The 57,671-nt window shown below is 38.7% G+C and carries 49 protein-coding genes (2 of these 49 cut by a window edge); 19 read left to right on the top strand and 30 right to left on the bottom strand.

Going from position 1 to position 57,671, the window contains the following annotated elements; genetic code table 11:
- Window positions 1-626, bottom strand: the 5' portion of a protein-coding gene (locus NRL14_RS09915; protein WP_008134732.1) for a M48 family metallopeptidase. It extends 172 nt beyond the left edge of the window; only the first 626 of its 798 coding nucleotides appear in the window; its start codon is at window positions 624-626; its stop codon lies off the left edge, out of view.
- A 197-nt stretch (window positions 627-823) separates the two neighbouring features.
- Between NRL14_RS09915 and NRL14_RS09910 the strand changes: the two genes are divergently transcribed.
- Window positions 824-2,026 carry a Bcr/CflA family efflux MFS transporter gene (locus NRL14_RS09910; protein ID WP_306724546.1) on the top strand — a complete coding sequence of 401 codons (1,203 nt, stop codon included), beginning with the start codon at window positions 824-826 and terminating at the stop codon, window positions 2,024-2,026.
- 26 nt (window positions 2,027-2,052) lie between these two features.
- Here NRL14_RS09910 and grpE read toward each other — a convergent pair whose 3' ends face one another.
- Entirely contained in the window at window positions 2,053-2,670 is a 618-nt protein-coding gene (gene grpE, locus NRL14_RS09905; protein WP_149614101.1) for a nucleotide exchange factor GrpE, read from the bottom strand.
- A gap of 58 nt (window positions 2,671-2,728) precedes the next feature.
- A complete protein-coding gene (locus NRL14_RS09900; protein ID WP_007375834.1) occupies window positions 2,729-3,694 on the bottom strand; it encodes a hypothetical protein in 966 nt (321 codons plus the stop codon).
- A gap of 176 nt (window positions 3,695-3,870) precedes the next feature.
- On the opposite strand from NRL14_RS09900, the gene nadK reads away from it, so the two are divergent.
- The 3 genes from nadK to recN all read left to right on the top strand — a co-directional run bounded on the left by nadK (window position 3,871) and on the right by recN (window position 7,136).
- Window positions 3,871-4,755, top strand: a complete 885-nt coding sequence (nadK, locus tag NRL14_RS09895) for an NAD(+) kinase (RefSeq protein WP_007375835.1) — start codon at window positions 3,871-3,873, stop codon at window positions 4,753-4,755.
- 74 nt (window positions 4,756-4,829) lie between these two features.
- Window positions 4,830-5,387: a hypothetical protein gene (locus tag NRL14_RS09890; protein WP_008134729.1), complete on the top strand. Its 558-nt coding sequence runs from the start codon at window positions 4,830-4,832 to the stop codon at window positions 5,385-5,387.
- 75 nt (window positions 5,388-5,462) lie between these two features.
- On the top strand, window positions 5,463-7,136 hold the full coding sequence (recN, locus tag NRL14_RS09885) for a DNA repair protein RecN (RefSeq protein WP_149605628.1): 1,674 nt from the start codon (window positions 5,463-5,465) through the stop codon (window positions 7,134-7,136).
- 402 nt (window positions 7,137-7,538) lie between these two features.
- On the opposite strand, the gene NRL14_RS09880 is transcribed toward recN, so the two are convergent.
- From NRL14_RS09880 to gltB, 3 genes are all read right to left on the bottom strand, one after another.
- A complete protein-coding gene (locus NRL14_RS09880) occupies window positions 7,539-8,561 on the bottom strand; it encodes a GGDEF domain-containing protein (RefSeq protein WP_306724545.1) in 1,023 nt (340 codons plus the stop codon).
- A 735-nt stretch (window positions 8,562-9,296) separates the two neighbouring features.
- Window positions 9,297-10,712 carry an FAD-dependent oxidoreductase gene (locus tag NRL14_RS09875; RefSeq protein WP_024598346.1) on the bottom strand — a complete coding sequence of 472 codons (1,416 nt, stop codon included), beginning with the start codon at window positions 10,710-10,712 and terminating at the stop codon, window positions 9,297-9,299.
- A gap of 9 nt (window positions 10,713-10,721) precedes the next feature.
- On the bottom strand, window positions 10,722-15,179 hold the full coding sequence (gene gltB / locus NRL14_RS09870; protein ID WP_306724544.1) for a glutamate synthase large subunit: 4,458 nt from the start codon (window positions 15,177-15,179) through the stop codon (window positions 10,722-10,724).
- Between the two features lie 697 nt (window positions 15,180-15,876).
- Between gltB and NRL14_RS09865 the strand changes: the two genes are divergently transcribed.
- From NRL14_RS09865 to NRL14_RS09840, 6 genes are all read left to right on the top strand, one after another.
- A complete protein-coding gene (locus NRL14_RS09865) occupies window positions 15,877-17,130 on the top strand; it encodes an efflux RND transporter periplasmic adaptor subunit (protein WP_306724543.1) in 1,254 nt (417 codons plus the stop codon).
- 42 nt (window positions 17,131-17,172) lie between these two features.
- On the top strand, window positions 17,173-17,883 hold the full coding sequence (locus NRL14_RS09860) for an ABC transporter ATP-binding protein (protein ID WP_004335374.1): 711 nt from the start codon (window positions 17,173-17,175) through the stop codon (window positions 17,881-17,883).
- Between the two features lie 3 nt (window positions 17,884-17,886).
- The gene (locus NRL14_RS09855; protein WP_306724542.1) at window positions 17,887-19,200 is read left to right on the top strand and encodes an ABC transporter permease; all 1,314 of its coding nucleotides are present in this window, start codon (window positions 17,887-17,889) and stop codon (window positions 19,198-19,200) included.
- 11 nt (window positions 19,201-19,211) lie between these two features.
- Complete coding sequence (locus tag NRL14_RS09850) at window positions 19,212-20,420, top strand: ABC transporter permease (RefSeq protein WP_008138401.1); 1,209 nt, start codon at window positions 19,212-19,214, stop codon at window positions 20,418-20,420.
- Between the two features lie 71 nt (window positions 20,421-20,491).
- Window positions 20,492-21,817: a sigma-54 dependent transcriptional regulator gene (locus tag NRL14_RS09845; protein WP_306724541.1), complete on the top strand. Its 1,326-nt coding sequence runs from the start codon at window positions 20,492-20,494 to the stop codon at window positions 21,815-21,817.
- Window positions 21,817-23,130 carry a PAS domain-containing sensor histidine kinase gene (locus tag NRL14_RS09840; RefSeq protein ID WP_306724540.1) on the top strand — a complete coding sequence of 438 codons (1,314 nt, stop codon included), beginning with the start codon at window positions 21,817-21,819 and terminating at the stop codon, window positions 23,128-23,130. Before NRL14_RS09845 ends, NRL14_RS09840 begins: the two co-directional genes overlap by 1 nt.
- Window positions 23,131-23,219: 89 nt before the next feature.
- Here the strand turns inward: NRL14_RS09840 and NRL14_RS09835 are convergent, their stop codons facing one another.
- On the bottom strand, window positions 23,220-23,558 hold the full coding sequence (locus NRL14_RS09835; RefSeq protein ID WP_004335359.1) for a Grx4 family monothiol glutaredoxin: 339 nt from the start codon (window positions 23,556-23,558) through the stop codon (window positions 23,220-23,222).
- Between the two features lie 266 nt (window positions 23,559-23,824).
- Here NRL14_RS09835 and NRL14_RS09830 point away from each other — a divergent pair, with 266 nt between their 5' ends.
- The 5 genes from NRL14_RS09830 (at window position 23,825) to NRL14_RS09810 (ending at window position 30,281) form a co-directional block, all read left to right on the top strand.
- Entirely contained in the window at window positions 23,825-24,406 is a 582-nt protein-coding gene (locus NRL14_RS09830) for a superoxide dismutase (RefSeq protein ID WP_024611616.1), read from the top strand.
- A gap of 210 nt (window positions 24,407-24,616) precedes the next feature.
- Window positions 24,617-26,539, top strand: a complete 1,923-nt coding sequence (locus NRL14_RS09825; protein WP_306724539.1) for a PrkA family serine protein kinase — start codon at window positions 24,617-24,619, stop codon at window positions 26,537-26,539.
- A gap of 31 nt (window positions 26,540-26,570) precedes the next feature.
- On the top strand, window positions 26,571-27,854 hold the full coding sequence (locus NRL14_RS09820) for a YeaH/YhbH family protein (RefSeq protein WP_306724538.1): 1,284 nt from the start codon (window positions 26,571-26,573) through the stop codon (window positions 27,852-27,854).
- Window positions 27,855-27,873: 19 nt separating this feature from the next.
- Window positions 27,874-29,388: a SpoVR family protein gene (locus NRL14_RS09815; protein ID WP_149614113.1), complete on the top strand. Its 1,515-nt coding sequence runs from the start codon at window positions 27,874-27,876 to the stop codon at window positions 29,386-29,388.
- 5 nt (window positions 29,389-29,393) lie between these two features.
- Window positions 29,394-30,281, top strand: a complete 888-nt coding sequence (locus NRL14_RS09810) for a universal stress protein (protein WP_007375851.1) — start codon at window positions 29,394-29,396, stop codon at window positions 30,279-30,281.
- Window positions 30,282-30,513: 232 nt separating this feature from the next.
- Here the strand turns inward: NRL14_RS09810 and NRL14_RS09805 are convergent, their stop codons facing one another.
- Window positions 30,514-31,485: a diguanylate cyclase gene (locus NRL14_RS09805; protein ID WP_033028617.1), complete on the bottom strand. Its 972-nt coding sequence runs from the start codon at window positions 31,483-31,485 to the stop codon at window positions 30,514-30,516.
- Window positions 31,486-31,488: 3 nt separating this feature from the next.
- Window positions 31,489-32,493 carry a response regulator gene (locus tag NRL14_RS09800; protein ID WP_007375853.1) on the bottom strand — a complete coding sequence of 335 codons (1,005 nt, stop codon included), beginning with the start codon at window positions 32,491-32,493 and terminating at the stop codon, window positions 31,489-31,491.
- 226 nt (window positions 32,494-32,719) lie between these two features.
- On the opposite strand from NRL14_RS09800, the gene tpx reads away from it, so the two are divergent.
- Window positions 32,720-33,301, top strand: a complete 582-nt coding sequence (tpx, locus tag NRL14_RS09795) for a thiol peroxidase (RefSeq protein WP_007375854.1) — start codon at window positions 32,720-32,722, stop codon at window positions 33,299-33,301.
- A 254-nt stretch (window positions 33,302-33,555) separates the two neighbouring features.
- On the opposite strand, the gene adk is transcribed toward tpx, so the two are convergent.
- From adk to NRL14_RS09735, 12 genes are all read right to left on the bottom strand, one after another.
- Window positions 33,556-34,200, bottom strand: coding sequence for an adenylate kinase (adk, locus tag NRL14_RS09790; RefSeq protein ID WP_007375855.1), 645 nt, complete (start codon window positions 34,198-34,200; stop codon window positions 33,556-33,558).
- A gap of 192 nt (window positions 34,201-34,392) precedes the next feature.
- On the bottom strand, window positions 34,393-36,306 hold the full coding sequence (gene htpG / locus NRL14_RS09785) for a molecular chaperone HtpG (protein ID WP_193155202.1): 1,914 nt from the start codon (window positions 36,304-36,306) through the stop codon (window positions 34,393-34,395).
- Window positions 36,307-36,424: 118 nt separating this feature from the next.
- Window positions 36,425-37,150 (bottom strand): RluA family pseudouridine synthase, encoded by a 726-nt coding sequence (locus NRL14_RS09780; protein WP_306724537.1) that lies wholly within the window; start codon window positions 37,148-37,150, stop codon window positions 36,425-36,427.
- A gap of 4 nt (window positions 37,151-37,154) precedes the next feature.
- The gene (locus tag NRL14_RS09775) at window positions 37,155-39,056 is read right to left on the bottom strand and encodes an MFS transporter (protein ID WP_306724536.1); all 1,902 of its coding nucleotides are present in this window, start codon (window positions 39,054-39,056) and stop codon (window positions 37,155-37,157) included.
- Window positions 39,057-39,350: 294 nt separating this feature from the next.
- Window positions 39,351-39,959, bottom strand: a complete 609-nt coding sequence (gene recR, locus NRL14_RS09770; RefSeq protein ID WP_007375859.1) for a recombination mediator RecR — start codon at window positions 39,957-39,959, stop codon at window positions 39,351-39,353.
- Between the two features lie 7 nt (window positions 39,960-39,966).
- Window positions 39,967-40,293 carry a YbaB/EbfC family nucleoid-associated protein gene (locus tag NRL14_RS09765; RefSeq protein WP_002962306.1) on the bottom strand — a complete coding sequence of 109 codons (327 nt, stop codon included), beginning with the start codon at window positions 40,291-40,293 and terminating at the stop codon, window positions 39,967-39,969.
- 60 nt (window positions 40,294-40,353) lie between these two features.
- Complete coding sequence (gene dnaX / locus NRL14_RS09760; RefSeq protein ID WP_033037750.1) at window positions 40,354-42,942, bottom strand: DNA polymerase III subunit gamma/tau; 2,589 nt, start codon at window positions 42,940-42,942, stop codon at window positions 40,354-40,356.
- A 3-nt stretch (window positions 42,943-42,945) separates the two neighbouring features.
- On the bottom strand, window positions 42,946-43,491 hold the full coding sequence (gene apt / locus NRL14_RS09755; RefSeq protein ID WP_007375861.1) for an adenine phosphoribosyltransferase: 546 nt from the start codon (window positions 43,489-43,491) through the stop codon (window positions 42,946-42,948).
- A gap of 159 nt (window positions 43,492-43,650) precedes the next feature.
- Window positions 43,651-43,773, bottom strand: a complete 123-nt coding sequence (locus NRL14_RS09750; RefSeq protein WP_007375862.1) for a hypothetical protein — start codon at window positions 43,771-43,773, stop codon at window positions 43,651-43,653.
- A 72-nt stretch (window positions 43,774-43,845) separates the two neighbouring features.
- Window positions 43,846-44,598 (bottom strand): DUF2063 domain-containing protein, encoded by a 753-nt coding sequence (locus NRL14_RS09745; RefSeq protein ID WP_306724563.1) that lies wholly within the window; start codon window positions 44,596-44,598, stop codon window positions 43,846-43,848.
- Window positions 44,599-44,634: 36 nt separating this feature from the next.
- A complete protein-coding gene (locus tag NRL14_RS09740) occupies window positions 44,635-45,462 on the bottom strand; it encodes a DUF692 domain-containing protein (RefSeq protein WP_373462529.1) in 828 nt (275 codons plus the stop codon).
- A 97-nt stretch (window positions 45,463-45,559) separates the two neighbouring features.
- A complete protein-coding gene (locus tag NRL14_RS09735) occupies window positions 45,560-45,994 on the bottom strand; it encodes a hypothetical protein (protein WP_007375865.1) in 435 nt (144 codons plus the stop codon).
- A gap of 225 nt (window positions 45,995-46,219) precedes the next feature.
- On the opposite strand from NRL14_RS09735, the gene NRL14_RS09730 reads away from it, so the two are divergent.
- Both NRL14_RS09730 and NRL14_RS09725 read left to right on the top strand, forming a co-directional pair.
- Window positions 46,220-47,200, top strand: a complete 981-nt coding sequence (locus NRL14_RS09730; RefSeq protein ID WP_149605643.1) for a tRNA-dihydrouridine synthase — start codon at window positions 46,220-46,222, stop codon at window positions 47,198-47,200.
- A 61-nt stretch (window positions 47,201-47,261) separates the two neighbouring features.
- Window positions 47,262-47,588: a TraR/DksA C4-type zinc finger protein gene (locus NRL14_RS09725; RefSeq protein ID WP_306724535.1), complete on the top strand. Its 327-nt coding sequence runs from the start codon at window positions 47,262-47,264 to the stop codon at window positions 47,586-47,588.
- 16 nt (window positions 47,589-47,604) lie between these two features.
- On the opposite strand, the gene NRL14_RS09720 is transcribed toward NRL14_RS09725, so the two are convergent.
- The 9 genes from NRL14_RS09720 to pyrC all read right to left on the bottom strand — a co-directional run bounded on the left by NRL14_RS09720 (window position 47,605) and on the right by pyrC (window position 57,005).
- Entirely contained in the window at window positions 47,605-48,648 is a 1,044-nt protein-coding gene (locus tag NRL14_RS09720) for a hypothetical protein (RefSeq protein WP_007375868.1), read from the bottom strand.
- A gap of 61 nt (window positions 48,649-48,709) precedes the next feature.
- Entirely contained in the window at window positions 48,710-49,969 is a 1,260-nt protein-coding gene (locus tag NRL14_RS09715; protein WP_007375869.1) for a tetratricopeptide repeat protein, read from the bottom strand.
- 11 nt (window positions 49,970-49,980) lie between these two features.
- Window positions 49,981-50,598, bottom strand: coding sequence for an energy transducer TonB (locus tag NRL14_RS09710; RefSeq protein ID WP_033016273.1), 618 nt, complete (start codon window positions 50,596-50,598; stop codon window positions 49,981-49,983).
- Window positions 50,598-51,002: a biopolymer transporter ExbD gene (locus NRL14_RS09705; protein WP_002961710.1), complete on the bottom strand. Its 405-nt coding sequence runs from the start codon at window positions 51,000-51,002 to the stop codon at window positions 50,598-50,600. Before NRL14_RS09705 ends, NRL14_RS09710 begins: the two co-directional genes overlap by 1 nt.
- 14 nt (window positions 51,003-51,016) lie before the next feature.
- Window positions 51,017-51,541 (bottom strand): MotA/TolQ/ExbB proton channel family protein, encoded by a 525-nt coding sequence (locus NRL14_RS09700; RefSeq protein ID WP_002961709.1) that lies wholly within the window; start codon window positions 51,539-51,541, stop codon window positions 51,017-51,019.
- A complete protein-coding gene (locus NRL14_RS09695; RefSeq protein WP_033037762.1) occupies window positions 51,541-52,905 on the bottom strand; it encodes a MotA/TolQ/ExbB proton channel family protein in 1,365 nt (454 codons plus the stop codon). The genes NRL14_RS09700 and NRL14_RS09695 overlap by 1 nt, the downstream gene beginning before the upstream one ends.
- Window positions 52,906-52,911: 6 nt before the next feature.
- A complete protein-coding gene (locus tag NRL14_RS09690; protein ID WP_033016274.1) occupies window positions 52,912-53,682 on the bottom strand; it encodes a DUF3450 domain-containing protein in 771 nt (256 codons plus the stop codon).
- A gap of 1,643 nt (window positions 53,683-55,325) precedes the next feature.
- Window positions 55,326-55,529: a cold-shock protein gene (locus tag NRL14_RS09685; protein ID WP_002961702.1), complete on the bottom strand. Its 204-nt coding sequence runs from the start codon at window positions 55,527-55,529 to the stop codon at window positions 55,326-55,328.
- Window positions 55,530-55,952: 423 nt separating this feature from the next.
- Window positions 55,953-57,005, bottom strand: coding sequence for a dihydroorotase (pyrC, locus tag NRL14_RS09680; protein ID WP_306724533.1), 1,053 nt, complete (start codon window positions 57,003-57,005; stop codon window positions 55,953-55,955).
- A 207-nt stretch (window positions 57,006-57,212) separates the two neighbouring features.
- Here pyrC and NRL14_RS09675 point away from each other — a divergent pair, with 207 nt between their 5' ends.
- A protein-coding gene (locus tag NRL14_RS09675) for an EAL domain-containing protein (RefSeq protein WP_306724532.1) crosses the window boundary here: on the top strand, window positions 57,213-57,671 show its 5' portion. 1,911 nt of this gene lie beyond the right edge of the window; the window shows 459 of its 2,370 coding nt (coding positions 1-459); it begins with the start codon at window positions 57,213-57,215; its stop codon lies off the right edge, out of view.

Genomic DNA, 57,671 nt, shown 5'->3' with positions numbered 1-57,671 from the left:
ACTGACTCTTGTGGGTTAAAGCCAGCCTCAGCCATTAAATCTAAACCAATAGTATCGGCTTCTGATTCGTGCGAGCGGCTAAATGGCAAAACAACACCATACTGTGCGCCCAAACCTAAGCCTTGCATAATTTCATTACGATATTGAATGTTACCCATTTCAAGTGCCGCACTACCAAGTTGCATACCGGTATCTAAAATAGAGCTTTGTGAAACACGCTCATTTGAATGCTCAGCAATTACGTGCCCTACTTCGTGCCCTAGTACTGTTGCTAATTGGTCTTGATTAGTAGCAATTTTTAATAAGCCAGTATGAACACCAATGTAACCACCTGGTAGTGCAAAAGCATTAGCAGATTCATCTTCAAATACAACCACTTCCCAATTTTGCGAAGCGTATTCTTTTGGTAATACAGCCACTACTTTTTCAGCAATGCAATTTACATATGCATTTGTTTTTGCATCTTTATTAATTGGTTGGTTTTTTTTCATATCAGCAAAACTAGCAGTGCCCATTTCACTCATTTGTTGGTCTGAATAAAGCGCTATTTGTGTGCGTCCTGTTGGCGACGTTTTACAACCAGCCAAAACGGCTGTCGCTAATACTGCAAGTACTAGTTTTTTCATGGTAATTCTCTTAAGCAATTAATTTTTTATTGCTTGTAGAATAGCAAACACAGTACCAATTTAAAATATTTGCTTTATATAGCGTTATATTAACAAGATGCGATAAGACGATAAACTTAGCAGGCGAACTAAGTTTATCCAAATACAATGCCCTGTTACACTAGAGTCCTTGTTTTTAGTGATTGTCGAGTTTACACATGGACGCCTCAGCCTCGTCTTTTAATACCCGTATTTTATTGCCTTTATTAGCCAGTATTGTGGCGATTACGCCATTGGCTATTGATATGTATTTGCCCGCCATGCTGGTAATTGCAAACGATTTACACACTAATATGCCAAATGTACAAATATCGTTGAGTATTTACTTAGCGGGTTATTCATTGGGGATGTTATTTTTTGGCCCGATTGCCGATCAAATTGGCCGCCGTAAGCTCGCACGTATTGGCTTAACCCTATTTGGCGCAAGTTCACTTGCACTTGCATTTACCACCGAAATCCATGCCTTTTGGACTCTTCGAGCAGTGCAAGCATTTACGGGAGCTGCAGCAACGGTAGTAGTACCGGGTATTATTCGCCATATTTATCAGCAAAACACAGCTAAAGGAATGTCGTATGTATCGATGATCATGATGGTAGCACCGTTGGTTGCCCCCTCTGTTGGTTCGTTTATTTTAGGGTTTTCTGTTTGGTCAACCATATTTTTGGTGCTTGCTGGATATAGCTTTTTAATATTGGCGTTTGTGCAAGTGTATTTAATAGATATACCTATTCATAAAAATGATAAAAAAGGCCTCGCTCTGTTTTTTGACAGCTATAAAACTGTACTGAGTAATAAAGATGCACGTGCGGATATACTCAGTTCTATGTTTGTATCGTTTGGATTTTTTTGCTTTTTAACCTCTGTACCTTTTATATATTTAGATTTATATGAGGTGTCAGAACAGTTATTTGGTGTGTTATTTGCGTTTAATGTAATGGCGCTGATGTTTGGTAACTTTTTAAATACGCGAATTGTACCAAGACTGGGCTCTCGAAAGGTGCTTTATATTGGGCTTGTATGTGGGTTTGTATCGGGGCTTGCGCTATTAACATTTAGCTTATTGCATTTATCACTTTATTATATTGTGGCTGCTATTGCGCCATTAATGATGAGTTTAGGCGTCACGGCAAGTAATGCTGACTCGCTAATTTTAATGAAGTTTGAAAAAAACACAGGCACGGCAACCGCCGTAATTGGCACTCTTCGTTTTGGTAGTGGCGCATTAGTTGGCCCACTACTCGCTATTATGCATGCAAAAAGCGCAGTGCCATTTTCAAGCTTAATGTTTAGTGCCGTGTTACTCACTATGCTCGTACAGTTAATTCACTATAAAAAAGACAAAAAAAATGCCTCATATTGAGGCATTTTTTAAAACTAATAATTCAATTAAACATCAGCAGCTTTAGAAACCATAACCATTGCAGGGCGTAATAAACGACCATTCAATGTGTAACCTTTTTGCATAACAGCAAGTACTGTATTAGGTGTTACATCGTTACTTGGTTGAATTGACATTGCTTGATGAAAATCTGGATTAAACATCTCACCTTGTGGGTTTACAATTTCAACACCAAATTTAGAAACAGCGTCATTGAAGCTCTTAACCGTCATATCGATACCTTCAAGCAACGGCTTTAAAGTCTCATTTTCTTTATCAGAAAATTCAATAGCACGTTCAAGGTTATCAATTACAGGTAGTAATTCGTTAGCAAATTTTTCTAGTGCAAATTTATGCGCTTTTTCTACATCTTGTGCTGCACGACGACGAATATTATCTACGTCTGCTGCTGCACGAACAACACCATCTTTTTGATCAGCAATAGTTTGCTTAGCTGCCTCAAGCTCTGCATATAACATCGCAATTTCTGCTTCAGGGCTTTGCTCTTGTTCTTGTTCTGCATGTTGATCAGCGGCTTCTACTGCTGCTTCTACATCAGCCTGCATTTTAGAAATTTCTTCGTTTAATTCTACTTCTTGCTCAGGGTTTTGTGTCTGCTCAGACATAAAATACGTGCTCCAATTCTTTTCAAGTGCGGTAATTATGGGGATTGAATAAAAAGATTCAAGAGTTAGATGTCTCAATTAATTTAAATTCTTGGATTATTTCTTCAATTTGCGCTGATTTAGGGCAAATTATACAAAAGCGGCTTTGGTATTCTTGATTTTGAAAGTACGGGACACTTATTACAATCAATTCATCGCACTCAGTAAAAGGTAATTTTTCGCTATTAAGTACCGATAACCCATTTTTAAAAGCGAGCTTATCTTCTACATAATTTAAAAATGAGACGCCAATATTTAAGCTTTGTTCACAATCAATTTGTTTGTAAAGGTAATTTTCACCAACAACAATACTGTTATCTGAGCCTAATTTTTGGCTTAGTTGTCGCGTCCATTGATTAAGCGAATCGTGACAATTTCGAGGCGCGGTATTAGCCATAGCTTGCATACGGTATAAACCTTCCATCAAGGTTTGTTGACTAAAGACGGTGTTTAACCACGTTGCAAACTGATAACGAACAGAGTCTGACGAATCATGAGGCTTATCAATACAAATATTATGGCTCTGCCCTGCTCTGTCTATTAATAAAATAAGCCAGTCGGTAGAATCAAAATCAAGTACCTCTACTCTAAATACTTGCTGCGAGCTGGCTTGTGGCAAACCCACACAACAACACACCTGATATTTTTGGCTCAAACCATGCGCTAGCTCAACGAGTTGTGATTGCTCTGGTTGCCAATAATTAGCAATATCAGCGAGTGGAAAGAACTCGTCAAACCAATAATCAAACCCCTCATTTGTAGGCACACGGCCTGCAGATGTATGAGGTGAATACAATAAGCCCACTTTTTCTAAGCGAGCCATCGCATTACGTACCGTAGCCGAACACACAGCCATGCCTTTAAGCTTAGCAATTTTTGTTGATGGGACGGGTAACCCCTCACCATTACAGTACATGTTCATAACAGCTGAAAAAATTTGCTGATCTCGTGGATTTAATTTCATGTTATCTACATCTTGTTGCATGTCTGATATATCGGGGCATTTACAGTTATTTCAAGTCACATAGTATGCTGGTAGCTAATAAAACTAAATTAATTACCTAGGTAAGTTAATCATACCAATTTAAGCTAAGATCTGTATTTTCAAACACTTCTCTTTTGGGTTACTCTACAAACATTCAAACTTATAGTGTACACATTATGGATTCTCCTTTTAAAACCATTGGCCTTATTGGTAAACCAAACCACCCTGGTGCAGCCGCAACACTACAACGTCTGCATACATTTTTACTTGCACTTGGTTTTGAGGTTATCGTAGAAAAACGCACTGGTGGCCAGTTAGTTGATGTACCCACAGATAAACTAGTTAAGTTAGTCGACTTAGGGGAACTGGCTGATTTGGCTATTGTCGTTGGAGGTGACGGTAACATGTTAGGCGCAGCACGTGTTTTAGCCCGTTTCAACGTAGCAGTAATCGGTGTTAACAGGGGGAACCTTGGGTTCTTAACTGATTTAAACCCTGAAGGTTTTGAACCAAGTTTAGAACAAGTTTTAAGTGGTGATTTTATTGAAGAAAATCGCTTTTTACTTGAAGTAGAGGTATACCGCCACAACGAATTAAAAAGCGCTAATTCTGCGGTCAATGAAGCAGTGCTTCATGCCGATAAAGTTGCACATATGATTGAGTTTGAAGCCTTTATTAATAAAGATTTTGTATTTTCACAGCGCTCGGATGGCTTAATTGTATCAACACCAACAGGCTCAACGGCGTATTCACTTTCAGGTGGCGGACCTATTTTGACACCGGAGCTTAATGCTATTTCGTTAGTACCTATGTTCCCACATACATTATCGAGCAGACCATTAGTCGTTGATGCTGATAACGAAGTACGCTTAAAGCTAAGCCTAGAAAATACAGATAGCCTACAGGTAAGTTGCGACAGCCATGTTGTGCTTGCTGTTTTACCTGGCGATGAGGTTGTCATTAAGAAAGCAGATAAAAAACTGCGTTTAATTCATCCAAAAAATTATTCTTACTACAACGTTTTACGTACTAAATTAAATTGGGGTAGTCGTTTATACTAATTTTATTGCCAAGTGTAAGACTTTAGAGCAAAATATCGCAAAATAAAAAATAATATTATTAGGAACTATAGCAAATGACGTATGTTGTATTTTTTTCACTTTTGTTATTAATTACGCTACTAGGTAGCTATTTAATAGTTGAAAATAATCGTCGTATAGCAAGCGAAACCAAGAAGAGAATTTTTAATGATCGAGTTTCAAAAATTAGTACACGTTTGAAAAGCAAACTAAATGAATTGTTGGATGTTAAGGTAATACGCCCGAAACACGTTCCTAGAGTCCAGGCAATTGTTAGTAATTTTTTTGTAGTACAAGCACATAATGATGACAATTTACAAAAATTAGAAGATGTAACTGATTTACTCGTCAGCACTTTATCTAACGAATTAAATAAAACTTATCAAACTAATTCGGCTAAAAGTTTAATTGATAACTTACAGCACTTTATAGCTGAGCTACCTCATCAAGGTATTTTATATAACAAAGCTTTTTATGACACTGAACTACCTTCGTTAATATTTACTATCCAAACAGAAGACATCCATCAACACATTGATAAAAAAGAAGAAGTTGAATTTTTGCAACAAAAAACTAATGACTCTCCTATTAACGAAGAGGCAAGTGTTGCTTAAATACTAAAAAATTAATTTGCAAAAAACCAAAACACTGTATAAATTAACAGTCAATTGACTGGATGGATAAACAGTATGTTAATTGGTTTAGAAGTTAAAAATTTTGCAATAGTAAGTAATTTAAGTACCGAATGGCAAAACGGTATGACCGCCATCACCGGTGAAACAGGTGCAGGTAAGTCTATAGCCATTGATGCGCTTTCACTGTGTTTAGGTGAGCGAGCAGAAGCCTCAGCGGTCCGCCCTAACACTGACAAGGCAGAAGTATGTGCACAATTTGATTTAAGTGCACTTCCACTAGCTAACGCTTTTTTAGAACGACACATGTTAGCAAATGCCGATAACGAGTGTTTATTACGTAGGGTGGTATGTAAAAATGGCCGCAGTAAAAGTTATATTAATGGTAGTGCGGTAACCGCCGCACAGCTAAAAGAACTTGGTCAATATTTAATTTCTATTCATGGGCAACATGCCCATCAGCATCTTTTGAAAGCTGAGCATCAATTGCAATTACTTGATGCCTATGCCGGTCACAATGATTTAGTTAACGGCGTGAACCAAAACTATAAGCTGTTCGCTAACTTACAAAAAGAATTTAAGCACCTAGAGCAGCAACAATTACAGCAAGCGGCTCAAAAACAACTTTTAGAATATCAAGTTGCAGAACTAGATGAATTTGCTTTGCAAGAAAATGAATTTGAACAAATAGAGGCTGAGCATTATAAACTCAGTAATAGCCAAACCATTTTAGAAGCCTGCCAACGAGAGCTACAGCACCTTTACGAAAGCGATGAACAAAATGCGTGCTCGTTGTTACAACATAGTGCTCAGCAATTTACCGAACTGGCTCAATATGACGAAAGTTTAGTAAGCGTAGCTGCTATGCTTAGCGAAGCCGCTGTACAAGTTGAAGAAGCGAGTCGCGAAGTGCGTGATTACACTGAACAAGCAGATTTAGACCCAGCTCGCTTAGTTGAAGTAGAAAATAGACTAAGTGGTGCAATGGACTTAGCTCGCAAACACCATATAAAACCACAAGCCCTAGTTGAGTTTCATCAATCTATTTCACAGGAACTGGAGTCAATTAGTACTAATAGTGCTCGATTAGAACAACTAGAATCCGAAATAGAAAATGCGCGAGTGACATACCAACAGGCAAGCGATCAGTTAAGCAAAAGTCGTAAAGAGTACGCAAATACACTAAACACTTTGATCAGTGAGAGTATGGCTAACCTGTCAATGGAAAATGGTGTATTTGAAATAGCATTAACTCAAGAAGTTGAGCGTGCACCCAACAGTTTAGGGTACGACAATGTATCATTTTTAGTTTCAACTAACCCAGGACAGCCACTACAACCGCTTGCTAAAGTAGCATCTGGGGGGGAGCTTTCGCGTATTAGCTTAGCAATTCAAGTTATTATTGCACAAAAAGTAACAACCCCAACACTTATTTTTGATGAAGTTGACGTAGGTATATCAGGCCCTACCGCATCGGCAGTTGGAAAACTATTACGTCAGTTAGGTAAATCAACTCAAGTAATTTGTGTAACGCATTTACCGCAAGTCGCTAGCAGTGCGCATCAACAATTCTTTGTAGCTAAAGAAATTGCTCAAGGTGAAACATTTACTCATATGCTGCCTTTAAATAAAGATGGACGAGTTAATGAAATAGCTCGCTTATTAGCTGGAGACAACGTAAGTAAGACGGCTAAAGCTAACGCAAAAGAACTGATAATGGCGCATGCCTAATGTTATTTAACTACCGATTTATAACAAATCAACATGTATCAAATTGCTAAGAGATAAATATAATGCAAAATAGTGTCATTTATATGTGTATAGGTTTTAGTTGGCTTTTAATAATAGTATGTGTGCTCTTAATGCTTTTAAGTCGATTTAAACATACTCAATTTAAACAACGTTTATTACGCTTTCTAAATATAGTTTTAGTGTTTCAATTGTTATTCGCAGGTTTATATTTAGCTGTTGAGTTTGACAGAGACTCACAATACTTAAAAGGGAGTTACACGATACTTATTGCGCTCCAAATTACCTGTAATTTCTTTTGCTACATGAGTGTAAAACGAAGAAAAGCCAAAACGAAACCTTCTCTTGACTCCTTCTCTATGGATTAGCAAATATAGATGGTTACTAAGCTGAGCAAGTTCTATTTTTACCTTGCTCTTTTGCTTTGTAGAGTTGCTGATCAGCATGTTTAATATCAAGATCAATTGATCTGTTTTCTTCACTTTGAACAACACCAATACTAATTGTTAAGTTTACAGTATTAGTACGTAAACTTACCGCTGCCTTTTTAAGTGAATCATGGATTTTATCTGCTACATTTACCCCTTCTGTAACACTAACATTAGGTATTGCTATTAAGAACTCCTCTCCCCCCCAGCGAGAAGCAACAGCATTTTGTGGAATATTTTTCTTAAAAATATTAGCTAAATGAATAAGTGCCTCATCGCCAAAGTTATGTCCATATTTATCATTAATTTTTTTGAAGTTATCAACATCAGCTAGTAGCAATACAAAAGGAATGCCTTTGTAAGCATGTTCCTTTTTGAATTCACTTAACTTATTCATTGCATGACGACGGTTAGGAAGCTCAGTTAATGGATCGATTGTTGCTAATCGTTCATTTCTTTGACTTAAAGCTATTATTTTATTGCTGTACTTCTCTCTTGATTGTTCGTAAAAACCTGTGAGTAAAGCGACAATAATAAACGAAAATACAATTCTATAAGGAAATTGTGCTGGTTTATATTCATAAATATTAAACATGTCTGCGCAATAAAAGCCTAACATTATCGCTAGCAAAAATATGAATATATCAGATGTCCCTCGCTTTAATCCTCGAATAGAATATGTTACTGGTGATACAATAAATATCCAAATTGGCCCTGTACCTTCAGCGCCGCCAGTAACAACTAAGTAAAGCATCAATCCATAAAGATTATATAAAATCGCATTTGCAGACTTTTCTACCTCTTTGTAAACATTAAATGCCCAAATATAGATAAGTGACGAACCGAAAAGTGTCACAAAAAGAAAATATTCGCTATTAATAAATGCAATACACGACATCAAAAATGTGGATATAAAGCCTATTGATGAGAAAAACCTTACTATTAATTCTCTTTCTGTTTTATCGAAGTATTTGTGCATAATTTATCAGTTTTCTTTTCGTAAATGACGCCAACCCAGAACACAAAGTAAGCAAATAGTAAATAAGCCGCGTATTTTGTATTTATTTAGTTAATTAATCAACACTTAATACCATACTAAAATACGGAAAAAGTAGAATTAGATTCTTTCTCCCTACCTTCACGGTTAAGCATTCTCTAATATTAGACCTAATTGCCTACATTATTTATATGAAAGGATAAATAATTATGGCGTGTTGACCTTTCGTGATTAATTTTTCAGCCGTATGTTTGGTATTCAGGCAAAAGTAGTGTGATTATTCCCCATAAATTTGGATAACGTAGCATAAATGCCAAATATGCGCTGCCCTTTGGATTCTTCTAAGGACGATTAAGTCTTTGTTACCTACATAGGTTTAGGTAAGGTGCATTAGCAGGACGCGGAAGATTTGCTCAATTTTTTTATTCTTAAATGAATATAAGCCAGTTGGCTAACGCAGGAGCAGTTACCAACAAGCCCACTAGGTTACAAACCCCGCTCCGCGATTAAATCGCCCCAAAATTGAACACACTTTAATCCTGAAAGATCAACATACCCTAGTTGTTCTAAATAAAAAATCCTTAACGACGTTACAGTGCAATTTAATTCGTTAAATTTCTCAAAAATTTATGCAGGTTGGTCTAAGGCATTATTACGTATAAAAAAAGCAAGCTCGAAAGCTTGCTTTAACGTATATTTAAAGTAACCAAAAAATAGTTATACTTTAAGATAGTCCATAATACCTTCTGCGGCATTACGTCCTTCAAAAATAGCAGTTACCACTAAATCTGAACCACGTACAATGTCGCCACCAGCAAATATTTTAGGGTTAGTAGTTTGATGTGTAAACTCACCTTGTTCTGGTGCATTAATGCCGCCCCAGTGATTTATTTCCACATCGTATTTTTCTAACCAATCCATTTTGTGTGGTTGGAAACCAAACGCCATAATAACTTGGTCTGCTTCAATAACATGTTCTGAGCCAGGTACTTCTTCAGCACGGCTTCTGCCTTTTGCGTCAGGTTCGCCTAATTTAGTTTTAACCATTTTAACGCCGGTTACTTTACCTTTATCGTTCAGAACAATGCCTTTAGGCTGAACGTTATACGTAAATATAACGCCTTCTTCTTTCGCGTTTTTAACTTCACGTTTAGAACCAGGCATATTTTCTTTATCACGGCGATAAGCACACGTTACTTTTGCAGCATTTTGACGAATAGACGTACGCACACAATCCATGGCTGTATCACCACCTCCAAGTACGACTACTTTTTGGTTAGCCATATCAATACACGGTTGTTTTGTCTCGTCGTAGCCCATTACACGATTTGTATTACCAATCAAAAATGGGAGTGCATCATGAACGCCTGGTGCATCTTCATTTTCAAGACCTGCACGCATACTCTGATACGTACCCACCCCTAAAAATACGGCGTCGTAATCAGCTAAAATTTGATCAAGCGTAATATCAACACCTACCTCAACATTTAACTTAAACTCTACGCCCATTTCAGTGAAAATTTCACGGCGCTTTTGCATTACTGATTTTTCAAGTTTAAAAGAAGGAATACCAAACGTGAGTAGTCCACCTATTTCTGGATGGCGATCAAACACCACTGGCTTAACGCCATTTCGTACTAAAATATCAGCACATCCTAAACCTGCAGGGCCAGCACCAATAATGGCTACTTTTTTGTCGGTCCATGTTACATAAGACATATCAGGCTTCCAGCCCATTTTAAATGCCTCATCAGTAATGTACTTTTCAATATTACCAATTGTAACCGCACCAAACTCTTCATCGAGCGTACACGAACCCTCACACAAGCGATCTTGTGGACAAACGCGGCCACACACTTCTGGTAAACTATTGGTACGATGAGAAAGCTCAGCCGCCTCTATAATACGGCCCGTACGTATTAACTTTAACCATTGTGGAATGTAGTTATGTACAGGACATTTCCACTCACAGTATGGGTTACCACAATCTAAACAACGGTCAGCTTGTGAGTTAACCTGATTTTCTGAAAAGGGCTCGTAAATTTCTACGAAAGATTTTTTACGTGACGAGATTGGTTTTTTGCGTGGGTCTACACGCTGCACGTCTATAAATTGATATACATTTTCGCTCATACTGCCCCCTTATTGCGCCTGAACACGTAGTTCGGCACTACTGCGAGCGCGATGCCCGAGTAAACTTTTTACGTCGCTTGATATTGGTTTTACTAATTTGAACATAGGTAAGTACAATTCAAAGTTAGCTAGAATACTTTCTGCTCTGCATGAACCCGTAAGCTCTAAATGCTCAGCAATTAAGCCGCGTAAATGTTCTTGATGCGATGTTAATTCTTCAAGTGTAACCACTTCTACTAGCTCGGGATTAATGCGCTTTTCAAAATCATTTCGCTCATCTAAAATATAAGCGAAACCACCTGTCATACCTGCACCAAAGTTAACGCCTACGTTGCCCAGTACACATACAACGCCGCCAGTCATGTATTCACAACCGTTATCACCTACGCCTTCAACAACGGCTTGTACACCTGAGTTACGAACTGCAAAACGCTCTCCGGCACATCCAGCTGCAAACAATTTACCGCCTGTCGCACCATATAAGCATGTGTTGCCTGCAATTGTAGCTTTATGACTTTCGAACGACGAGCCAAGTGGTGAACGAATAACTAGCTTGCCACCAGCCATGCCCTTCCCTACGTAATCGTTAGCATCGCCAACCAATGTCATTTCAAGGCCACCTGCATTCCACACGCCAAATGATTGACCCGCAGTACCGTGTAATTCAATTACGACTGGATCCGCAGCCATACCTTGGTTGCCATATTTATCTGCAATATAGCCAGAAAGCATTGCACCTACAGAGCGGTCAGTATTACAAATACGACTAACAAGCGAGATACCGCTTGACGTATCAATTGCCTCTTGCGCTTTAGCTAATAAACTTTCGTTTAACTTACCTAGGTAATGCGAACTGTTAGGCGCACTACAATACAGCGTTTCGCCAGTTGGGTTGTTCGGCTGAGCAATAACAGACGATAAATCAATTTTCTTCTGCTTTGCTGTTTTACCTTCAATGGCTTCAAGCAAATCTAAACGACCAATTAAGTCAGTTAAGTTTACAACACCCAAGCTTGCCATAATTTCACGGGCTTCTTGCGCTATAAACTTAAAGTAGTTCATCGCCATTTCTGGTAGGCCGTGATAATGCTTTTGGCGAAGTGTTTCGTCTTGTGTTGCAACACCGGTCGCACAGTTATTTAAGTGGCAAATACGCAAGTATTTACAACCAAGGGCAACCATTGGGCCAGTACCAAAGCCAAAGCTTTCAGCACCTAGAATTGCTGCTTTAATAATATCTAAACCTGTTTTTAAGCCACCATCTGTTTGCAGGCGAATGCGATGACGAAGGCCATTTTCAACAAGTGCTTGCTGTGTTTCAGCAAGGCCAAGCTCCCATGGGCTACCGGCATATTTAACTGAAGTAAGTGGGCTTGCACCTGTACCGCCATCATAGCCAGAAATAGTAATTAAATCGGCATAGGCTTTAGCAACACCTGTCGCAATGGTTCCTACGCCTGGTTCTGAAACCAGTTTTACAGAAATAAGTGCTTTAGGGTTTACTTGTTTTAAATCGAAAATTAGCTGTGCTAAATCTTCAATTGAGTAAATATCGTGATGTGGTGGTGGCGAAATTAACGTAACACCTGGCACCGAATAACGAAGTTTAGCAATATATGGGGTTACTTTTTCACCCGGTAATTGCCCGCCTTCACCTGGTTTTGCACCTTGCGCTACTTTAATTTGAATAACATCAGCACTACGTAAGTAATGCGGCGTTACGCCAAATCGACCTGAAGCGACTTGCTTAATACGTGAATTTTTCTCGGTACCGTAACGCAGCTTATCTTCGCCGCCTTCACCCGAGTTTGAACACCCACCCAAGCGGTTCATCGCAATTGCTAGCGCCTCATGCGCTTCTGGCGATAAAGCACCAATACTCATTGCGGCCGAATCAAATCGTTTATAAAGATTTTCTGCAGGCTCGACATCATCAATGCTAATGCCGGTTTCAGGCAATTTAAGCGAAAGCATGTCACGTAGCGTAGCAATCGGACGATTATTAACGAGTTTTGCATACTCACTGTAATCGGTGTATTCACCAGAACGAACTGCTTTTTGTAGGGTTTGGATTACATCCGGATTATAAGCATGATATTCGCCACCATGAACATACTTAAACAAACCGCCGTGGCTTAATAATTTACGTTTACTTAAAGCAAGTTTATGTAGGCTCTGTTGATCGTCATCAAAATCGGTAAAACAAGCACCCTGTATGCGACTTGCCACTCCTTTAAAACACATTTGTACAATAGCATCAGATAAACCAACCGCTTCAAACAACATTGAGCAACGATATGACGCAACCGTACTTATGCCCATTTTAGACATGATTTTATATAAGCCCTTGTTAATGGCTTTACGATAAGCAAGCGTTACTTCGCAATACGACTTATCAATAATTTTATTGTCGCTCATTGCAACTAACGATTCATACGCAAGGTATGGATAAATGGCAGTTGCACCAAAACCTAATAAAACTGCAAATTGGTGTGCATCGCGCACACTACCGGTTTCAATAATAATATTCGATTCACAACGAAGATTATTATCAACAAGACGATTTTGCACCGCGCCCACAGCCATAGCTGCTGGAATAGGTAAATTCGTTTCATCAAAGTTGCGGTCTGTTAGAACAAGCATAATACAGCCCGATGCTGCTTTTTTCTGCGCAATATCACAAATTCGCGATACTGCTTTTTCCAATCCTTCTTCAACTGTATACGTAATATCAATTTTACAGTAGCTGTAATGTGCTTCATCAGCATTTAATAATTGCTGCATGTCTGCGTACATTAAAATTGGCGTATCAAACTGTAGGCGCTTAGCGTGGCCTGTTGTTTCGTTAAATACATTTTGCTCACTACCAATACAGGTTGCAAGCGACATTACATGGTTTTCACGTAGTGGATCGATAGGTGGGTTTGTTACTTGCGCAAATTTTTGGCGGAAGTAATCATAAAGTGAACGATGCCCTTCACTAAGCACAGCAAATGGCGTGTCATCACCCATTGAGCCCGTTGCTTCTTGGCCGTTTTCACCCATTACACGAATAACGCTATCAAGCTCTTCGTTAGTATAACCAAACATTTTTTGATATTTAGCTAGCGTTTCGTCATCAAATGAGCGATTACCGGCGTCTTGCTCAGTAAGATCTTCAAATGGAACTAAACGTTTAACATTTTCTTCAAGCCATGACTTGTAAGGATGGCGAGATTTTAAATCTTGATCGATTTCATCCGAGTGCCAAATTTTGCCAAGCTTAGTATCAATAACTAATAATTCACCTGGACCAACACGACCTTTCTCAACTACTTCATCAGCAGTGTAATCCCAAATACCCACTTCTGATGCAAGCGTAATAAAGCCATCTTGTGTAATTACATAACGCGCAGGGCGAAGTCCATTACGGTCAAGGTTACACGCCGCAAAACGACCATCCGACATTACAATACCTGCCGGACCATCCCATGGTTCCATATGCATAGAGTTAAAGTCGTAAAATGCACGTAGATCATCGTCCATTGCACGGTTTTTTTGCCATGCAGGTGGAACGAGCATGCGCATCGCACGGAATAAATCCATGCCGCCAGCTAAAAACAGTTCAAGCATATTATCTAAGCTTGATGAATCAGAACCAGTTTCGTTTACAAACGGTGCCGCTGTTTGTAAATCAGGAATAAGTGGTGACGCAAACTTATAAGAACGCGCACGTGCCCATTGGCGGTTACCTTCAATGGTATTAATTTCACCATTGTGTGCTAAATAACGAAAAGGTTGAGCAAGAGGCCAACGCGGTTGAGTATTAGTAGAAAATCGTTGATGAAAAACACAAATCGCACTGGTCATACGAATATCAGCTAAATCTAGGTAAAAGTTAGGTAAATCTGCAGGCATCATAAGGCCTTTATAGATAGTAACTAATCCAGACAAGCTTGCAATATAAAAAGCTTCATCATCAACAATACGCTTTTCAGCACGACGACGCGCTACATATAAGCGTCGCTCTAAATCTTTAGAGCGCCAACCTTCTGGCGCACTAACAAAAATTTGTTCAAACCCAGGTAATTGTTGTACTGCTATAGGACCTAACATTGATGGGTCGGTTGGCACTACGCGCCAACCTAAAATATTTAGCGTTTCTTTTTCTAATTCTTCGCTAAGTATTTGTTTTGCAGCTTGTGCTAAAACAGGATCTGAATTTAAAAAAATCATACCTACGGCATAATTTTTACCTAAGTGCCAATTGTTCTCAGCCGCAATAGCACGAAAAAAGCTATCTGGTTTTTGTAATAATAAACCACAGCCATCACCTGTTTTACCATCGGCAGATATACCGCCACGATGCTGCATGCGATCAAGCCCCGTAATAGCAGTACGAATAAGCCTATGACTAGCTTGACCATTAACTTGGGCTATTAAGCCAAAGCCACAATTTTCTTTTTCTAATTTTGAGTCGTATAACATAGACCCCTCCCCTTGCTGCACTGTTAGCGTGGATGAACTGCTCGACGATTTGCTAACAGACGGACAAAACTAGCCTCTATCGTAAATAGAGTCAATAGCATTTTGAATACATATTCACATTCTTGAATATTTCTCACTTCATAGCAAGATTTCTTTTTCATCATTATTTTTAACATTTAGTCGTATATTAGGCGTTATTTTTTCATGACACTGGTGTCAAGTTTAACATTTTGTAAAAACAACCAAGTAAAAAGCTACAGCTTACGTAAACGTAAAGCTCTCATTCAGTGAATAAATATTCAACATACACCGATAAAGTTAGTTAACATTTAGATAGTTTTGTGCTATTTCCGTAATTTTGAGGCTTAACCTCTCTTCTTTTTACTGGTCATTAGTATAGTTATTAATATTTGTGGCATTTTTAATCTCTTAATAGTGAATTTTTATTTACTAATGCGTCCACTGCGGACACTTTTATGTCCGCGGACATATAAAAAACACATAAAATAAAATTTAATCATCTAATTACAGTAAGTTACGCTTTGGCATGCTAATCGTATAGAGCTATACACATTCGTTAAGTGGAATAATTATGTTTATGCTTAGTTTATTTTTGATATCTCCTATTGTCGCTATTTGCACCGCAGTTTTTTTTCTACTGTGTGAAAAATATATAAAAGCCGTGTAGGAGAGCCTAATGATTAAAGATACCAGCGCACAAGACGTACAGGTAAAGGCACCTATAAACTATAAAAAATACGCGGTCATCACTGCGGTTATTTTCATTGTAGCCTCGACAATTGCTTATATTTTTTTAACGAGTCATAGCGCTAAAAGCTCTATTAGCCGCTCAAAAGTACAGGTTGCCAAAGTACACGTTAAAGCGCTCATTCGAGACATTGCCGCCAGTGGTAAAATTGTTGCTGCTAATGCTCCTAAAATCTACAGCCCAGAACGTGGTTTTATAGATTTAAAAGTAAAGGCTGGCGATACAGTAAAGCAAGGGGGCACACTTGCTCTGCTGCAAAGCCCTGAGTTAACTAACGAATTAAAGCAACAGGAGTCTGTACTTAAACGACTACAAGGCGAGCAGCAAAGGCAGCATTTGCAAGCAAGACGCCAAACACTCACTTTAAATAAAACACTCGATATGGCACAAGTTGAGCTTAACGCCGCTGAGCGCGAAAATCGCCGGGCGCAGTTATCAATACAAAAGCACTTAATTAGCCAAATTGATCTTGAAAAAGCAGTTGATGATTTATCACGTGCAAAGCTCACATATAAGCATGCACAACAAGAGGTATTACTTGCAAAAGACACGCTCGCCTTTGAACTACAAGCAGCTAAAAGTGATGTAACCCGCCAGCAACTTATTGTTGATGATTTAATCAGAAAAGTAAGCAACCTATCTATTAAAGCTACCGTTACTGGGATCGTGGGTAACCTACTTGTGCAACAAAAAGCCGCAGTGACGCAAAGCCAACCTCTTATGACACTCGTCGACTTAAGTAATTTCGAAGCAGAGCTCCAAGTACCTGAAAGTTACGCAAACGAATTAGGACTCGGTATGGAAGTAGAGCTTAAGTTAGGCAATGAAACAGTGATAGGGAATTTATCCGCCATATCACCAGAAGTTAATAACCGTGAAGTAACAGCACGCGTCCGATTTAAAGGCGTTACTAACAACATTCGTCAGAACCAACGCTTAACTGCACGTATTTTACTCGACAACCGAGAAGGTGTAATGCAAGTAAAGCGCGGTGCATTTATGCAGCAAGGCGGAATTGTTGCTTATAAGGTAGAAGGCAATATTGCAAAACGCATACCTATTACTATAGGCGCCACAAGCATTAATGCGGTTGAGCTTTTAAGCGGACTAAAAGAAAACGATGAGATTATTATTTCAAGCTACAGCGACTTTAAACAAGCCGACACGATTTTATTAAATTAAACAGACGTTCTCAACCAACGCTAAAAATAATTAGGAACACCCATGTTACAAATGAACAATGTAAGTAAAGTATACCAAACAGAAATGGTACAAACCCATGCACTTCGAGACTTTAACCTGCAAGTAAACGAAGGCGAATTTATTGCTGTTACCGGTCCTAGCGGCTCAGGAAAAACAACCTTTTTAAATATTGCAGGTATGCTCGAGCCTTTTAACGAAGGTGAGTACCTGTTGGATGGTGTTAATGTTGGCAGCTTAAACGACAACCAACGTGCTGATTTACGTAATCAAAAAATTGGCTTTATATTCCAAGGCTTTAATTTAATCCCTGATTTAAATTTATATGAAAACATTGAAGTTCCTCTTCGCTATAGAGGGATTAAAGCAAATGAGCGAAAACGTCGAATTGAGCAATGCCTTGAACAAGTTGGTTTAGCATCTCGCGCTAAACACTTACCTCAACAACTCTCTGGTGGCCAGCAACAACGTGTTGCAATAGCCCGTGCGCTTGCTGGTGAACCTCGTTTTTTACTAGCCGATGAGCCAACAGGTAACCTTGACAGCTTAATGGCTCGCCAAGTTATGGAGTTACTTGAACAAATCAATCGCGACGGTGCCACTATTGTAATGGTAACGCATGATAGCGAATTAGCCCGCCGTGCTCCGCGTAATATTCAAGTAGTTGATGGGCAGCTTGCCGACTTTACGCTTTATCAGGGCGCGCAAACTATAAAAACAGCATCGGGGGTTTAACTAATGTTTATTCATTATTTAGATTTAAGTTGGCGCAGCTTCAAGCGCACCCCACTGGTTAGCTTTTTAATGGTACTTGCCATTGCGATAGGTATAGGCATAACAATGACCAGCCTTAGCGTTTATCACATGATGTCGGCCGATCCTATCCCAGAAAAAAGCAGCCAACTTTACAGTGTGCAATTACAAACAATGGACGATGGTAGTACGTGGTGGACAGAAGATAACACACCACTACAACTGACCTATCAAGATGCTGAGAACTTATTAAACGCACCCACGTCAGAGAAAAAAGTGGCTATGATGCGTACCGGCTTTTCAGTTTATTTAGATTCAGATAAAATAAAACCTTTTATAGGTAATGCTCGCATGACAACGCCTGACTTTTTTAGCATGTTTAATTTGTCATTTTTGTACGGTGGAGCTTGGAGCAAAGAGCAAGAAAACTCAGCCGCACCTGTGGTTGTTATTACCCAAGAGATAAACGATAAACTATTTGCAGGAAAGAACTCCGTCGGAGAACTGATTTACTTAGATGATGCAAGCTACCAAGTAGCTGGTGTTATTAACCATTGGCCTCTCAATATTAAATATTATGATTTAAATAACGGTGCATTTAATCAAGTAGAAGAGTTATTTATGCCCTTTAGCTTAATAAAGGCAAAAGAGCTCGTAAGTTGGGGCAATAGCAATGGATGGAAGCACGAAAACACACCAACCTTTGCAGATAAACTGCAATCTGAGCAAGTATGGATCCAGTTTTGGGCAGAGCTAAATACGCTTGAACAAAAACAAGCCTATCAAAATTACTTATTAGCCTATATGCAGGAACAACAAAAACGTGGGCGATTTAATCGTAAAGAACTTGAGTATAAACTTCGCGATGTAAACCAATGGATGCAATACAATAACGTCGTCACCGAAGACAATAAAATTTTAGTGGGCCTGAGCTTTATGTTTTTAGGTGTCTGCTTAGCCAATATTTTAGGTTTACTTTTAGCCAAGTTTTTACGCAGAGCGCCAGAAGTAGGTGTAAGACGCGCATTAGGTGCGAGTAAAAGGCAAATATTTTTACAGCACTTAGTTGAGGTCGCCATGCTTGGCTTTATAGGTGGCATGCTAGGAATTGCACTAGCACAACTTGGCTTAATGGGCGTAGGGCAAAGCTACGACTACTATGAAAATTTAGCGACAATGGATTTAACCATGCTATTGAGCGCCCCATTGATTGCAATTACAACCTGCATTTTGGCTGGTTTGTACCCTGCTTGGCTAGTGTGTAAAACCAACCCTGCCATTTATCTTAAGAGCCAATAAGGAATTTAACAATGTTAGAAATAAAACCTATATTTAACGCCTTATGCCGCTCAAAGGTGGGCGCTGTATTACTGCTAATTCAAATTGCAATTACCACAGCTATAGTCAGTAATGCTGCATTTATCATTCAAGATAGAATTAGTTATTTAAACCAAGAAACGGGCTACCCTGAGCAAGATATATTTAAGTTTAATGTAATGACCTTTGGTACTGATATTAACTTAAGTCAGCAGTTTGAGCTTGATGAAAGCATGCTTAGAAAAATGCCAGGCGTGGTCGATGCCGCATTAAGCAGTAGTATTCCACTATCAGGGAGTGGCAGCGCTTCGAGCTTTAATTTAAAACCTGCCCCACAAGAAGGCCTAAGTGTCAGGGCCGCTTATATTTTTATAGACGATCATGCTATTAATACCTACGGCGTTAACTTAATTGCAGGGCGAAACTTTACCGAAGATGAAGTGCTCGTTACAAACGAAATTACACAAAAGCGCACCAACGTCACTATAGTCACTAAAGCCCTACTTGATGAGCTCTACCCTGATGGAGATGGTTTAGGGAAGATAGTTTATTTTGGTGACCTACCACTTAAAGTTATTGGCGTGATCGGAAAAATGAAAGGCCCGTGGCTCAAAGACAGTAAACCAGATAATTTTGCGTTTATTCCTTATATTAAAGCAGAAAGTTATACACAAGTTGCCGTTCGTACAGAACCAGGTCAGCGAGCAACTGTAATGAAAGAAATAGAAAATGCTATGCTCGAAAATTACAGCAAACGCGTTATTAATAACATTAAAGGGCTTGATGAATTAAAAAATGAGTACACCGCTCAAGATCGCCTCATGATGCGCATGCTCATAGTATTAATCACTATTTTAGTGCTTATAACCGCTCTCGGTATTTTTGGCTTAACCTTATTTAATATTAGCAAACGTACTAAGCAAATTGGTACACGCAGAGCACTTGGCGCAAGAAAGTCAGCTATTATCAGCTATTTTTTAGTAGAAAACGCACTAATTTGTAGCCTAGGTTTAGCCTTAGGTGCAATAACAGCAATACTGCTTGGGAAAATGTTAATGCAGTCTTTTTCTGTTGCCGCACTACCGCCAAGCTATATAGCCGTTACCGCCATTGCTGTATTTTTAATGAGTTTACTTGCGGTGTTAGCGCCGGCTAAACGCGCTGCCAATATTTCGCCCAGTATCGCAACTCGCACTATTTAATAATATGTAAATCACTATGCTACACTGCTTAGTAAGGCAGTGTAGCCATTAAAAAATTATAAAAATAACCTATGACTCATAAAATACTCATTGTTGATGATAACCAAGCAGTACTCGATGCACTTTCGTTATTGCTCGAGATCCACGATTTTTCGGTAGTCACTGCAACAAATCCATTTGATGCTCTGCAAATAGTTCGCTATCAACGCATTGAGCTTGTAATTCAAGACATGAACTTTACCAGCGACACCACCTCTGGCGAAGAAGGTAAAGCGTTGTTTTATGAACTACGAGAAATAAACCCACACCTACCTATTATACTTATTACAGCTTGGACCGAACTTGCCACCGCCATTGAGCTTGTCAAAGCCGGTGCTGCTGATTACTTACCAAAACCGTGGGATGATGCAAAACTACTAGTTTGTATCGGTAACTTAATAGAGCTAGGCAGTGCTAAAAAAATAGTGGCGACACATAATCGCCATCAACAAGAACGTGAAGGTACATTTAAAAATGCAGACCTTGCTGGGCTAATATTTAAAAGTACTGCGATGGAACGACTGGTTACTATGGCGCTACAAGTGGCTAAATCTGATATATCTGCATTAATTACAGGCCCTAATGGGAGTGGCAAAGAGTGTATTGCGCATATTATTCAAAAAAACTCCCCACTTGTATCGCAACCTTTTATTAAGGTAAACGCAGGTGCATTACCGCAAGAACTTATAGAAGCCGAACTTTTTGGCGCTGAAGCTGGCGCATACACGGGGATAACTAAACAACGTATTGGTCGATTTGAAGCAGCTGATGGCGGTACGTTATTTTTAGATGAAATTGGTAATTTACCACTTTCAGGACAAATAAAATTACTACGCGTAGTACAAACTGGCGAGTTTGAACGTTTAGGCTCAACGCAAACACGAAAAGTAAATGTGCGCGTTATATCGGCCACTAACGAAAACTTACTACAAGCAATTGAACAAGGTCGATTTAGGGAAGACTTATATTATCGCCTTAACGTAATTGAGCTCAATGTGCCTGCGCTAAGTGAAAGACAAGATGATGTTTTAGCGCTTATTAGCCACTTTTTACCTCACCGAGAGCTGACTATAAACACAGAGCAAGCACTTCAACACTACAAATGGCCAGGTAACGTTCGAGAGCTAGAAAACGCTTGTAAGCGTGTAGCGGTACTAAAACCTACAGGTGCGCTTACAGTCGATGACTTTGCTCTTTCGTCACCGGTCTCTTCCCAACAAAAAGCAGAGCCGACCAAACAGGAAATAGAACACGCAATGCGCACTCATCAAGGTGTTATAGCCAAAGTGGCCCGTGAATTTGGTTTAAGCCGACAAGCACTTTACAGGCGGTTACAAAAAATGGGTATTGATTATTAATGCCAAACATTATTAGCAACTTTACCCTAAGCCAAAAGATTGTATTAATTTGCGGGCTTTGTAGCGCGCTGCCTGTTGTTATTATTGCCGCGCTAAGTGGCTTTGATATGTATTACACCCTGCTTTTAATATTACTAACGCTTACATTTAGCACCTTGCTTTCAAGAGCCATCACCAAGCCAATAAAGCTTGGCATGCAATCGCTCGAAACCGGATTACTTAATTTTAAAGATGGTGAGCTCTCCAGTTTGCTTGCGTATAAAAGTAATGATGAACTTGGAAAGCTATGCCAACTTTATAATCAAACCGCAAAACAGCTTCGCCAAGAAAAACAATGGATTTACCAGCGCGAGTTAATGCTTGATAAAGTATTGCAAAGCTCGCCGCAAGCGCTACTGCTGGTCAATGATAATAATACGGTGGTATTTAGTAATTTAATTAGCCGTAGCTTATTTAATAGCGCATCTCGCCTTGAAGGTATGCAACTAAGCAAGTTACTCGAAAATTCGCCTCTGCAATTAGTAGCAGCTATAGAGCACGGTATTGATGGCCTCTTTAATATAGAAATAGAGAATCAAGACTCACAAACTTGGCATTTAGCCACTGGGGAGTTTTTACTTAATAATCAAAAGCATCATTTATATATATTTAAACAGTTAACCCGTGAACTTAGTCGCCAAGAAGTTGCAGTGTGGAAAAAAGTAATACGCATTATTAGCCACGAATTAAATAATTCACTCGGCCCCATGTCATCCATGCTACACAGCGCACAATTGCTCGCAAATAAAGTTGATGAGCCTCGCCTTGCCCGTGTATTTGCAACTATTGATGAGCGAATTAGTCATTTAACTGAATTTGTACAAGGCTATGGCAAGTTTGCTAAGCTACCTCAGCCACAAAAAACGCGGGTTAACTGGCAAAACACACTCAATAATTTAAAAAACCACTGGCAATTTAGCTACGAAATAAAAAATTCACACAATGAATTACAAGCTGATCAAACACAACTCGAGCAGCTGCTGATAAACTTATTAAAAAATTCACACGAGTCAGGCTCCAACGCCAATGAAATACATATTCAGGTCGAGTTTGTACCCCAAGCATGTGTTATAAATGTAAGCGACTGCGGCAAAGGAATGAGCGAGCAAGTAATGGCAAATGCTTTAGTGCCCTTTTATTCTACAAAAAGTACGGGGAGTGGTTTGGGGTTAGCCTTATGCAGAGAAATCGCAGAAGCACACCAAGGGCATATAAGTTTACATAACAAAATAGAGGGCGGCTTAAACGTGCAAGTGAGCCTTCCTTATTCATAAATTCACACAAATTAAAAACAACAAAGCCACTTTTAAAGTGGCTTTGTGTTTAAAGAGCTTAATAACCTGAGTTCAGGTTGAGTAATAAATTACTCTGCGTCAGCTTCTTTGTATTTAGCAGCAGTTTCTGTAATTAACGGCTGTAATTCACCGCGTTGAAACATTTCGATAATAATGTCACAACCACCAACTAATTCGCCATCTACCCAAAGTTGTGGGAATGTTGGCCAATTAGCATATGCTGGAAGCTCAGCACGAATGTCTGGATTAAGTAAAATATCAACGTATGCAAATGGTTCACCACATGACATTAACGCTTGCGATGCTTGTGAAGAAAAACCACAATTTGGTAATTTTGGTGACCCTTTCATGAAAAGGATTATTGGGTTTTCTGAAATTTGCTGTTTAATTTTATCAATGGTTTCCATCTACAACCTCAAAGTAACGATAGCTAAATATATTTTGGTCTTGAAAATAACTCATCGTGACCACAAATATATAACTTAAAATGGGCAAATAAAGCCGCAATTGAAATAGTCTTTCGCAATAGCATTGCTGTTTGCTTAAACTTGAGTAAAATACTCAACAATTATAGTAACACTATATTACCGCTTGGTATAGGTAACTGGTCTGTTTCAACAGGCATTACGTATTACCAAATGGACTATCAACCAAAGAAGATGGAGATAAAAAAATGGCATTTGAACTACCGTCACTACCATATGCAATCGACGCACTTGAGCCACATATTTCAAAAGAAACACTAGAGTTTCACCATGGCAAACACCACAACACTTACGTGGTTAAACTTAATGGTTTAATCCCTGGTACTGAGTTTGAAAACAAATCTCTAGAAGAGATCGTATGTTCATCAGAAGGCGGCGTATTTAACAACGCAGCACAAATCTGGAACCATACTTTTTACTGGAACAGCTTATCTCCAAACGGCGGCGGCGAGCCTACTGGCGCAGTTGCTGATGCAATCAACGCTAAATGGGGTTCTTTTGATGCGTTTAAAGCAGCATTAAACGATAAAGCAGTAAATAACTTTGGTTCAAGCTGGACGTGGTTAGTTAAGCTTGCTGATGGTTCACTAGACATCGTTAATACATCTAACGCTGCTACACCATTAACTGATGATGGCGTTACTCCAATCCTTACAGTGGATTTATGGGAACACGCTTACTACATCGATTACCGTAACGTTCGTCCAGATTACCTTAAAGGTTTTTGGTCGCTTGTTAACTGGGAATTCGCGAACGCTAACTTCGCTTAATTAGCCTTTAAACGCTAATGTAAAAAAGACGCTTAGGCGTCTTTTTTTGTTTCTTGTTTATCACACCTAAGCGCCTCATCATTTAATAAAACGCTTTTAGTAACATGATCTTTTTTCACTTAAATTTTTAATTTTATTGCACAAAAATACCAATTCGTGACTAGACTTTAAAAGGTAAGCACCTTTTTACAGCGGGTTTCGGAGGTTATTATGACGATTTTTGAGCATTACCAAGCACGATACGAAGCGGCACAGGAAGAAGAGTACAGTATCGCTGAATTTCTTGAAATTTGTAAAACAGATAAGTCTGCCTATGCCAGCGCACCAGAACGTCTACTTATGGCAATTGGCGAACCAAACATGGTAGACACCGCAACCGATGCAAGACTAAGCCGATTATTTTCAAATAGAGTGGTTGCGCGCTACCCTGCCTTTGCTGATTTTTATGGTATGGAGGACGCCATTGAGCAAATAGTCTCTTATTTAAAACACGCAGCCCAAGGGCTTGAAGAATGCAAACAAGTACTCTATTTACTCGGGCCTGTAGGTGGGGGTAAATCATCCATTGCTGAAAAACTAAAGTATTTAATGCAACAAGTGCCTATTTATTCAATTAAAGGCTCTCCTGTAAACGACCATCCTCTCTCCTTGTTTGATCCTACCGAAGATGCAGACGTACTCAGCAAAGAATATGGTATTAAACCGCGCTACTTAAAAACCATTATGTCGCCTTGGGCTGGCAAACGCTTAAAAGAGTTCAATGGTGATATTAGCCAGTTTAGAGTGGTCAAACGCTACCCTTCTATTTTAAACCAAATAGGCATTGCCAAAACTGAGCCTGGGGATGAAAACAACCAAGATATTTCAGCGCTAGTAGGTAAAGTCGATATTCGCCAGCTTGAGCACTTTGCCCAAAACGATCCTGATGCATACGCCTACTCTGGCTCTTTATGTTTAGCTAACCAAGGGCTGATGGAGTTTGTAGAAATGTTTAAAGCACCGATTAAAGTGCTGCATCCTTTACTTACCGCCACCCAAGAAGGTAACTATAACGGCACAGAAGGTATTAGTGCTCTTCCATTTAATGGCATGATCCTCGCACATTCTAATGAATCTGAGTGGCAAACTTTTAAAAACAATAAAAACAATGAAGCATTTTTAGACCGTGTTTATATTGTTAAAGTGCCTTACTGTTTACGTGTAACTGAAGAAGTTAAAATTTACGACAAATTACTTGAGCACAGCGAGCTATACAATGCGCCATGTGCACCGGGTACACTTAAAACATTAGCGCAATTTACAACATTATCACGTTTAAAAGAGCCAGAAAATTCCAGTATTTATTCAAAGATGCGGGTATACGATGGCGAAACCCTTAAAGACACAGACCCTAAAGCTAAATCGTATCAAGAGTATCGTGATTACGCAGGTGTTGATGAAGGCATGACGGGGCTATCTACTCGCTTTGCGTTTAAAATTTTATCTCGTGTATTTAACTTTGATACCACTGAGGTTGCAGCAAACCCGGTGCATTTATTCTATGTGCTTGAGCAACAGATAGAGCGCGAGCAATTTTCAAGTGAAATAGAAGAGCGTTATTTAAGCTTTTTGAAAGGCTATTTAATTCCTCAATATGTAGATTTTATAGGTAAAGAACTGCAAACCGCTTATTTAGAATCGTATTCGGAATATGGACAAAATATTTTTGACCGTTATGTTATTTATGCAGACTTTTGGATACAAGACCAAGAATATCGCGACCCCGATACAGGACAGCTATTTGACCGCGCAGCGCTAAACGCTGAACTTGAAAAAATAGAAAAACCAGCGGGTATTTCTAACCCTAAAGATTTTCGTAATGAAATAGTGAACTTTGTACTGCGTGCCCGTGCGCATAACAACGGTAAAAATCCACTATGGACAAGCTACGAAAAACTACGCACGGTAATTGAGAAAAAAATGTTCTCTAATACCGAAGATTTACTCCCCGTTATTTCGTTTAATACTAAAACGTCTGCAGAGGATCAGCAAAAGCACGAAGACTTTGTGAACCGTATGGTCGAAAAAGGCTATACACAAAAACAAGTTCGCTTGCTTTCTGAGTGGTATTTACGGGTTAGAAAATCGCAATAACCTTCATAGTCGTAGTATATAGGAGGTCAATATGGCGCATTTTATAGATAGACGTTTAAACGGAAAAAATAAAAGTACGCTTAATCGCCAGCGCTTTATTAGGCGCTATAAAAAACAAATTAAAGAAGCGGTTTCAGATGCGATTAACAAACGCAGCGTCACTGATTCTAGCTCTGGTGAGAATATTTCTATTCCACAACGCGATATCAGCGAACCTACATTTCATCAAGGGCAAGGCGGGAATAGAGAGCAAATTCACCCTGGTAACGATCAGTTTTCTACAGGTGATAAAATTGAGCGCCCTAAAGGCGGACAAGGCGGTGGTGCCGGTGAAGGTGACGCCAGCGATTCGGGCGAGGGACAAGATGAGTTTGTATTTTCAATATCAAAAGATGAATACCTTGATTTACTGTTTGAAGATTTAGAACTTCCTAACTTACAAGAAAACCAACTTGATAAGTTAGTGCAAATGAAAACCCATCGCGCAGGATTTTGTAGCGACGGCATGCCAAGTAATATTGACATTGTCCGCTCTCTTCAAGGCTCGCTTGCGCGCCGTGTGGCAATGAGTGCAGGTAAAAAACGCCGTTTAAAAGAGCTCGAAGAACAACTTGCTGCGTTGCTTGATGAGCAACATAGCGATAATGCTGCGATTGCTTTATTACAAAAAGAAATTGCAGCATTAAAACTACAAATTAAATCGGTTCCGTTTATTGATAACTACGATTTACGTTTTCGTAATTACGAAAAGCGCCCTCATCCCACCAGCAAAGCGGTGATGTTTTGTATTATGGATGTGTCAGGCTCAATGGATCAGCCAACAAAAGACATGGCAAAGCGTTTTTATATTTTGCTCTATCAATTTTTAACACGCAGCTATAAAGACATAGAAGTTGTTTATATTCGCCACCACACACAAGCTAAAGAAGTAGATGAACAAGAGTTTTTTTATTCTCAAGAAACTGGCGGCACTATTGTTTCGAGCGCACTTAAATTAATGAACGAAATAATAAAAGAGCGTTACCATGCAAACGAGTGGAATGTATACGCTGCACAAGCCTCCGATGGCGATAACTGGGCGGACGACACACCGCAATGTGGTGAAATTTTGCGTAATAAGCTCTTAAGCGCAGTACGTTATTTTGCTTATCTTGAAATAACCACTCGTGCTCATCAAAGCCTATGGCGCGAATATGAATCTATAACACACAGCCATAAAAATTTCGCCATACAGCATATTCAAAGCGTTGAAGATATTTACCCAATTTTTAGGGAGCTATTTAAAAAAGGTCGTCAACAGCAAAACTCTGCATAGCCAAAAGCGAGGTAGCATTATGAATGATAAACGATTGAGTGATGGCCCAGATTGGACCTTTGATTTATTAGATGAGTACCAAGGTGAAATTGCTCGCGTTGCTGCTCATTACAGATTAGACACCTACCCTAATCAAATTGAAGTGATAACGGCTGAGCAAATGATGGATGCTTATTCAAGCGTTGGCATGCCTATTGGCTACAGTCATTGGTCTTACGGTAAGAAGTTTATCCAAACAGAGCAAAATTATAAGCGCGGGCAAATGGGCCTAGCTTACGAAATAGTGATAAATTCAGACCCTTGTATTGCGTACTTAATGGAAGAAAATACCCTACCTATGCAAGCGCTTGTAATGGCGCATGCATGTTACGGACATAACTCATTTTTTAAAGGTAATTACTTATTTAAAACCTGGACCGATGCAGGCTCAATTATTGATTACTTGGTATTTGCTAAAAATTACATAAGCCGCTGTGAAGAAAAATATGGTATTACTCAGGTAGAGAGCTTACTCGACTCTTGTCATGCGTTAATGAATTACGGGGTCGATCGCTATAAACGTCCACAGCAAATATCGCTATTTGAAGAGCAAAAACGCCAACAAGAACGTGAAGAATACTTACAATCACAAGTAAACGAATTATGGCGAACTATTCCTGAGCAACAGCAAGAAACCAAAAAGAAAGTCCGCCATTTCCCTTCTGAACCTCAAGAAAATATTTTGTATTTTATTGAAAAAAATGCCCCATTACTCGACTCTTGGCAACGTGAAGTGATTCGTATTGTCCGTAAAATTTCGCAATACTTTTACCCACAAAAGCAAACTCAAGTAATGAACGAAGGTTGGGCAACATTTTGGCACTACACCATCCTTAATCACTTATATGATGAAGGGAAGCTCACCGACTCATTCATGTTAGAGTTTTTACAAAGTCATACCAACGTAGTTTATCAGCCACCTTATAACAGTAAGTATTATTCAGGCATTAATCCATATGCTTTAGGCTTTAATATGATGGTTGATATTCGCAGAATATGTGAACATCCAACTGAAGAAGATAAAAAATGGTTTCCTGAGTATGCAGGCAGTAATTGGCTAGATACATTGCACTTTGCCATGGAAAACTTTAAAGATGAAAGCTTTATTAGCCAGTTTTTATCGCCGAAGTTAATTCGTGATTTCAAATTATTTACTATTATTGACCATACTAATAATCCCCATTTAGAGATTGGTGCGATACACGATGATAGCGGCTATAAAACAGTTAGAGAAGTGCTCTCCGCGCAATATAATTTAAGTAATCATGAACCTAACATTCAAGTATATGATGTTGATATTAGAGGTGATAGAGCACTTACACTTCGCTATGTACCTCATAATTGCATTCCATTGGCAAACTCACATGAAGAAGTGCTAAAACACCTTTACAGGCTATGGGGCTTTAAGGTAAAACTGGAAGAAGAGTCTAATTCTGGTGAGATTTCAACTATTGGTCAATGTCCAACAGATGACACTCGTCATACAACAGAGTGAATATAATGGATAAGAAAAAGCTTCTCGTACTGATCGACTCAGTAAATTGTGCAAAAACAGCATTAATACACGCAAAACAAAAAGCACTACAAGACAGTAAACATATTGATATTGTTGCATTTAGCTATGAAGACACTGGTAATATATTATTTTCATTATCACCAGAGCAAGTACTTGCCATTCAAGACAAACAACTTTCATTACTCAGAGCAACATTAGAACCTCTATTAAAAAAAGAGCTAACTGATTGTGAGTATACATTTCAAACGGTTTGGCATGAATCACCAGAGCAATGGTTAAATAACGAAATAAACGCAACTAATTATGATATGGCAATAAAAACTAGGCATATTGATGCTCAAACTCAATTTAGTGAACTTGACTGGCAGCTTATTCGATTTTCACCAATACCACTTTATTTGGCCGCAGATAATAAATGGAGAAATAACTGTAATGTGTTAGCTGCTCTTGATTTAGGCAGCGAAAAGGCATCTAAGCATCAGTTAAATAAAGCTATTATTAACTGTGGCCTAGATTATGCTAACTCAGAGGGCTGCGAATTTTATGCATGTTATACCGTGCACGTCTCACCTATTTTGAGAGACTTAGGTATTGTATTTTCAGATGAACAAGTACTCAATGCATTCGAAAAATTACCGGAACTACAACGTGATCTGATTAATGAATACAACTTGCGTGATAAATTACACATTAAAGCGGGCTTAGCGGAGCAAGTCATACCAAGCTTGGCAGCAAAACTTGATGCTGAGTTAGTGATTATTGGCTCAGTAGGCAACGTGGGTATTAAGGGAAAGCTTATTGGCAACACAGCAGAAAAAATAATGCGCTTACTTAAAACCGATTTACTTATTTTACCCCCCCACTCAATTTAATACCAATTTTCTTAATTAAGTGCTTTATTTTGAGGTAATAAAATCGTATCAATAACAAGGCAAGAACTTGTTATTTAGTTGTTATCGCTAATTACTCTTACATTGCTCTACCTTCTGCATCCATGCAGTCGTATATCAGAAGTTTTTAACGCAGTTAACGTCAGATTTAATCACTCAAATTAATTAAATATTATTGCGCATTGGTATAAAGAGTGATTAATAAAAATGATGCTTAAGCGTCATTTTTTATATCATCAAAAACAGTGACTTTATTGCGTCCATTATTTTTAGAAAAGTAAAGAGCCCTGTCAGCGGCTTCAATCCAACGTTCATGATCTTTAAATTCATTACTAAAGCACGCAACTCCGATACTTATTGTCATCTTGATTTCAACATTTTTATAAAAGGCAGGGCTTGATTCAATCAACACCCTTAAGCGCTCAGCAAATATTTCAGCCCCTTGCTTATCGGTATCAAGTAGAGTTAATACAAACTCTTCACCACCGTAACGTCCAGCAATATCTGTTTCACGTAATGTGGTACGTAATAACTTTGCAATATGGCGTAACGCCTCATCACCACAACTATGACCATGCTTATCATTCACCTTTTTAAAGTGATCAATATCAAACATTAACAGAGAGCTACACCCTGCATTACGTTTTGTTCGTAAATACTCTTGCTTAAGCATACTTTCCCAATAACCACGATTGTATAACGTCGTTAAGCCATCGGTTTGGCTTACTTGCTCAAGTCTTTTATTTAGCTCTTCTAACTCTTTTTTGTTAACTGCAATATCAGTTACATCGTAAAGAATGATACAAATATGGCTAACTTCTGCTCGTATATTAGTAAGCGGTATAAATGTCGCATTTTGATACATATACTCAGCTTTGCCAGTAATCGGGCGATAGTTTTTAAAGCGAAATATATAGGGTTGTTGTTCCCAAATGGTAAACGAGCGGTTTTTTAGTACAAATACTGGCTCTGACTTACTTCTAAACCACTTTTCATCTATAGCAGGAAATAAATCAAATAAATCTTTATTTTTTACAGCACTTGGTAATAACCCCGAATGGTTTTCCATAAAACCATTCCACACACACACCTTATACTCCCTGTCGAGTACAACTAAACCTACATCAACGGTGTTAAACATATCCATTAACCAATGGATTTCATTCATATCTAAATCAGCAGCCATAACTTAGTCTTCTAATAGGTAAGCAACTTTGTATTTCAAAGTTTTAAGTGAATCTTCAGTAAATAACAGCATAAGGTCACAGTTAATATCGTGATTTTCAATACCATAGCTAATTTCTATAGCAAGCGTACGCTGCCAGCGCGACTTATTCGCTTTCACTAATTCAGATACATCTCTGTGCTGGCCAAGTACGATAGGATGACCTTGGCTAAACGACATATCGAGTTGTTTTGAAAGACCAGTCAAAATAGCCCCGATTAAAATATTACTTATATCCATAAGTAACTCAAGTTCCACTTTGTCATTAAGCTCACCATCGTAATTCATCAGTGAGGCTATCTCTTTAAAGCTAGAGTCATTAAGTAATAATAATGCTTCTCCAGATACACCTCCTCCAATAAATCCCTGACAAACTCCAGAAGTGGTTGCATTATTATCAATAGAGCGTAGCGCCATATCGAGTTCACTAACCTCTAAGATATTCACATTTGGGATTGGCAGCTCAACAAACACATTAAGTAATCGCGCAAGTAAATCACCGGCTTGACCCATAGCAACATTAGTTAGCTCTTGGTATATATCTCGCACATCTGGGTCTACTTGCTCACCTAGAGAATGAGAAAGACGTTCACGCATGGCTTTATCTTTAATGCCATGGTGTTCAATAATATCGGCTAATTTTTGAGGGGAACATGGCTTTTGGATGAAATCGATAGCCCCCAGTTCAAGCACTCTTTGATGAGCATTAGGTTGTATGTCACCTGAAACTACAACTGTAAGTATATTGAGCCCAAGCTCTTTCATGGCCATTAAAACTTCATAGCCATCCATTTCTGGCATGTTTAAATCAAGGAAAAGGATTTCAGGTTCAGTTGACTTTATTTGTTTGATGCAATCAACACCATCTATCGCAAATTCAACTTTAATATCCCAATCATCAGGTAGAGAACGGGCTAATTGACGCCTCGCTAATTTTGAATCATCACATATTAATACAGATGTTGACATACTATCTCTCTATTTTTAACCAGTTATACATACCAAAAGTGATACACGCATTTTTATTATAGAAGATATTTTTGTAACTGCATGTTAACCAAAGTATAGCCTATTTACAGTTTTTTTATATGACTGAATCATTACCAATTTTATAGAGACACAGATAATACCTTGGTTACTCCAACGCAGTATAATACACTGACGCCTATTGCGTTAATTTAAAAAGGAAACTCCTATGCTCCGCTCATTAACTTTTGCCTTAAGTATTTTTTGTTCTATGGCTTTCGCTTCTGATATCCCAGAAAACACTCTCGATATAGGTAAAGTCTCTGCACAGGGTAAGACGGTTACTTTACTCGGTAAAGGTGTATCAGTTGGTGATAACGCACCTAATTTTAAAGTTGTCGATGGAAACTTTACACCTGTCACACTGGATAATTATAAGGGCCGAGCTATTTTAATTAGTGTAGTACCAAGTTTAGACACAGGTATTTGTAGTCTACAAACAAAACACTTTAACGAAAAAGTTGCGACGCAATTTCCTGCAGTTGTAATGCTTACTATTAGTGCCGATTTGCCATTCGCTCAAAAAAGATTTTGCAAAGCTGAGAACATAGACAAAATAACTACATTATCTGATTCTGTTTGGCGCGATTTTGGCCAAAAATATGGGTTAATTATTAAAGATATGGGGTTACTAACTCGCTCAGTAATAATATTAGACGAAAACCACAGCATTATTTATAAACAACTCGTTAGTAGCCTTTCAACTGAACCAGAATACAACAGCGTAATTGAGAAGCTTAAAACGCTGTAAAGTTAATATACCCATTCGCTTAATTAAGTGATCTATTTTTAGATAAGAAAATCGTATCCATGACAAGGCAAAAAATTCGTTATTGAGTTGTTATCACTAATTGCTCCTGCATTGCTCTACTTTCGGCATCCATGCCGTCGTATATCAGAATTTTTAACGCTGTTAACGTCATATTTAATCTCTCAAATTGATTAAGTATTCTAGACTTAAAACAAAAAACCGCCAATTGGCGGTTTTTTAATAGGCTTTTAAATTTAACCTAAAAGCTCACCAAGTTGTGAACTTACAGCCTCAACAGCTTGCGTACCATCTAGTTTGTGGTATTGAGTGTTACCAGCCGCCGCTTCTGCTTGGTAGTAATCAACTAATGGCATAGTTTGCTCGTGGTAAATACCTAAACGTTTACGTACTGTTTCTTCAGTATCGTCTGCGCGAACAATTAAGTCATCCCCAGTTTCGTTATCTTTACCTTCCACTTTTGGTGGATTATAAACAACATGGTAAACACGACCAGAACCAGGGTGAACACGACGTCCGCCCATACGTTCAACAATCACTTCATCAGCTACGTCAAATTCAATAACGTGATCAACCACTACGCCATTTTCTTTCATTGCATCGGCTTGAGGAATTGTGCGTGGGAAGCCATCAAGTAAAAAGCCTTTCTCACAATCAGCTTTAGTAATACGCTCTTTTACTAAACCAATAATAATATCGTCAGAAATTAGTTGACCAGCATCCATCACTTTTTTTGCTTCTAAGCCTAATGGTGTGCCTTCTTTAATTGCTGCACGTAACATATCGCCAGTAGAGATTTGTGGAATACCGTATTTGTCCATTAAAAACTGAGCTTGAGTACCTTTACCTGCACCCGGCGCGCCCAAAAGAATAATGCGCATATTATTGTCCCCTAGTATGGATATTTATTTTAAAGCCTGAATTCTTCCACAAGCGCCGCCGATACTCAAGTAACTTATACTAATTGATGAGTTGTTGATGCATTTACAGCGCATTAAAAAAGGGAACACACGTTCCCTTTTATTTAAAGTATATAATTTATACTTTTATTAACTAAATAAATAGTTAACTGATTACTTGCTTAGTTCTAGCATCAGTTTGTTTAAGCGAGTAACAAATCCGGTTGGATCTTTAAGTGTACCGCGCTCTGCAAGTAATGCTTGGTCTAATAAAACATGTGACCACTGTGCAAACTTATCTTCGTCTTGCTCGTCATTTAAATGCTTAACAAGTTGGTGATCTGGATTTAGCTCAAACACAGGTTTTGCTTCTGGTGCTGCTTGGCCCACAGACTCCATTAGCTTTTGCATTTGTGAGCTCATGTCGTTGTCGTCGCTTACAACACATGCTGGAGAATCTGTTAGACGGTGCGTAAAGCGCACTTCTTTAACGTCGTCACCGAGTGCTGTTTTAATGCGTTCAACAAGCCCAGCCATCTCTTTTTCAGACTCTTCTTGTGCTTTTTTAGTTTCTTCGTCGTCAAGCTTACCTAAATCTAGATCACCACGTGTGATTGACTGTAATTGCTTATCAGCAAATTCAGTTAAGTGGCTCATCATCCACTCGTCAACACGGTCACTTAGTAGTAATACTTCAATGCCTTTTTTGCGGAAAATCTCTAAATGAGGAGAATTTTTCGCAGAAGTAAATGTATCAGCTACTACATAGTAAATTTTGTCTTGGCCTTCGTTCATGCGCTCAACGTATTGCTCAAGCGACACATCTTGCGTTTCTGAATCAGTATGCGTAGACGAAAAGCGTAGTAGCTTACATACGGCTTCTTTATTTGCCGCATCTTCAGCTGGGCCTTCTTTCATTACTTGGCCAAACTCATTCCAAAATACTTGGTAATCGTCAGCTTTGTTTTTAGCCATACGCTCAAGCATTTTAATAATGCGCGATGTACACCCTTTACGAATAGCTTGCGTTACTTTGTTGTCTTGTAGAATTTCACGAGATACGTTTAGCGGTAAATCGTTTGAATCTAGTAAACCTTTTACAAAGCGAAGGTAGCTTGGCATAAACTGCTCAGCATCATCCATTACAAATACACGTTGTACGTAAAGCTTTAAGCCACTTTGACGTTCACGGTTCCATAAATCGAAAGGTGCTTTTTTAGGGATGTATAAAAGGCTGGTGTATTCCGTTTTACCTTCTACCTTATTATGCGCCCAACTAAGTGGATCTTCCCAGTCGTGGCTTACGTGCTTGTAAAACTCTTTGTATTCTTCATCAGAAAGCTCTGACTTATCACGCGTCCACAATGCAGTTGCACGGTTAATGCTTTCCCACTCACCTGGTACTGCTGGAATTTTTTCGCCGTCTTCGCCTTCAGACTCTGGTACTTCTGCTTTAAACATTTGTACAGGTGTTGAAATATGGTCTGAGTATTTAGTAACAATGCCACGTAAGCGGTAATCGTCAGCAAATTCTTTTTCTTCATCACGAAGATGTAAAATAATGTCGGTACCACGGCCTTCTTTTTCAATTTCTTGAAGTGTGTATTCGCCTTCACCTTGAGATTCCCACTCGTACGCCGTTGTTTCACCCGCTTTACGTGTACGAACAGTTACTAAATCGGCAACTATAAATGCTGAGTAAAAACCAACACCAAATTGGCCAATCAGCTGTGAATCTTTACTTTGATCCCCTGTTAAGTTTTTGAAAAACTCAGCAGTACCCGACTTTGCAATTGTACCCAATGAGCTAATTACTTCATCGCGTGTCATACCAATACCATTATCAGAAATGGTAATTGTATTTGCTTCTTTATTTGCGCTAATACGCACACGTAAATCAGCGTCACCTTGATAAAGATCGCCCTGAGATAGCGCTAAAAAGCGTAACTTGTCTGCTGCGTCTGATGAATTTGACACAAGCTCACGTAAAAAGATTTCTTTATTAGAATAAAGAGAGTGAATCATTAAGTTTAATAATTGTTTTACTTCTGTTTGAAAGCCTAATGTTTCTTTTTGTGCTGTAGTCATTTATATATCTCCAATTTGCAAAGTGTCTGCGTTATGCACTTAATATGGGGTGAGGTGTTAGAACTTCAAGGGAAAAATTTAAAAAAGGTAAAACGAAAACAAAGAACAGTAAAATTATTTAAAACGGATGCGGACAATTAATATGTATTTTTTCACCGCTTGTTGGGTGCTCAAAATATAAATCGCTGGCATGTAATTGTAAGCGCCCTGACATGTGTTCACTTTGCTCACTTTTATATAAATCACAGCCTAAAATAGGATGACCTATAAACTGGCTGTGTATTCTCAATTGATGGGTACGTCCAGTAACAGGCGTAAATTGCACTAAGGTTCTGCACGGGTGCTTTAGTCTCTCAAGCACTTTATATTCACTTATTGCTGTTTTACCTGTTGCTTGGCAAATTTTAACTCGCGGAAAGAGCAGCCTATCTTTTGCTATTGGCGCAGTTATTTGTCCCTCACTAACAGCCAAGCTACCCTCTAGCATCGCTACATAACGCTTTTGAATAGTGCGTGCCTGAAACTGTTTATTAAGATGCTTTGATGCTTCGGCGTTTAATCCAACAATCATAATGCCCGATGTACCCAAATCTAAACGATGCGGTAACTTAGCCTCAGAAAAAGCGGCTGTTAACCCTTTTTGGCCATTCACTAAACGATAATGCACTGAATCCCAATTAAGCGGATTTTTGCCCGACAAACTCAATAACCCACTGGGTTTATTGATCAGTAAAATATCGTCATCTTGATATAATATTTCAATAAACCCAGCGCATTTAGGCGCTACAAAATCATCAACAATAATATGTGGTTCTGAAGGTGTATCTAATATTGGGCTAGTCATTAAATTAATCAACACCTTTAGAGTGAAGCGCTTTCAAAGCTAAAACATGCTCACGTAAATCGTCTGCTACTACTTTGTCAGCTGCAATCGGGCCACCTACTGCAACCGACACCAAAGACCATTTTAATCGCGGTAATTGCCACTTAACTTTACGGCTAAACATACTCCCCCACAAGCCCCCTAAATGCACAGGGACAACGGGCACAGGAGAGCGTGCAATAATACGCTCTATTCCACGACGGAAAATATCGATTGAGCCGTCACTAGTCAGCTTCCCTTCGGGGAAAATACCAACAAGCTCGCCTTTTTCAAGCGCAGAAGCCACTTCATCAAACGCTTTTTTAAACGCCTCTGGGTTCGTTTTTTCACTATCAATGGGAATAGCTTTAGCCATTTTAAATAACCAATGTAGAGCTGGCGAATAATAAATAGGCGCAAATACCATAAACCGAATAGGCCTTGGTGACGCTGCCAAAATAAACATCCAATCAACAAAACTGACGTGGTTGCACACAATAACAGCGGCACCTTCCTTGGGAATGTTAGCTTCGCCTTTTGTTCTTACGCGGTACATACAAATGGCCAAAATATAAATAACAAAGCGTAAAAAGAATTCAGGTACTTTGGTATAAATATAAACAGAAATAAGTAAATTTAGCCCCGCAAGTAACAGCAATAGCTCTGAAATACTCCACTGAAAAACAGACAACGTGACAATACTTAAAACAGCACTGCCCACCATAAACAAGGCATTTAATACATTGTTAGCCGCTATAACTCGTGATCGACTCGCTTCTTCAGTCCGTTGTTGAATAAGCGCATATAGCGGTACAGTGTAAAAACCGGCGCCAATGCCTATGCCTGCCATCCATATGAAATGCCACACCATATCGCCTGTTTTTAATACCTGTGCGAGCATTAATAATTCAGTATGTTGAGGTGTATAGGTACTGATAGCGGGCTCTTGGCTCAGTAAATATAAAAACAAGGTAATTAAAATAGCACCAAAGGGCACAATGCCTAGCTCAATACGAGAGCGAGATAACTTTTCACACAGTAATGAACCAATAGCAATACTCAATGAAAATACAACCAGTGCACTGGTTACCACTAATTCATCGCCGCCCATTACGTGTTTTACATAATTTGGTAGGGACGTTAAAATGATGGCGCCAATTAACCAAAACCAACTGATCCCAAGCACTGACTTACCAACCGATTCTGTTTGCGAATTAAGTGCTGTAAATACGTTTTTTGTGGATGAAAATATATTATAGGTAAATTTTAAGTTCGGCTCGTTCGCCTCACTAACGGGTATAAAACGACTGCTTACATAACCCATAACAGCCAGCACTAATACCGCAATACTTATAGCCGTAGGACCTAGCGATTGAGTAATGTAGTAGGTGCCAAAAATTGTACCGATCAGTATTGCTACGAACGTGCCCGACTCAACCAAGGCATTCGCTTTTGTTAATTCGCTAGGTGCAACGTGCTGAGGTAAAATAGAGTATTTTAATGGCCCAAAAAACGTACTTTGCACACCCATTAAAAATACTGTGGCTAACATAAGCCACACGTATTGCGTTAAAATTGAGACAGCACCTACAATCATAATAGGAATTTCAAACAACTTTACGATTCTAATGAGCTTAGACTTTTCTGTTTTTTCTGCGAGCTGTCCTGCCATCCCTGAAAATAAAAAGAAAGGTAGAATAAATAGCCCCGCAGCAATATTAGAATAAAGTGCGCCATCTGCAAGCGTTGCAGCCTGAAATATCAATAGAATAAGCACTGATTGCTTATACACGTTATCGTTTATTGCTGAGAAAAACTGCGTAATAAAAAGCGGTAAAAAACGCTTACTACCCAGTAATGTACCTTGGTAGGGTTGATTATCTTTCATTGTATTCCTTACTAATTAGAGACATAGCCCCAAAATATATTATACCAATTCGTTTAATTAAATGATCTATTTTTAGGGCGGAAAAACGTGTTGATAGCTAGGCAAAAATTCGCTATTTAGTTGTTCTAAATGAGAACTTGTTAACGCAGGTAGCGACACGTTTAGCCCCGCAAAATGATTAAGTATTATTGCGGATTGGTATTAGACTGCTTCTAAGCTTACCTTAAAAACAAAAAGCCTACATAAGTTAATCATGTAGGCTTTTACAATATGTTTTCAAATAGTGACTTTAAGTTAGTCTTGAGTAACAGCGCGTCTGCCACTAAAGGCATGCATCAGCGTTCTACCATCAACCAAATCAAGCTCGCCCCCCACAGGAATACCGTGAGCAATACGCGAGGCATCTACTTTATATTTATGACAAAGCTGCGCAATATAATGAGCAGTAGTTTCACCTTCAACGGTAGGGTTAGTCGCTAAAATGACCTCATTAATACCGCCTTGAGCAAGTTTTTGCTCTAAAACGTCTAAGCCAATTTCTTTAGGGCCGATACCGTCAATTGGCGATAAATGACCCATTAAAACAAAATATAGCCCTAAGTACTGACCCGTTTGCTCAATAGCAAGCACGTCAGTAGGCGATTCAACAACACATAATATGCCGCTGTCTTGGCGCTTTGTACTTAAACAAATATCACATTGCGTTTGTTCGCAAAAGGTGCGACAAGACTGACAATGCCCTATGGCGGTCATTGCTTTAGTCAATGCATTGCCCAGCTGAGTGCCTCCCTTTCGGTCGCGCTCTAATAAATGAAAGGCAATACGTTGCGCTGACTTTGGACCAATACCCGGTTGACAGCGCAGTGCTTCTATAAGCTGATTTAAACTATCTGAAAGTTGCATTATTTACTTAAAACGGCATTTTCATACCTGGTGGTAATTGCATACCGCCAGTTACTTTACCCATACGCTCTTGTGTTTCTTCTGCAACACGGCGAACAGCATCGTTACATGCTGCTGCAAGTAAGTCTTCAATCATGTCTTTGTCGTCTTCCATAAGGCTTTCATCAAGCTGAACACGACGTACATTGTGGTTACCAAGCATGGTTACTTTAACTAAACCGGCACCGGCTTCGCCAACAACTTCTAATGTTGCGATTTCGTCTTGGGCTTTTTGCATGCGATCTTGCATTTGCTGCGCTTGCTTCATCATGTTGCCCATTCCACCTTTAAACATAACTTTCTCTCTTTCTTTTAATACATTAATTAACATGAACATAAGGGCGATTGTAAGTAATTACAATGCCTGAATACTGTTTTCGTCAATTTCGGCGCTAAATACTTGCTGAAATTGTACTATGTTTTCATCCGATGTGATCACATCGATTGCTTGTTGATGACGACCTGCATCAATTTTTTGCTGAATAAGATAAGGAGAGTCAATAACTCCCTTAGCAAAATTAATACTTAACGACACGTTATGCTCATAAATACTCGACAATGCGGCATCTAATCTTTGGCGAAGCATCGGTGTATCTAAATGCTTTTGTGATTCATCAACGTCTATATGTAAACTGTTGCCTTGCTTGGTAAATATTGAATGCAATGCAAATTGGCGCATACGACCACCCAGTCCCATACGTTTAATTAAATAAGCCCATTCATCTTGTTGATGTGCAAATCTAATTTCACTAATTGGGCTTTGAAAATCATCAGGGGCAGGAATACTTACTTCCTCTGGCACTATTTCAGGCGCTTTTTGAGGGTTTATTTGCTCAAGTAATTCTGGCGCAAGATTTTCAGTAATTGTTTGGTGCTTTGCTTTAAAATCTATTTTTTCAGGTTTGTCAAAACCTTGATTATTAGCCGGTGTTTGGCTCCCCGTTACTGGGAGCGGTGGCTTTTTTTCACTTTCACCTACTGTATCAGTAGCCCAAGGCGGGTTGTCTGACTGTGTAGGTACTGACTTATGGTTTTGTGATACAGCGCTATTTGGCCGCTCAGCTGACTGAGCCACTGTATTTTCATTTTTTGGCACTTCACCGACATTATGAGTACGGCTAGTAACAGTACTGTTAGATACGTTTGATGAACTAGCCTTTGCCGTATTTAAGTTTGTCCCAGAAAGCTTTCCTGAGCCTGATATATTACGATCACGCAATATGCGCGCAATAGCGGATTGCGCTTTTGCCTCGCGTTCAACTATCGAAGCATTTTCATCATGTTGTTGCTGGTTTTGCAAGTCTGATTGCGGGTCAAAACTATTTTTTTCAATACTTGTTGAGTGTTCCGGCAAATGATTTTGCTGATTAGCACTTATATCTTTTTGTGGATTAAACCCCTGATCAACAGCGCTACTCATCACATCATCAAACTGCGCGGCCAATGTTTGCTCTACATCACTGTGTTGCATGTAAGCTTCATCTTCACTTTGACGCTGTGTTTGAGCATCCGAAACAACATTGGTTTGCGGTAGCTCATTAGCTGAAGCCTGTTGCTTTGAAGCGTTTTCACTTTGTTGAACTGGTTGAACTACTGCAACTTGGGCTGGCTCATTATTACTTTGCACGACGTCATTATTTGATGTCTGAGCGGCAGCATTAGGTAAAGGCTCTATCTCAACGGTTCTAGGCTGTTCTGTATTGCTAACTGGCTTAGTATTATTTACTGGAGCACTGCTTTGGCTAGCTACGGTGTCTTGCGATGTTTTGTTTTTATTTAATATATCTCGCAGTGCATTTGCTCGGCCTTGTTTATTTTGGACGGGCTCTTCGTTGGCTGTGTGTACAACTTGTTGGGCATCTGTAGGCTTAAATGCTAATAATCTTAGCATAAGCATTTCAAAACCTAATCGAGGCTCTGGTGCCCATTGTAAATCTTTTTTACCGTTTAAAAGTAACTGGTAATAAATTTGTATTTGTTGCGGACTCGTATGCTGTGCAACGTGCGTTATGTAATCAGCGTTCGTCTCATCAAGCCCTGCTGCCTGTGGTACTAATTGAGTTAGTTGAGTTAAATGTGTTAACGCAATTAAATCATCAAGTAAGGCAATATAGTTTGGGTTTCTGCTCGCAACGTGTGCTATTTCGCTCATTAAAGCTGTGCCATCTTGGGCAAGTAGTGCAGCTAATAGGCTTTGGCTATAATGTGTATCCATCAAACCAAGCATTGTTTGTACTGCTTGATTATTAATATCACCATTTGTTTGTGCTATAGCTTGATCGGTTAAGCTCAGTGCGTCACGCATACTGCCGTCAGCGGCTTTTGCAATAATACTAAGTGCATCATTGTCATAGCTGAGCTGTTCTTGAGTAAGTACGTGCTCAAGCTGTGCTTTAATTTCACTTTGCGACAAGGCATTTAAGTTAAATTGTAAACAACGAGATAAAATAGTAACTGGTAACTTTTGCGGATCGGTGGTCGCTAATAAAAATTTCACATGCTCTGGTGGTTCTTCAAGCGTTTTTAAAAGCGCATTAAAACTGTGCTTTGAGAGCATGTGAACTTCATCGATTAGATATACTTTATAACGTCCACGCGTTGGCGCATATTGAACGTTATCGAGTATTTCGCGGGTGTCCTCTACTTTAGTTCGAGAAGCCGCATCTATTTCGAGTAAGTCAATATAGCGTCCAGCTTCTATATCTAAACAGCTGCTACATTGACCACACGGATTTGCAGATATACCTTCGTCGCAATTTAAGCTTTTAGCAAAAATACGCGCAATGGTCGTTTTACCCACACCGCGGGTTCCAGTGAATAAATAAGCGTGATGCAGTCTATTTTGTGTAAGCGCATTTACAAGCGCTTGCTTAACATGAGACTGCCCAACCAATTCATGAAAGGTTTGAGGACGCCATTTTCTCGCTAGAACCTGATAACTCATCGATTACTCGCCTTCGAATTCAACCAATTTTAGGATTTTAATACCCATTTTCTTGATGCGCTGCTCGCCACCTAGTTCTGGTAATGACACAACAAATGCTGCATCTGTAGCTTCGCCACCTAGTTTATGAACTAATTTAGCGGTGGCTTCAATTGTACCGCCAGTAGCTAATAAATCATCCACTAACAATACTTTATCGCCAGGTACAATTGCATCTACATGCAGCTCTAATGTATCTTCACCGTATTCTAGCAAGTAATCTTGACGAATAACTTCGCGTGGCAACTTACCTGGTTTACGTACTGGAATAAAGGGAATGCCTAACGCGTAAGATAACGGCGCACCAAAAATAAAGCCACGCGATTCTGTGCCAATTATTTTAGTAAAACCTTGATCTTTATATTCAGCGATAAAAGCGTCAATTGTGGCTTTAAAGGCTTCTGGATTTGCCATTAAAGTAGTTACATCGCGAAACATAATGCCCGCTTTTGGATAATCAGCAATTGTAGTGATGCTGTTTTTGATAATTGCTGGTGTTACTTGAGTCATAATTTTAACTGCTCAATTATTTATATTACAAAGCAGGTGATTATAACCTTAACTGACCTTTAAATGCGAGTTTGACGTTATTATAGTTTAAGCGGGGTAATTAAAAATAAAGAGGTTCAAGGCTGAAGTAAACAACAGCCTTAATAAACGCTATGCATTTTAGGTTAAGCTAGTGATCCAACCTAAAATTGCATTTAAACAACCAATTCCTGCAAATATAGCTAAAAATGCAAGAAAGTAAGTAGCGTTGAACGGATCTTTAAAGTCTTTATCATCTGACATTGGTACAACCTTTTATTAAGCACGGCAAATAAGGCTGTCATAATAGACGATGTAAAATTATCAATAAAGACCTTAATCTTGATTTTTTGTCACAATGACACCGCGTTCAACCATTGCATCAAGGGTAACCAACGCACCTTGAGCAATTTGCTCTGCATTAAATTGTGGAGCGTGAGCTAATACCTGTTGGCAAACGTTGTCAAATGTCGCACCTTCACTTACCTCTATGATTGACAATAGCAAAGCTGTCATCGCATTTGTTGCTAAAAACTGCACATCATCATTTTCGTCTCTATATACAACAAAGTAATTAGGCTGAGTTGATGGCTCTTTAGGTATAAACTCTGTGCTGATATTTTGAACCGGAAATTGATAACTTAAATTTCTTGCAGCGTTAGATAAATACAAAGCAGAACTAGTGAGTGCTGTTGTTTGTAATTTTTGCGCTTGCTCATCTTCATGTGCAATCGATACATCTAGCTCTACCCATTCGTAATGAGCAAGCTCTAGCATAAACACGGGGTCGTGTTTTTTCATTTTATAATCACTTGATAAGTAATTAATAAACTCCCCTGCTATATCTAAAAAGTACGGCGAATGACAATCATATTCGCTAAAGAACTGACGTACGAGGGAATGCCATTGTTTGTCTGTGTATAAGGTTTTTAACACCGGAAAACCTGATGATACAAAACCTTCAATATTATTAAAAAATAGATCGCGATAAATGGCCATACGTCTATCTTCAATACCGCTGGGCCGTTTATTTTTTTTAGGCTCGCGAATATGCGCCATAAATTCGTTTTGTATTTCAATAAAGCTCATCACTAGGCACTCTTTTAATGTTTATAAAGGCTTATATTAAGCTCGTTGTTTTGAAACACTTGAATTAAGGTATTTAGCTTGCAGCCCATGAATTATATCCAACTCTTTGGTTAGCACATTCATAGTAGGGATATTAAAGTCACGCTCAAGCAAAGTTGGAAACACACCATGTACTTCGTACGCCTTATCAAGTAGCTTCCACACAGGATCAATGACATCTGCGCCATGTGTATCAACTATTAAGTCATCAGCCTCATTGTAGTGCCCTGCAACGTGTCCATAAGCAATACGCTCAGAAGGTAACCCTGTTAAAAATGCTTGCGCGTTATAGCCATGATTTATCGAATTAACGTAAATGTTATTCACATCGAGTAAAAGCTTACAGTCAGCTTGCTCTAAAATAGTATTCGTAAATTCAAGCTCTGATAATTGCTGCCCAGGAGCACCATAATAAGAAACATTTTCTATCGCAATTTGTTGCTCAAGTATATCTTGAACTTGCTTAATACGTGGTACAACGTGTGCTATCGCATCTTGAGTAAACGGAATTGGCATTAAGTCATACATATGGCCCGCGCCAGAGCAGTAACTTAAGTGCTCACTAAAAAATTTTATATTGTGTTCTTTAAAAAAAACTTTTAAAGATTTAACAAATTCAACATCCAGTGGCTCGGGCGAGCCGATAGAAAGTGACAATCCATGGCACACAAAATTATTTGCATCTGTTAATGTTTTAAACTGTTTCTTAAAGCGCCCACCTAATTTTAGCCAATTCTCTGGTGCAACTTCTAAAAAATCTACTTGATTAGGTACGTGTTCAAGCAGTTCATTAAGCATTTCTCGTCGGAGGCCAAGACCAACCATTCCGAAATCTATACTTTTAGTTTGTGTCATAACTACCTCTAACTTAACAAAAAAGGGCCTTAAGGCCCTTTTAGCATACCTTATTTAAAATAAGATATTAACGGCCACCACATTTACCTTCGCCGCACTTACCTTCTTTTTTACCTTTTGCGTCGCCGCCACATTTACCTTCGCCGCACTTGCCTTCTTTTTTACCTTTTGCATCGCCGCCACATTTACCTTCGCCGCACTTGCCTTCTTTTTTACCTTTGGCATCGCCGCCACATTTGCCTTCGCCGCACTTGCCTTCTTTTTTGCCTTTAGCATCGCCGCCACATTTGCCTTCGCCGCACTTGCCTTCTTTTTTACCTTTGGCATCGCCGCCACATTTACCTTCACCACATTTACCTTCAGCAGCATCTAGTTGATAACCTGTCACTAACTGTTGAAACTCAAATGGGTTAGCTTGTACATCAGCAGATACAAAACTTGCAGAGCCAACAACTACTGCACCTAAAGTTAACGCGATTGTATTTTTTCTAACTGTATTCATTTTATGACTCTCTTTAATCAAGGATTGTAAATCTCAGCAATATAAATGTATTTTTAAATTGCTTGTATGCTTAAGTAGACCCGCACAAAAATAAAAACTTTCAATTATTTTCATAATATTTGCTTTTGCACTTACTTCATTAAATATGGTCGGTAATTACAGATTTATCAATGTAAGATTTACAGGTAAACTATGCGTCCTGTTTTTCTCAGAAATAATCACCTTATGAAACTTGTTTTAGCGCCTATGGAAGGTGTTGTCGATTTTAAAATGCGTCAATTACTCACCGACATCGGTGGGTTCGATTTATGCGTTACCGAGTTTGTAAGAGTGGTTGAAACATGCTTACCTGACAAAGTTTTTCATCGATTTTGCCCTGAACTACATAATAATGGATTTACACGAGCAGGTACTCCTGTGCGTGTTCAATTACTCGGTCAAGAAGCGAACCCTTTAGCAGAAAATGCGATTAGAGCTATAGCATTAGGTTCTCACGGTGTTGATCTTAATTTTGGCTGTCCAGCAAAAACGGTTAACCGTAGTCGAGGCGGGGCTGTGCTGCTTAAAGATCCTGACCACATGTATACGATTATTAAAGCAGTCCGAGACGCTGTAGATGATCAGCATGAAGTTAGTGCAAAAATCCGCTTAGGATTTGATGATGATAGTAACAGCCAAGAAATTGTAGATGCGGTTGTCAGTGCTGGAGCAAATAGCATTGCAATACATGCTCGCACCAAACGTGATGGCTATAATCCGCCTGCTTATTGGGAAAAAATTCCACCAATAATAAAAGATAAAAATATTGCCGTTGTTGCCAATGGTGAAATTTGGCAAGTAGAAGACGCAATGCTTTGCCAAAAACGAAGTGGATGTACTAATTTAATGCTTGGTCGTGGCGCCCTTTCGCACCCTGATTTAGCAAAAAAAATTAAAGCTCATGTAAATAATGAACAATATGATGGACTTGAGTGGGAGCATATTATTTATCACTTAATCCACTCTGCTATCCATCAAGACCCTGCAAAGGATGAAAAATATTTTGCGTCACGTACTAAACAATGGCTTGGTTACCTAAAACGCCAATACCCACAAGCTATCGATTTATTTGATGAAATCAGACGTTTAAAAAGTAAAGAAGATGTGGCAAGCGTATTAAATAAATACGCCAAAGCACCGCAACTTGATTCAAATCATAACAGCTAACTTAAAGCCTATAGATAATATCAGTATAACGTAAAGCCAATTTAATAAGGTTGTACTGATAATGCATCATCAACAAAGACTGAACGATGAAATAGCGCAAGTTAAATTAAATATATTAACTATGCTTTCTAAATCAGCCTACCCTGCACATCACCATTTAATACAAATTTTAGATAATAAAGCCAACAATGAATGGTTAGACTGTGCGGCAGAAAAGTTAGGTCCGGAGTATGCTATTTTAATTAGTCGCATGACTGAATTAGAAGCTGCCGTTAGCCAAATAGAGATTGGCCAATATGGTTACTGTTGTGACTGCGAAGAAAAAATATCAGCAAAGTTACTTGAGCAAGACCCTGCAACTCAACGATGTATAAAGTGCGCACCATAAGCGCACTTTCACATCATTACATCATTTGCTTTATAAAACTAAATGATTGCCCAGGGTAGAGAATTATATCTTCAACTAAATACTGAGCCTCTTCTGGACTCATTTTTAGGCGCTTTACAAGGTTCACCTTTGCTTGAGGCAAAGTCCACGCATGATAGTGAATACCTATATCTGATTCCATCATCGCAAGCATCAATGTTTTATCTTTATCAGACATGTCCATATTGCTCGCCATTGCAGGTAAGTCTTGATAGTTAGCCTGCCAATCCAAGCCTTCTATTAATTTTTCATCAGATAAATACTTAACTAAAAACGATTTCTGGTGAGAAGTTGGCTGTTTACTGTCGAATGCAACACGATCTAATACTTTTATTTTTTCATTTAAAAGAGTAACCCATTCTAATGGTGAATGTACTTCGCCACTAAAGTAATTAAGTTTGCTCTGATACCACTGGGTTCCATTTGGCAGGCCTCTTAGACCAACACTCCCCCTGGGCCTGTAACTAGCTAAATAATCGCTAAAAGCTCTTATATGGCTCTTAAGCGCTGGTTGAACGTCGTTAGTGCCTATCGCACTCAATACATAACTTTGTAACAATGCAAGTTCAACTTTATTCAGTTTTAAATTGCTTTGTTTAGCACTGTCTAACGTTTCTTGGGTTAACTTAAGCCAGGTAATAACATTATCCGGTGTGTTTTTTGTGCCTTCAAAAGCAAGCATGTTCTTTAATACATCTACTTGAGCCGGCCAATTAAAATAGCGCTCAGGAAAACGCTCTGCAATAACCAAGTAATTTACTTGCGCTATTTGATTGAGATTAAGCTCCATGCCCATTAAGTTCTGATAAATAGTATGGCGTTTAGCTAAATATGCATCAGAAAAGACCAATTGCTCTTTAGTAATTTTATCTGTTTTATTAGCGCCTGATAGTACAAGCGCCATGTTTAAAGTTTTTAAACCGACTTGTGCATCTTCAAATGACTCGTAAGGTTGAGGCTGCTTTGAACATGCGACTAAAAATAGACACAGTAGTAATGAAAAAGAGAGCTTTTTATACATAGTAATTCCAATAAAAAAAGCCCCAGAGGGGCTTTTTAAAAGTTGCTTTAGCTAATAAAAATTAAATTTTAACACCGTTGCGAGCGGCTTTATCTTTAATGTATGTAGCCCAACCCTTTGCAAACTTGCGAGTGCGTGGGTCATCCATGGCTTTAGTAATAGCAGCATGAGCTTGCTTGTACTTGCCTTGGTAATAATATGCTTCAGCTAAATCTGAGTAAATAGTGCCCTTTTTATCAGAGCCTAGCTCTAATGCTTTGTTCAAACGAACAACAGCAGCACTAAATTTTTCAGACTGTAAAAGTAATGAACCTGCTTTGCGGTAAAGCTCAGCGTCTTCATCAAATTTAGCAGCTTCTTCATAATACTTAGCAGCTTTAACGAGATCTTTAGAACGATGGTAATTACTAGCAATCGCGCTAACGTTTTGCTTAGTACGTTTAACATTCTTTTCTTTAATAGCCTTCTCAAGCGTAACAGCCGCTTTAAAAGGAATTTCATTTAAAGAATAGAAGTTAGACAATACTTTGTAATCGACTTCAGCTTCAAAAAAACCTTGGTTGAATGCTACTTCCATGGTCGAAAGACCTTTTTTGTAGTTTTCAGTTTGTAGGTAATATTTACCTAAACTAACCCAAGCTTTTTTATCATCAGGCCAAACACGAACAATTTCTTCACCAACTTTGACCATATTATTATAGTCTTTAAGCTCGAAATAAGAGCCTAACTTTAATTGGTAAGGAGCTTTGTTCGGCTCCTTTTGAAGCGAAATTGCTTTGTCTGCTGGACCGAAAACATCACGAAATTGTTTCAACTCGTAGTTAGCTTGCGCAATACGTGTGTAAACTTTCGGATCTTCATCGCCCGTAAAATCAATCCATGCTAAATATGCTTTTTTAGCTTCTTGATACTTTTGAGTACCAATAAGTAAATCGCCTAATAACTTAAGGGATTGTTCCTGATCAGCAAAGTTTAAAACATCTGGCGCAACCGCCTGCTTAGTATATTTAATCGCTTCATCATACTTTTCTACCTGCGCGTACATGCTACCTAAGTAACGATTTACAGTCGCCTTATCAAAGTCATTAGATGGATCAATATCTTTTAGCAGAACAATTGCTTCTTCAACTTTTTCTTCACCGTACAAATCAAACGCTTTAATTACCTTTTTACCAGTACGCTCGCCCATGATTTTAGTTTTTGCTTTCTTACGCTCTTCAATCTTTGCGTAGTCTGGCGCCGCTAAAACAGATGCTGTTAATGTAGCACCTGACACAGACATAAGAATCGCAAGAGCAGTTACTTTAGAAAAATTTCTCATTACTCGCCTCCTTAATTGCCTTGGTTAAGTTTAAAGTCTAATTGAACTTGTAAACCCGGTTGTATTTGAGGTTTTCCGTCAATGATCTTAGGACGGTACTTCCACTTACGCAATGCGCGCTTAGCTTCACGGTCAAAGATACGTTTTGGATCGGCGTCAATTACTTCAACGTCAGTCACTCCACCTAACTCATCAATTGTGAACGAAAGTTGAACCCAACCTTCTTTACCATCACGTGCAGCTTGCGTTGGATATTTTGGTTCTATACGAACGATAGGTGTCGCATCACCATCACGTCCAAATGCACCAGGACCACTTAGTCCACCTGCCGAACTACCAACATCAATGCTTCCCATATTAAATGACATAGCACCAGGTGTTGGACTGTTATTTTCCGGCTGTGGCGGCTGCGGTTTAGGCGGCTGCTTTGGTGGCGGAGGAGGCGGAGGCGGTACACGCTTCCTCTCCTGCACCTTAGATTCAGGCGGATTCGTCATTATTTCGACTATGATCTGCTCTTTTTGTTCCGTATTACGGTCAGCCCCACCAGAGATGAGGAAAGCCATGAAGTAGAACAAGCCGAAAGTAACTGCCCCACCTGCAATCAGTGAAAACAGAAAACGAATCATTACTGATCTCCAGCTATTGAAATTCTCAGGTTATCACCCGTCGCTTTAATCTGGTCCATAACTTTAACCACTACGCCATGTTTTGCTTCTTTATCAGCTTGCAAAATCACAACTTCAGTAGGTTGTTCTGCTAATAAACTTTCGATTTTTGCTGAAATACGTTCAACATCAACCTGCTGTTTATCAATCCAGATTTCGCCGTTACTACGGATAGCAATAAAAATGTTAGCATTTTTTTGCTTAGTAGCTTGGGCAGCTTTTGGTTTATTGACCTCGATACCAGCCTCTTTAACGAACGATGTAGTTACGATAAAGAAAATAAGCATGATAAATACGATGTCAAGCATTGGCGTCATATCAACCGCTGCTTCTTCTTCTTCACGAAAACGTTGTTTACGTGCCATATTTAATTCTCTCTCTAGTGATGAGGCATACTATCAATAAGTTTGGCTTTCACCATTTTAGCTTTTGTCTCAAGACGTGAGCTAAAAAATACTCCAGATAGTGCCGCAACCATTCCAGCCATTGTCGGGATTGTTGCCATTGAAATACCTGATGCCATTAATCTTGCGTTACCTGTACCCTGGTTGGCCATGGTTTCGAAAACCGAGATCATACCAGTAACAGTACCAAGTAAGCCTATTAAAGGACAAACAGCTACTAATGTCTTAATCAACAACATACGCTGATCTAATTTTTCAGACGCTTCAGAAATCCATGCTTCACGGATTCTGTGTGCGTACCAAGACGTAGTGTCTTGGCGGGCATCCCACTTTGCTACAATTTCTTTCGCTGTGCGAGGAAACTCTGCAAGTAAGAACCAATAGCGCTCAATCATTAAAACCCACATCAGAAAGAGTGCTATCGCGACCACGTATAAAACCTGGCCGCCTGTGCCAACAAAATCCCTGATAGATTCCCATATCTCCATCAGGACTAGCATTAGGCTTTCTCCTTCTCCGCGTGAGTAGCAACGATACCCGCGCTTTGCTCATCAAGGATGTGTAATACCGACTTACTACGACCAGCTACTAGAGCATGAAGTAGAATTAGTGGTAATGCAGCAATTAGACCTAGCGCTGTAGTTACAAGTGCTAGAGAGATGTTACCTGCCATGATCTTCGGATCACCCGTACCGAACAATGTGATTGTTTGGAACGTTAAGATCATACCGATTACAGTACCTAGTAGACCTAGTAATGGTGCGATTGCAGCAAGAATCTTGATTATATTGATACCAGCTTCGATGCGTGGCGTTTCACGTAGAATCGCTTCATCAAGTTTAAGCTCAAGGTTTTCAACATCTTGGTTCTTGTTGTCATGGTACACTTTGAGAATACGACCCAGTGGGTTATTTGTATTCGGTGTAGCAACATTTTTAAGTTGGCTCTTAATCTTACTAGTAGTAAGCGTAAGGTCAACAAAGCGAATTAGAGTAATTAGCATACCTAGGCCTAGTAAGGCTGTGATGATATAACCAACTACGCCACCTTGATGGAAGTATTCCATAAGGGTCGCTTTTTGAGTATTAATACGTAAGATAGCACCACGAGTCGGGTCAATATAAACACCAGCGTAGTTATCTGGAGATGTATTTTCAAGCGCTGTGATACCGTCTAAAATGTAACCATCTGGTTGCTTACCTAGAGGCTGGATAGACTTAGTCTCTGGTGAATAAATTAAGTAACCATCGTCTGTAACTAAGTTAAAGTTACCGATACGCGTTACTTTCTTCATTGACGGGTTACCATCAAGGCCAGCAACTTCAGTTTCGAATGTTGAAACTTTAGCTGATTCAGTCATTTCTGTTTGTAGTGAAATCCAAAGTTCTTCTAATTCACGAACAGTTGGAAGTTCTTTAGCAGCAGCTAATGAACGTAATATTTCAGCACGACCTGGCTTTTCAGCACTAACAAGTGATGCTTCGATCGAACCGATAGCGTCTTGAGCTGCACGACGTACAACACCAAACATTTCACCTAAAGTACCTTGTGCGCTTTGAAGAGCTTGCTCTTTCTCTGCTAAAGTATTTTCATTTTGTGCATATTGCTTAGCTAAACTAACGCCACGTGCTTTTTCAGAAGCAAGTTGGCTTTTAGCTTTGTTAAGTAATGATTGCTTGTCAGCACGTTCAGATAAGAACTCTTGCTCACGTTGCTTATTAATTTTACCTTCAGAGATACGCTCTTGCTTTACTTGCTCAAGGATTTTATCTAGAGCTCCAGTATTTGCATGTGCATTAAGCGCGGTACCTGCAGAAACAGTTAGTACTGCTGCAACAGCAAAACCTTTAAATAGTTTCTTCATTATTGATTACTCCGCGCCAAAGATAGGTAGTTTAACAAGTTCTAATGTCGCTTGCTTACGCGCCATACGAATAACTTCTTTAACAGGTTTTAGGTATTCTTCACCTAATTCTTTCCACTGTTTAGTGTTGTTATCCCACACCCAAGCATGTTTCAAGTCAAAAGATTGAGCAACGTAAGTTATACGACCTAATTGACCGATATCAACGTTAATGCTCTTACCATCAACTTCTAATGTACCTTGTGAAGCAGATACAAGTGAACTGTATGCTGTTTCAATAGTGTAAGCTTCAAGTACTTGACGGAATTTTTCAGACGTCGTTACAGACGCAGAAACCATGATTTCACGTAGTCTTTCAACACGTCCTAAACGCGTTTCAAGATTAAATGGAACGTCCGCTTTGATGAATTGCTCAAGCGTATCGATCATGCGATACATCAAAGGCACAACGTTTTGTTTAGTGTTATCAATAGTAGCGATTTGACGATCAAACGATTCAATAGACGCATTTTGGCTATCAACCAAGCGTGATACATGATCGTTATACACTTTCATAAGTTCAGTCTCATCAACGATGCTACGGTACTCAGCGATTAGCTCTTGAGTTTGACCATATACATTGTCAATTTTAGTTTGAGACTTAACAGCAGCCTTTTGAATTTGTTGACCTGCTTTTTGCACGTCATTCAAAGGATCTGCAATCACATTGCTGCTTGCAAATGCAAATGCGCCAACCAACGCAGTTGCTACAAGACTCTTTCTGATTTTAACAGACATAGTTCCCAACCAATTAAGTAATGTTACTTTTATAATTTAATTATCAACCCATAAGGAAGACAACCCTGATATCTTTTAATAGATATCAACCTTCCAATAATGCTAAATGCAATAAGCGCTGTCAACTTGATGTTTGCTTATCTCAGTAAATAAATAGCCAGTTCAAAGCTTACACTAAAGAACTGCATACCAAATGTTAACAATATTGTAACCAGTCTTATTCTTAATATTTCTATCAAAGCCTTTTAAGGGGTATGTTTATTGGGTGTCGCCCTTATAAAAACAACAAAAATGCAACATTCAATTGAAAATGAATTCGCCCTGAAAAAAAACAAAAAAAAATATACTTATTTCTTATATAAGTTTTTTTTTGGCCAACTTCATGCCTTTTTAACTGGTTTTAAACGCTTCATCTGAAAAAACAAACCGTTTATCGCACAAGAAAACATCACAAAATGCCTTTATATTGAATTAATATTCACTTCGAATATCGTATATTGATATTTCCATTACCCAATATTAATGGAGAGTAAAGTGGTTGGTTACGAACCAAATGATGCACAGTGTGCAATTAGTTATTAATTTATTACTCTCAGAAGTTGTCCAAATATTTGAATTTATCTTTTGCTGGGCATGTATTAGAGATGGCTAATTTTAGGAACAAGCTTTCAATGAAATACCATACTCCAATCTGAGCAGCTTGAAGTTGTTACTACAATCAACGTTAGTCACCTATCTTGAATATGATCTATTTAATTCAATTACAATTTTTATGGTAGGCTCTGTGAAAACTATATCATTTCACCTCGTTACATAGCTCGCTACTATGCTTTAAAGGTAGTCTTATAATAACTAAAAGCAGTTGAAGTTTAATTTTTTAATTTTAATACCGTAGCTCAATCACACACAGCAATGCTTACTGTAGTGCCGTTATGCTAATAAAGGCGATAACAATGCATAAATGCCAAATACATTTTATTCAAAGGGTCTTGCTAGAGGTAATTGACTCTTTGCTGTATGCTTAGATAAGGGCTGAAAGTAGCAAATGAAGCTTTACTTGTTCGATTTATGATAAAAGTCTGCTTAGAAATGGGGTCAATTTAACGCCAAGAAAATTGCATAATAGCAATTCGCTTAATTAAGTGATCTATTCTGATATAAGAAAATCGTGTCGACAAAAAGAATAAACTTCAAATAGGTTAAATGGTTATTTTATTCGTTGAATTGATAAAGTGCTTATGTAGATCGATATGACTATAAGGAATGTAAGGCTTTAGCCGCTAACGAGAGCATTAGATAAAAAATCGTGTCGCAAAAAAATCTCTAAGAATAAAATTTAGCTCAGAAAAATAATAAACTTTAATAGCAAAAAGATAATCCTGTCATTTAATACACGTGGTATTTAATACACGTGGTATTTCGCTTGACGACTTGATCAACCAAATGCTCAAAGAATATTGCTAATTGAACAATAAAGATGCATTTAGCAAATGTCAGCGCTTTAAAATTAATTAATTTAAGTATGAGTGTAATAATTGATAGCTTTATAGGAGATAGTGAGGAAGATTTAATAGTATTAACAAAGGAATTATGGTGAAACAGATAACTGTTTCACCACGTTGAACGAAGGTTCACATAATAAATTATGCTGCTTCTACGTTCTCAGCTTCAGGGCCTTTTTGACCTTGCTTGATGCTGAATGTCACTGCTTGACCTTCGCTAAGAGTGCGAAAACCAGAACCAGTGATTGCGCTGAAATGTACAAACACGTCAGGACCATTTTCTTGTTCAATGAAACCAAAGCCTTTAGCTTCGTTGAAAAACTTTACTTTACCAGTAACCGACATACTAAATTTTCCTGTAAGTCAATAATTAAAATTCAGCCATATTATTATGGCAATATCCTCCCCGAGTCAATGCCCACAAAATGGAGGTATAGTACAGGAAGAAGTAATAACCTAACCGGTAACCTTAAACGCAGCACAATATCCGTAAATTCAATACGCAAAAACTCAAAGCAAGTTAAGATTAACACATTATTTTTTATTTCGCTCTATTAATTAGACATTATTTATTAAAAATATATTTTTTTATTAAATAATGTCTAAACGGCTAATTTTAATACAAAAAAATACTATTGGGTTACTCTTTTTAGAATCAGTCGCGTATTTTAAATGCGAAATATTTGATCAAAACAAAAATTGTACAATGATCAGCGCAAGTAAAAATCACATAATAATTTATAAAGTTTAAGCTGATTTACTGAATGATTAACTCACTTCCCATTCAATCATGTCTTCGGCTTTAATGGGAACAACTTGCGAATCACCTAGCGAATAGCTAGCGGGAACTCTCCAAGGATTTCTTTGTAGTGTTATTGTATCTTGATTACGCATAACACCATAAAAATCAGGACCAAAGTGACTAGCAAAACCTTCTAATTTATCCAGTGCACCAGCTTCTTCAAATGCCTCGGCGTATAATTCAATCGCAGCATGAGCTGTGTATGCCCCAGCACAACCGCAAGCAGCTTCTTTTTTGTCTTTATAATGCGGAGCCGAATCAGTTCCTAAAAAGAATTTTTTATTGCCACTTATTGCTGCAGCCATTAATGCTTGTTGGTGTGTATTACGTTTTAATATTGGTAAACAGTAATAATGGGGACGTATCCCCCCTGCTAACATATGATTACGATTATAAAGTAAATGATGAGCTGTAATAGTAGCCGCTACATTATCCGGTGCATTTACTACGAACTCTACCGCATCTTTCGTTGTAATATGCTCTAGTACAATTTTAAGTTCAGGGAAATCGCTAACAACATCACCTAAAATTGTATCTAAAAATACCTTTTCTCGATCAAAAATATCTATCGACGAATCAGTAACTTCACCGTGAACCAATAAAAGCATCCCCACTTCTTGCATTGCTTTTAGTACTGAGTAAATATTTTTAACGGAAGTCACACCGGAGTCAGAATTTGTTGTAGCGCCTGCTGGGTAAAGTTTAGCCGCAACTATTTTACCTGTTTCTTTAGCTTTTTTAATTTCTTCAGGTGTTGTTTTATCAGTAAGATACAAAACCATTAATGGCTCAAAATCACCTTGAGGACCTGCCGCCATAATACGTGCACGGTATTCAAGTGCTGTATCAGTACATGTTGCCGGAGGAACCAAGTTAGGCATAATAATCGCACGACCCATATAACGACTAATATCGCGAACGGTATCTTTTAGCTGATCGCCATCACGTAAGTGTACATGCCAGTCATCTGGTCGAGTTATAGTGAGTGTTGTGATTGCATCTTTAGTTTTACTAATCATTTTTTTATTCCACGGCTGAATTTATCCGATCATAGGCATAGGAGGTTTTCGAGTAAAGACCTTATTAAAAATAATGGACTCAGCTCTACTATTAAATAAAACTTTACAGCTCATAAAAAGCATTCATCGTTTTATTTTGTAGAAAGATAAAGTTTACGTTAACTTAGTTGCTGTGTTTATAAATATAAAGAATAAAATTAGCTGCCTATGTCGAACAAAGTCGATACCAATGAAGCTCTGGAAATAAAAACTGAACAGCTTAGTATCATTAATCAGTTTTCATCTAGTTTATTACAGCTTGATACTCTAGAAGAGTTACTAGAATACGTAACAACTCAAGTCGTTAATAGACTTGGCTTTGTTGATTGTGTTATCTACCTTGCCGATGACTCAGCTTCTATATTAAACCAAGTTGCATCTATGGGGATCCCCCATCAACGCTACAAATATAGAGCGCAACGAAAGGTAATACAGTTTAGTGAGGGAATTTCGGGCTTTGTTGCACGCACCGGTGAAGCAGTGATGCTTGGTGATGTAAGTACTGATAGCCGCTATATAGCAGATGAACGCCCTGCTCAGTCAGAATTATGTGTTCCTCTTATATATAAAGAGCAAATTTTAGGGGTAATTGATTGTGAACATCCCATTAAGAACTATTTTACTAAT

The organism is Pseudoalteromonas sp. 20-92 (assembly GCF_030847595.1).
In the GTDB taxonomy this organism is placed as follows: Bacteria; Pseudomonadota; Gammaproteobacteria; order Enterobacterales; family Alteromonadaceae; genus Pseudoalteromonas; species Pseudoalteromonas fuliginea.
The sequence above is the reverse complement of the archived record's forward strand: the minus strand, read 5'-3'. Positions and strand labels throughout refer to the sequence as shown.

Coding starts and splice junctions, on each gene's coding strand:
- NRL14_RS09865 (WP_306724543.1), top strand. CDS start 15,877: ATGATTAAAGATACCAGCGCACAAGACGTACAGGTAAAGGCACCTATA.
- NRL14_RS09875 (WP_024598346.1), bottom strand. CDS start 10,712: ATGAGCGAAAATGTATATCAATTTATAGACGTGCAGCGTGTAGACCCA.
- tpx (WP_007375854.1), top strand. CDS start 32,720: ATGCTCCGCTCATTAACTTTTGCCTTAAGTATTTTTTGTTCTATGGCT.
- NRL14_RS09820 (WP_306724538.1), top strand. CDS start 26,571: ATGGCGCATTTTATAGATAGACGTTTAAACGGAAAAAATAAAAGTACG.
- NRL14_RS09840 (WP_306724540.1), top strand. CDS start 21,817: ATGCCAAACATTATTAGCAACTTTACCCTAAGCCAAAAGATTGTATTA.
- NRL14_RS09780 (WP_306724537.1), bottom strand. CDS start 37,150: ATGACTAGCCCAATATTAGATACACCTTCAGAACCACATATTATTGTT.
- NRL14_RS09845 (WP_306724541.1), top strand. CDS start 20,492: ATGACTCATAAAATACTCATTGTTGATGATAACCAAGCAGTACTCGAT.
- NRL14_RS09815 (WP_149614113.1), top strand. CDS start 27,874: ATGAATGATAAACGATTGAGTGATGGCCCAGATTGGACCTTTGATTTA.
- NRL14_RS09715 (WP_007375869.1), bottom strand. CDS start 49,969: ATGAGAAATTTTTCTAAAGTAACTGCTCTTGCGATTCTTATGTCTGTG.
- NRL14_RS09805 (WP_033028617.1), bottom strand. CDS start 31,485: ATGGCTGCTGATTTAGATATGAATGAAATCCATTGGTTAATGGATATG.
- NRL14_RS09835 (WP_004335359.1), bottom strand. CDS start 23,558: ATGGAAACCATTGATAAAATTAAACAGCAAATTTCAGAAAACCCAATA.
- gltB (WP_306724544.1), bottom strand. CDS start 15,179: ATGTTATACGACTCAAAATTAGAAAAAGAAAATTGTGGCTTTGGCTTA.
- NRL14_RS09685 (WP_002961702.1), bottom strand. CDS start 55,529: ATGTCGGTTACTGGTAAAGTAAAGTTTTTCAACGAAGCTAAAGGCTTT.
- NRL14_RS09745 (WP_306724563.1), bottom strand. CDS start 44,598: ATGAGCTTTATTGAAATACAAAACGAATTTATGGCGCATATTCGCGAG.
- NRL14_RS09890 (WP_008134729.1), top strand. CDS start 4,830: ATGACGTATGTTGTATTTTTTTCACTTTTGTTATTAATTACGCTACTA.
- NRL14_RS09690 (WP_033016274.1), bottom strand. CDS start 53,682: ATGTCTGTTAAAATCAGAAAGAGTCTTGTAGCAACTGCGTTGGTTGGC.
- NRL14_RS09855 (WP_306724542.1), top strand. CDS start 17,887: ATGTTTATTCATTATTTAGATTTAAGTTGGCGCAGCTTCAAGCGCACC.
- NRL14_RS09765 (WP_002962306.1), bottom strand. CDS start 40,293: ATGTTTAAAGGTGGAATGGGCAACATGATGAAGCAAGCGCAGCAAATG.
- recN (WP_149605628.1), top strand. CDS start 5,463: ATGTTAATTGGTTTAGAAGTTAAAAATTTTGCAATAGTAAGTAATTTA.
- NRL14_RS09850 (WP_008138401.1), top strand. CDS start 19,212: ATGTTAGAAATAAAACCTATATTTAACGCCTTATGCCGCTCAAAGGTG.
- pyrC (WP_306724533.1), bottom strand. CDS start 57,005: ATGATTAGTAAAACTAAAGATGCAATCACAACACTCACTATAACTCGA.
- NRL14_RS09710 (WP_033016273.1), bottom strand. CDS start 50,598: ATGATTCGTTTTCTGTTTTCACTGATTGCAGGTGGGGCAGTTACTTTC.
- NRL14_RS09725 (WP_306724535.1), top strand. CDS start 47,262: ATGCATCATCAACAAAGACTGAACGATGAAATAGCGCAAGTTAAATTA.
- NRL14_RS09900 (WP_007375834.1), bottom strand. CDS start 3,694: ATGCAACAAGATGTAGATAACATGAAATTAAATCCACGAGATCAGCAA.
- NRL14_RS09750 (WP_007375862.1), bottom strand. CDS start 43,773: ATGTCAGATGATAAAGACTTTAAAGATCCGTTCAACGCTACTTACTTT.
- NRL14_RS09810 (WP_007375851.1), top strand. CDS start 29,394: ATGGATAAGAAAAAGCTTCTCGTACTGATCGACTCAGTAAATTGTGCA.
- NRL14_RS09825 (WP_306724539.1), top strand. CDS start 24,617: ATGACGATTTTTGAGCATTACCAAGCACGATACGAAGCGGCACAGGAA.
- NRL14_RS09740 (WP_373462529.1), bottom strand. CDS start 45,462: ATGGTTGGTCTTGGCCTCCGACGAGAAATGCTTAATGAACTGCTTGAA.
- recR (WP_007375859.1), bottom strand. CDS start 39,959: ATGCAACTTTCAGATAGTTTAAATCAGCTTATAGAAGCACTGCGCTGT.
- NRL14_RS09735 (WP_007375865.1), bottom strand. CDS start 45,994: ATGAATACAGTTAGAAAAAATACAATCGCGTTAACTTTAGGTGCAGTA.
- NRL14_RS09730 (WP_149605643.1), top strand. CDS start 46,220: ATGAAACTTGTTTTAGCGCCTATGGAAGGTGTTGTCGATTTTAAAATG.
- NRL14_RS09695 (WP_033037762.1), bottom strand. CDS start 52,905: ATGAAGAAACTATTTAAAGGTTTTGCTGTTGCAGCAGTACTAACTGTT.
- NRL14_RS09880 (WP_306724545.1), bottom strand. CDS start 8,561: ATGCACAAATACTTCGATAAAACAGAAAGAGAATTAATAGTAAGGTTT.
- apt (WP_007375861.1), bottom strand. CDS start 43,491: ATGACTCAAGTAACACCAGCAATTATCAAAAACAGCATCACTACAATT.
- NRL14_RS09700 (WP_002961709.1), bottom strand. CDS start 51,541: ATGCTAGTCCTGATGGAGATATGGGAATCTATCAGGGATTTTGTTGGC.
- NRL14_RS09720 (WP_007375868.1), bottom strand. CDS start 48,648: ATGTATAAAAAGCTCTCTTTTTCATTACTACTGTGTCTATTTTTAGTC.
- NRL14_RS09910 (WP_306724546.1), top strand. CDS start 824: ATGGACGCCTCAGCCTCGTCTTTTAATACCCGTATTTTATTGCCTTTA.
- nadK (WP_007375835.1), top strand. CDS start 3,871: ATGGATTCTCCTTTTAAAACCATTGGCCTTATTGGTAAACCAAACCAC.
- NRL14_RS09775 (WP_306724536.1), bottom strand. CDS start 39,056: ATGAAAGATAATCAACCCTACCAAGGTACATTACTGGGTAGTAAGCGT.
- grpE (WP_149614101.1), bottom strand. CDS start 2,670: ATGTCTGAGCAGACACAAAACCCTGAGCAAGAAGTAGAATTAAACGAA.
- htpG (WP_193155202.1), bottom strand. CDS start 36,306: ATGACTACAGCACAAAAAGAAACATTAGGCTTTCAAACAGAAGTAAAA.
- NRL14_RS09860 (WP_004335374.1), top strand. CDS start 17,173: ATGTTACAAATGAACAATGTAAGTAAAGTATACCAAACAGAAATGGTA.
- adk (WP_007375855.1), bottom strand. CDS start 34,200: ATGCGCATTATTCTTTTGGGCGCGCCGGGTGCAGGTAAAGGTACTCAA.
- NRL14_RS09830 (WP_024611616.1), top strand. CDS start 23,825: ATGGCATTTGAACTACCGTCACTACCATATGCAATCGACGCACTTGAG.
- NRL14_RS09705 (WP_002961710.1), bottom strand. CDS start 51,002: ATGGCACGTAAACAACGTTTTCGTGAAGAAGAAGAAGCAGCGGTTGAT.
- dnaX (WP_033037750.1), bottom strand. CDS start 42,942: ATGAGTTATCAGGTTCTAGCGAGAAAATGGCGTCCTCAAACCTTTCAT.
- NRL14_RS09800 (WP_007375853.1), bottom strand. CDS start 32,493: ATGTCAACATCTGTATTAATATGTGATGATTCAAAATTAGCGAGGCGT.